The sequence below is a fragment of the Acinetobacter sp. Leaf130 genome, assembly GCF_001423205.1.
Lineage (GTDB): Bacteria > Pseudomonadota > Gammaproteobacteria > Pseudomonadales > Moraxellaceae > Acinetobacter > Acinetobacter calcoaceticus.
Window position 1 is genome coordinate 1845487 of sequence record NZ_LMOE01000001.1, and the last position, 57671, is coordinate 1903157.

A 57671-nucleotide genomic window follows, 5' to 3' on the forward strand; every position below is an offset into this window, starting at 1 on the left:
GCTGTAGCAGCGCTAATTTGCGTAATCGATGTACCGTAAGGCATTTGTACTTCAACAAGTACTTCAGGTCGGTCAGAGATTGGGAAAAATTGTTTTTTCACCAATGTCATTCCGCCTATTGCCAAAACAAATAATCCGATAACACTACCAGCAACAAGCCATTTACGCGCAATCACACGTTCAAGAATTTGACGGAAACGGTTATATCGGGGGGTGTCATAAATTGCATGGTGCCCACCTTCGACTTTTTTAAAATCAGGTAACATCTTCACACCTAAATAAGGTGTAAAAACGACTGCAACAATCCATGAAGCAATAAGGGCTATGCCGACAATCCAAAACATATTGCTGGTATATTCACCAGCCGTAGATCGGGCAAAGCCATTTGGCATAAATCCAACAGCTGTGACTAATGTTCCAGAAAGCATAGGTGCTGCGGTGTGGCTCCATGCATAAGCAGATGCAGCTATTCGGCTAAAGCCTTCCTCCATTTTGACGACCATCATTTCAATGGCAATAATGGCATCATCAACCAAGAGTCCTAAGGCAAGAATAAGAGAACCCAGTGTAATTCGGTCAAAGTTTTTGCCCGTTGCCAACATCGCCACAAAAACAATAGCCAATGTGAGTGGTACAGCCATAGCAACAACAAGTCCAACTCGCCATCCCATGCTGATAAAGCTTACAAACATCACCACAAGTAATGCTGCAAAGAACTTAATCATGAACTCATTTACCGACGAGCTAATATTTACCGCTTGATCGGTCACCTTATTTAAGCTGATACCAAGGGGTAAATCTTCATTGATTGAGCCAACTTCGTTCTCTAATGCTTTACCAAGATCTAATCCATTCCACCCTTCACGCATGACTACACCTAGCAATAAAGCAGGTTCTCCATCATTACGAATAATGTATGTTGCAGGATCTTCATAACCACGTTTAACAGTCGCAATATCTGACAATTTCAAGGTACGACCTTGAGCAGTTATAGGTGTGTCTCGAATTTTTTGTAACTTATCAAAAGCACCATCCAATCTAACAAAAACTTGAGGACCTTTGGTCTCAATAGAACCAGCTGGAGTAAGTACATTCTGATTATTAAGTGCAGCAAACACATCTTGTGGATTTACGCCTAGTGTTGCCAAGCGCTCATGTGAAAATTCAATATAGATACGTTCAGGTTGCTCGCCAATAATATTGACCTTTTTTACCCCAGGGACATGAAGTAGCTGCTGTCTAATCGTTTCTGCATCACGCACCAACAATCTTTGTGCTTCATTTTTTGCCTTCAAAGCATATAAAGTAAAGGTCACATCTGCATATTCATCATTAACAAGTGGCCCAATTACCCCTGAAGGTAAATTGCTCATTTCATCATTTGCTTTCTTCCTCGCTTGATAAAACTCCTCCTGAACTTGAGATGGAGGTGTGCTATCAAGTAAGGTTAGTGTCGTAAAAGCTAGCCCAGGCCTTGTATAGGTTTCTGTTCGATCATACCAACGCAGCTCCTGCATCCGTTTTTCGATTTTTTCAGCAACTTGATCTTGCATTTCTTGTGCAGTTGCACCGGGCCAAGCAGTCACAATGGTCATGACCTTAACTGTAAAGGCTGGGTCTTCAGCTCGACCTAACTTAAAAAATGCAACAATACCTGCAATTGAAATTAGAAAAATCAGGAATAGAGTGATACCCCGTTCACGAACAGCAAGAGCTGACAGGTTAAAACCTTTCTCACTCATGAGTGTCCTCCTTCATTTCCAATTGAAGGATTATTTGCCTGTGATGCAATACGGACCAACTCGCCTTCTCGAAGTAAATGCGCACCTAGAGCAACAATTTGATCTCCACTCTGAATATTGCCAGTTACATACGCATATTCATCATCAACCTGTTTTACAACAACAGAACGCCACGTTACTTTCTGAGTTTTTCCATTAATTACCCATACTCCTGCTCCCTTTCCTTTATCAAGTAGTGAACCAATCGGTACTTGTAAAAAATGTTGAGAACTCTGATTTTGAGCTCCAATACGTACAGTGACGGTTGAACCTAAAGGAGCGTTTGCCAAATCTCCGTCTAATACAAAACGTGCTTCAAAAGTACGAGTGAGCTGATCTGCTGTATTTGATAACTGTCTAAGCTTAGCTGGGACACTGATATTTTCTTTACCAAAGAGAGTGGCTTGACCAATAGCTCCTATTGCAGGGCGTAAAGTCTCGGGAAGCTGAATAACTGCTTCTCTTTGACCAGAATGAGCTAAACGAATTACTGTTTGACCCGCGCTTACAACTTGCCCCGGTTCAACCAGTGTTTCCATAATTGTGCCATCACCATCGGCTGTTAAGTCGGCATAGTGACTGGCGTTTAATGCGACTTTAGCTTGAGCTTGCGTTGAACTTAGTTGTGCTCTCGCCGTATCTGCTGCTGCCTTAATCTGATCATAGGCGGAAGCAGATATAGCCCCACTTCCACGCAAATCACGATATCGAGCTTCGTCTTTTTCTGCTTGTTCAGCACGTGCTTTGGCTGCGCCTACAGCTTCTTGCTGAGCTTTGGCTGCAAGTTCCAAATCAACCGGATCAATACGCATCAGTAACTGTCCGCGTTTTACCGTCTGACCAGCTTCAACAAACCGTTTGATTACTTTGCCAGAGACACGAAAACCAAGATCACTTTCTACCCGTGCGCCTATCGTGCCTGTAAATGCTCTTGAGTCAGAAGTAATTTCTTCTTGCACAGTTGCGACTCGTACTAATGGTGCCGAAGTACGGGGGTCAGATTGTGTATTTTCAGCACAACCTAGCAAGAAAAAAGGAAATAAATATATTGCAGCAAATGGAATAAGGCGACGATAACGCATATTAGAGTCCCCCCCTTGAAGAAATTAATCAGGAGACTCATTTTTAATCAAGTGACCAATTTAGTCAATAGTCACAGATTTATTATGGCGATAAACTTCTCAGCACAAGACTAGAAAGCAACACTGGAGCATCAGCGTTATATGAAATACTATGTTGTAAAAGTAATGGATGTAGATAAGGTCTCATAACTAAATAAATAGCCTTAACTGCTTCATCAATTGGTGTTTTTCTTTCAAAATCACCAGTTTGACGACCTTCTTGAATAATATTTTGTAGTACTTTAAGAATTCGATTTTCATAAGCAACCGTAGCATCCCATTTCTCAGAGGCTGCAGAAACTGCAATTTCATAGAGCTTACGATCTTGAGAAAATAAACGAAGGCTCCCTTCCACAATTACTTTAAACAGCACTCTCAATTTTTCAGCAGGATATTCAGCTTCTTGAATGGCAGCATTAACTTCATCTTCAATTTCACGCAAACAATTGGCACATATCATCTCGCCAATTGCCTGTTTAGATTCAAAAAATTTATAAATATAAGCTTTAGAAAAGCCTATAGATTTTGCAAGATCAGAAACTGTAGTTTTCTCATAACCATAGCGGCTGAAATGCTCTGTAGCAGCAACCACGATTTGGTCCCTTACCTCATGATCTTCCGGTCCTCGCTTTGAAACAGGATAACTACTTTTTTCTTTACTCATATTTTCAATTTAAACCTTTGTGTGAAAGTTATAGTTTAACTCTTGACCCCTGATATTGACAACAAGTGACTAAATTGTATTATAGTCACAATTAAACCATTGTTCAAAATCTCGCCTTGGGGAAAATATGTTATCTAGATCTATCGTTCTCCTACCAATACTCACCAGCATTCTTGCTGCTTGTACCGTAGGTCCTAATTATAAACGTCCTAGTATATCTCTACCCGAGCAATATCTTGGCGCTCGCTTAAACTCACCAAGTGACGAAACCAAAGCAGATATTGAAGTATGGTGGAAAAGTTTTAATGACCCTCAACTTACTCGATATGTCACATTAGCATTAAAACAAAATCTGGATCTGACCCAAGCACATACCCGTGTGACTCAAGCTCAAGCAGGCTTATCGGCAGTCAATGCTTCTTTACGCCCAATAGGTACTGTTGACGCACAAGCAGCTAAAGCTTACCAATCCGTTGAAACTCCACTGGGGCAAGTTTTAAATTCAATACCTAATTTTGACCGACATGGTAGTTCTTATGAGGCAAACCTAAGTGCCACTTGGGAATTAGATATTTTCGGAGGCCTTCGAAGAGACCGTGAAAGTGCTCTAGCAAACTATCAGGCTTCGAATGCAGGAGCATCAGCAGTTCGTTTAATGGTCGCAGCGCAAACAGCAAATCTTTATATTAATATTCGAGGATTACAATCTCGATTAGACATTGCCCAGCAACAATTACAAACGCAACAAAAACTTCTTTCAATTATTCAACTTTTATATAGCAAAGGATTGGCATCTGAATTTCAGGTCAAACAAGCTAAAGCGAATGTTGCTCAAGTTCAAGCCGTAGTTCCCGCACTTGGAATGAATCTAGACATTGCCATGAATGCACTCGACGTCATGCTTGGAACCGTACCAGGAACTCACCGAGCAGAACTAACAGAACTAAAACCAATTCCTGTTATTCCTAACATTACAGAAACAGGAACACCCCGCGATCTTTTACGTAGACGACCAGATCTCATCATGGCTGAAAGGCAACTGGCAGCTTCAAATGCACGTATTGGCAGTGCGATTGCAGAATATTACCCAAAGGTTTCTTTAGGCGGTTTGATAGGTAGCGCAACCACAGCAAGTGGAAACTTATTTTCAAGTGGAGCCAATCAGGCTGCTGGCTTATTAGGCTTACGTTGGCGTTTATTTGATTTTGGTCGAATTAATGCAGAAATTCGCTTAGCTAAGGGACAAGAAGCCGAAAAGCTTACAGCCTACCAATTAGCCGTCTTACATGCAGCGGAAGATGTAGAGAACTCATTATCAACTTTATCTAAAAGACAAGAACAACTCGTAGCACTTCAAGATGGTGAAAATGCGCTACACCATGCGCAGAAAATCGCTCTAATTGCCTATCAAAAAGGAATTAACAGTCGAATAGAAGTATTACAAGCAGATTCAAGTGCTTTGCAATTCACAGATAGAAAAGTACAGGTACAAACCGATTCAGCCCTTGCTGCTGTTGCAGTTTATAAATCACTGGGTGGCGGCTGGCAACCTCAAAAATTTTGAAACACCCCTATTGCCTCTATAGCAAGCAGTTTATAAAGCGAGAATTATTATGCGGGAACAATCAGTACGCCAGCCGTTAAATACACATGATTTAAATCATGCGATCTTAAACGGACCCATTCCCCAAGTAATGCTAAAACTGGCGTTACCCACCATAGCTGTTCTGCTTGTACAAACCCTGATTGGATTACTAGAAACATATTTTGTTAGCTCTCTAGGAACGGATGTAATAGCTGGCGTAGCCGTAGTGTTCCCTATTCTTATGCTCATGCAAATGCTAGCGAATGGTGGATTTGGTGGAGGACTAGCTTCAGCAATTGCTCGGGCTTCTGGAGCAGGTCGATCAGAAGATGCCCAATCCCTTGTCTGGCATGGTGTAATTCTTGCTGGCATTTTGGGAGGAGTTTTTAGTATTGTTATGCTCACCTCAGCCCAGATGATATATCACTTAATGGGCGTTACTGGCTTAGCTTTAGATGCAGCCCTAAAATATTCCAATATTATTTTTATAGGTTCCCCCCTTATATGGGCTGTAGCCCTACTCTCAGCCGCATTACGTGGTGCAGGTGATACAAAAACTCCGGCCCGCATAACGCTTCTAGGTGGGGTACTACTTTTACCCCTATCACCTATTTTCATTTTTGGTTGGGGATTCATTCCCTCATTGGGTGTAGCTGGAGCTGGGCTCGCTGTCTTAAGTTATTATATTTTTTCCATCATATGCTTAATTAGGCACATGCGAACAACGCATAGCATTATCAAATTATCGATCAAGCCTATCAATTTTCAGTTCTTCAAAGATATTCTTGGTATTGGTTCACTGTCTGCTATTGGAATAATTCAACTCAATTTAACTGTTGTCATCGTAACAACCTTAGTTGGTCAATTTGGTTCTGATGCAATCGCGGGGTACGGTATTGCTTCCCGACTAGATTACGTGCAAGTTCCCCTTATGTTCGGTATCGGCTCAGCAATCATGACCATGGTAGGTATTAATTATGGAGCTGGGCAATTTCAAAGAGCACGTCGTATCACATGGATCGGGGTTTTTATTACATTCCTTATCACTGGCTCAATAGGACTTTTCTTTAGTATTTTTCCTTCCATTTGGCTTGGTTTTTTCAGTCATGATCCATCTGTCCTTCAGACTGGAAAAAATTACTTGCAGCATGTTGCGCCTTTTTACGGAGCAATAGGTATAGGTATGGCACTTTATTTTGCAGGCCAAGGTTCAAAACGATTATTAGGCCCTATCTTAGCTGGTACCATCAGAATGATTATTGCAGCTGTTCTCGGAAGTATCGCTGTTCTATATTTTGATGCAAGTTTATCAACTTTCTTTCAAGTTATTGGCCTGAGTGCTTTGATATTTGGTTTGGTGTCCTGCTTGGTAAATTTTATCCATAGATAAAATTGCATTGAGTTCAAAAAATTGCTCAATTTTCTTAAAGATTTTGCACAAATCTTCTAGAACTACACTCACCTCTTTTGTACCGTTCTAAGGGCAAAACTTAAAAATTTATGGGTGGATTCTTATGGGTAACTGGGTGGATATTTCAAAAGATACCAATACAGGTATTGAAACAATCCGTGCCCATTTTACTGGTCATGCTTATGATCCCCACTGGCATTCAAGCTATTTAATTGGTGTAACTGAATCCGGCATTCAACAATTTCACTGTCGTAAAAAGCAAATCAATAGTCATGCTGGGCAAGTCTTTATGCTTGAACCAGAAGAAATCCATGATGGACATGCTCCTGCATCTGATGGCTTTACCTACCAAATGCTCTACCTACATCCAGACTGGTTAAAGCAACGTATCCAAGGTTTATTTCATAACAGCCCTGATCACTACGAGTTAGTGATTGATGCACCATTAAAGTCAGATGAACAGCTCGCTATTATTACTTCTCAAGCATTCCAGCACCTGCATTACAAAGAAATGAATATTGTCAAAGATAATAGTCTAGACCTACTTATTCAGTATATCGCACAAGGAAAATGGTTAAAAAAAGCTCACCAATCGTCTTGTACTCACACGCCTCGAATTGCATACCAAATCCGAGATATTTTGCATGATCATCTATTTGAAGATATAGGGCTTGAAGACATCGCTCGCATGATAGGCCTAGACCGATATCATATTCACCGCATTTTTAAAGCAACTTTTCATTTAGCACCTCATCAATATCTCATTCAACTCAGACTTACACGAGCGCGTGATTTACTCGCCAGAAGCATATCTCCCGCACAAGTTGCTTCAGATTTATGCTTTGCTGACCAAAGTCATTTAAGTCGCTGGTTTAAGCGCTGCTATGGATTAACACCTGCTGCCTATAGAAAAATCTGCACAAATCTTCAAGATTAAAAATCTTAATTATTTCATCTTATCTCTCCCTATTAACTCAAGTAGACAAGATGGAAAACCTCACTGCATTTTCATTATTTGCTATTGTTGCCTCAATTACTCCCGGTCCAACTAATTTTATAATTTTAAATTTAAGTAGCCGTTATAAAATTTCTAAAACGTTTCCTGTCATTTTAGGTTCTTGTATTGGGGCTGCCCTACTTGTGCTCATCGTTGGCATTGGAATGGGTTCAACCCTTCTGGCTTACCCAATTATTCAAAAAATAATGACACTCATTGGTTTAATCTGGCTAACTTCGTTGGCTTGGAAATTATATAAATACAATCCTATTATTCATTTCCAACAAGACAAAGAAAAAGGTCCGGTTGGTTTCATTACTGGCTTTTTCATGCAAGCAATTAATCCTAAAACATGGATGATGGCTTTTGCAGTGATTAGTGTCTACACAAAACAAGGGCAAGATATCTGGATAAATGTCTCAATTTTATCCTTCATTTTTTTCGTTATAGCTATTCCTTGCCTTTACATATGGGCCTTAGCAGGCAGGCTAAGCAATCGATTATTTTCACAAACAAAGCATATGAACATTTTTAATAAAATGATGGCGCTAACACTACTCATCTCTGTATGGTTACCAACCCTATCTACTTTTTAATGCATAAATTAGGTCATATAAATTTTTATTAATAATTTTCTATATTAAAAAATACTTATTCTTATAATTTCATAAAATAACTTTTTACTGAATATTCATTTAATGACCTAATATTTTTTATTTTGAGAAACATGCTCCCTAAAACACATGTTACTTTTTGTTATTTATGTAAAAATCAACCTAAAAGAAAAACCAAATAAGCCATTGTTAAATATAAACTTATATTAAATATTATTCTGTAAATTTTGTCTATTTTCTGAACAAATGTAGGCAATTTCTCACAACCATGTAAGCCAAAACCTACACCATAAGCAATTGTTTTTCCTATAATTAATTTCAGTACATATAAGCACTCTTTACTATTAAATAGAAAGCTGAATATTAATGAAGAGATCTGGAGAATCGGTAACATTATCTTTATTAATATAAAAACTCCTAATAATAGAAAAAGAATCTCAAAAAATTAATATGTACTATCTTTCCTCTGGAAACAGAGGAAAGATAACTTTTTAGTCATCAGATAGGATATAGAAAATGTTTATTGCAAAAAATATATTTGTATATTTACTATCAATGTTAGCTTTATGCTTACTGATTATTTTCTTTAACTACCTAGGAATGAACGAAACAACCAACCTTCTGCTCTCTTCTGCACTTTTTGGAATATTTATTACTTGGTATTTCAAAGGTAGCGGACTATGTCTTGCCTTATTTAGCTTTTTTTACTGGGCAATGTTTGTTATTAGCCAAAGTTTAGAAGTGATATGGATGCTCGCAAGTTCAATTATTGTCTATCTTGTTATGACTAAAATCATTCCTAAACTCAAGACTATCCATATTGGGGTGATAGCCAAATAGCTAGAAAGGGTTCACCCCACGCTTAATCATACCTACTTTCTTAACTGTATTAATTTTGATTTGCTCAGCAATTAATAATTCATTTAAGAAAATTTTTAAATTATGCTCATCAAGACGAGTGGGATTAAAACTAGTTTCTCCCATACTTAAAAAGAAAGATTCAATATTTGTATTACGCTGTACATATTTCATTGACCAACGCTGAAAAGAATTCTTCTCAATGGAATATGTACATAGCCATTTAACATTGTAGTGTCTTTGATCATTTTTAATTTTTTCAAATAATCTTTCTACTAACTCTTGTTCACCTTCTAGGCATTGAAAGAAAGCATTATCAGCATAATAGAGCACGCCACAAATTTGATTCAAGTCATTGAAATTTCGAGCTTCTGTTAGGATATCACGTAAATCTTGCAGTAAATCTTCATTTTTTTCGTTTCGTTGGCTGGCATAACACAGTCGAACGTTCATTAACAATTCCGTGAAATATAAAATTTCTTTATCTAAAGATTTTCCAATCTAACATATCTATTCCTGATAATTTATATTTCTTCATACGCTAAGCATTAACAAATGACTGATTAGTGATTAGTGATTAGTGATTAGTGATTAGTGATTAGTGATTAGTGATTAGTGATTAGTGATTAGTGATTAGTGATTAGTGATTAGTGATTAGACTTACATACTGGATATAAAATAAAAAGCCCTCTTATAGAGGGCTTTTATAGTATTTAAAAGAACAACACAATTCCTTTTAAATGACTAAAATAAAAAAAAGCACTAAAAAGTGCTTTTTTTCTTACTGAAATATTATTGTGGAATAATATTTACAGCATTTGGGCCTTTTTGCCCTTGAGTAACAGTAAACGTTACACGTTGACCTTCGTGCAAAGTTTTGAAACCTGAGCCAGAAATTTCTTTGAAGTGAGCAAACACATCTGGACCATTATCTTGTTGAATGAAACCGAAACCTTTAGTTTCGTTAAACCATTTTACTGTACCACTTACTGTATTAGACATGATATATCCTACTGATTTCTAATATTTTAGTATCATTTAATAATGACACTAACATAACTTTGAAAAAAGAATAACAAATTGAGCTTAAGATCTTAAAAAACGAAGGATTATGACTAAAACTACGATACTTTAAAGAAGATTTACTAACAAGACTTTTTTCTAGTTAAGAGCATGATACATGAAATAAATTTCTATTCAAGCTTTTTATGAAAAAAATTTTATAAATTATAATAAAAAACAGAAAAACAATAACTTAACAGAGTAGCTAAAAAATTAGTATATTCCCTACTTAACCAATACCTTACGTCTGATTATATAAAATATCGAGGAACAGAAAGATAACTGCTTATAACTTATCAAGTGGCAGATGAAAATATGAACGAATACTTGAAATAATTTGAGGTTTAAAAATTCAGGCAATAAAAAAACTCCTAAAAAGGAGCTTCATTTTTAAATCATTGGCAGAGGATCAAGGACTCGAACCTTGACGAACGGTTTTGGAGACCGTCATGCTACCATTACACCAATCCTCTATGTTTATGATTAAATAACTAATGATTTAATCATAAAAAAAGCAAGAACATCGTCTTGCTTCCTTTAATGGTGGGGGCGAAGAGACTCGAACTCTTACACCTTGCGGCGCTGGAACCTAAATCCAGTGCGTCTACCAATTTCGCCACGCCCCCATCTGGGACATTTATTTAAAATAAATGTGGCAGAGGATCAAGGACTCGAACCTTGACGAACGGTTTTGGAGACCGTCATGCTACCATTACACCAATCCTCTTCCAAGATCTAGATGACTTAACATCCAAATCAACTTTAAGATTTAACTTAAAGTGGTGGGGGCGAAGAGACTCGAACTCTTACACCTTGCGGCGCTGGAACCTAAATCCAGTGCGTCTACCAATTTCGCCACGCCCCCGATGGCTGTGTATATTAGCGATAAGATCTAACAGTGACAAGTGTTTTTTTTCTAAAAAAAACTGACCGTGTAAATTGTATACAGATACTAGATCAATGATTTTTATCAGATTGAAACTGCTTTTAAACAATTGAGCGCTTCAAACGCGTTTGCAAACCTATTTTTTTGTTGTTTTTGCAATAAACCTGAAAGTAATGGATAAAAATTCATAAACTGTGTTGGTAATTGAATGGTTAAATTTTGGCAATGCAATACTGCCCAATCATAGTAATTCCCTGCTTCTAAGCGAGTTTGGGCTAACCATTCATACAAAACAATTCCAAGTGCATATAAATCGCTTTGTACACTCTTGCCATGACCTTGATAGAGTTCAGGTGCCATATAACGTGGTGTTGCATCCATCACTGAATCTGAACTCGTCAAAAGTCGGGCTTTCTCAAAATCAATCAAGTAAGGTTTTTGCTGAAACTTTCGAAAGTGTTCTCTTTTAATATCTCCATGAATCCAACCTAATCTATGAAGTTCCGAGAGCTTATCTAGTGCGAACCAAATCGTACGGTACACATCTGTTAAATGAGTTTCATGAGACAATGAACCAAACCACAAACCAGTATCAGGTAAAATTAAAACCTGACCTAAAGAATGGCTTAATTGAGGAATGGTACTAACTTCGATTAATTTATGGGGTAAAAGCCATGCAGGTTTCTTGTGATTAATTTCTTCGTAAAACAATTGTTCATGTATGAAATCTTGCTCACTTTGAACATACGTTTCAGGCAAGTGATATTTTAACCAATAGTTTCTAGCATCTACAGAACATGTCCATAGATGCCGTCCTAAAGCTGAACTTCTGGGCTTTGTAACATATGTTAAGTTTTCTATATGAGAAGCAAAATCATGCTTCAGCATAGTACGACTCTGGCTGTTGTTGCTTTTCTTCAAAACGCAAAACTTCTAAGCAATGCTGAATCGTCTTGCCAATACGAGCATGGGTCTCAATCGAAGAAATTTTTGGCCAAGTCGCGCGTTCCCCTTCTCGTTGCAAACGTTTAAACAAATGTGGACGCGGGTTTTGCAAAGTATAGGTATAGTGACTCAAGCCATATTTAGCAATAATATTAACATCGCCATAATAACGCTGCCCCATTACGCCATATCCATGATCGAGTAATCTCCTAATCGGAGAAATAGAACCAAGTCTTTGACGCGTAAAGTCCATAAGTCCCATCGATAGTACTTTGCCTTGACGTCTTAAAATACGTTCGGGCCAACTTAAAACGTCTTTACGAAAGCGATCTGCATCATTTTGCATAAATGGCACAATATGCGGGTTCACTTGACTGGCGATGGTGTAATTTAAATTATATAGACGCGCCATTCTTTCTTGCGGAAAATCATTTCTTACACTGCCATCAACCCATTTTGTATTTGCCATATAAGGTGTATGTTCACCGTCATAACGTTTACTGGTTAAACGCACTGGTGGAAATAATACAGGTACAGCACATGAAGCCAACACAGCACTCCATACCAAAACGTTAGGGGTCATAATGGCATTCATAATTCGCGGGTTTTCTGTTGCATCATAGGGAGCAACCGCCACATTAATATTTAAACCAGATTTTTTGAAAGCTTCCTCAAAAGTAAGATCGCCTAAGTTTTCAACAAGGAATTTTTTCAAATAGTGCACATCGGCAATTCCACCATTTCCTTTAATGAGTTCACGAAGTTTTCTAAAATGAAAAGCATCACTAAAGAATTGTTCTCCATTTAATAAATTTTGAACATCTTCACTGGCAGAAGTTCCAAGCATGCCTGTCATAATTGCCCCTGCACTTGAGCCAGACAACACTTTAGGCATTAAATCCTGTTCAATTAAAGCTTTACACACCCCTGTGTGAAAAAGACCTAAAGTCGCTCCACCCGAGAACATAAGAGCCGGTTGTCCATATGCTTTTTCACAATTTTCAAAAAACTCAATTTTTTCTTTGCGTTGGAAAGTAATACATTCACTTGAAGCTATATAGGCCAAGCTTTGGCTAACTTCTTCAATATAGTCTTCAATTAGTTTTTTTGTGCCCACATGAGTTGCAGCAAAAAGCATAGGGTGACCAATATTTGCTATATCGTAGGTTAGGCCTTCTTTGAGTAGATAAATGAGGTCTAACGTTCGATGTTGCTGGCGGTATCTTTTCAGTAAGGTATATCGATAAGAAATGAGCTCTGCATCGAAATAAGGTGAACTATTATCGAATTTCCACTCTTGCACCCCTGTTTCTTCATCTAGTTTTAATGCAAAAGACTTCCACTCTTCATAAGATTCAGCCATGTCTAATTGACGTTGTAATTTTTTGATACGGTAAGCCTGATGCGGATTCATATCACTTCGTATTTTTTCAAACATATTTCGTCCTCATCTTCACAGATGATTTTACTGAATAGACATGACCACACTATGCGCGGTCTGAACATTTCAATCAATTGCAAAACCGATAAACTGTATAGCAACAACTTTTTTGTCAGCCTGTTAATTTCGGTGTTAGTATCCTAGTAAATTACTGTTTAACATGATTGACTTACCATGGCTACCATTGATTTACCAGACAATTTAGTTCAGACATTATCACTTGTATTAAATCAGTTACAGCAGGTCTTACCTGAACCTAAACAAGAAACAGATTTTACTGCACCTGCTTTTAGATGGGAAAATCAGCAACTTAAAGCCATCCATACCCCAAAGAATATTTATTTAGATGACTTAAAAGGCATTGAACGCCAAAAAGAAAAAATCATTCAAAATACTTTGCAATTTTTAAATGGCTTACCAGCAAATGATGTTCTTCTAACTGGCTCACGTGGTACAGGTAAATCATCTATTGTTCGTGCTTTATTGACTGAATATGCCCCTCAAGGGTTACGTTTAATTGAAATTGAACGTGATGACTTGGCAGATTTACCTAAAATTCAAAAAATCATTCAAAATCGGCCTGAAAAATACATCGTATATTGCGATGACTTGGCTTTTAATGCTGAAGATGAAAACTATCGTAGTTTAAAAAGTGTATTGGACGGCTCATTACAATCTGGTGCGAGTAATTTTATTATTTATGCGACCAGTAACCGTCGCCATTTGTTACCCGAATTCATGCATGAAAATACACCTGTAACCAAGGTCGATGTTCCTCAATATACTGAACTACACCCTCAAGAAGCGATTGAAGAAAAGATCTCTTTGTCAGATCGCTTTGGTTTGTGGTTATCTTTTTATCCAATGGATCAGAATTTATATTTAGAAATCGTTGAACATTATATTCAAAAGGCAAATATGTCTTTTAATGATGAAATTCGTGCCGAGAGTTTACGCTGGTGCCAAATGCGTGGTCAGCGCTCTGGTCGTGCTGCTTACCAGTTCTCGAAGCATTGGATTGGTTTAAATGGGTTAAAACAGCTGTCTAACAATTAAACGACGAATGTCCCGCAAAGCCTTGGCTTTGGCCTGAAAACCGCTTAGATTTGGCAGTTGTTTTTCATAACCTAAAACAAAGATAGTCCTATCCTTATTTAGGTTTATATATGAAAAAACAATTGCCAAAAATTTCTATAGGCAGCAAAGTCCTTGGTAAAAGCTTATTGCTCGCGCAAGGCGCCTTGGATCAAGCAGAAAAATACTCAACTCTTCCTTTTACTCAGTCTCATATTATCCAACCTCGAGTTGACGAAAAATATTATAGCTGGACACATTACGGTATCTTTTTTCCCCTTTTACCCGAACCGCATCGTTATCTAAACATTATGATTTTATTAGGCACGCCCGGTGCACTAGCCTTTGATCATGACAACATCATTAATGAAGACCCCAGAAAAACAGCCACATTCTTTTCAAGTACTGCCGCGGTTGAGCAAGCTTTGCTTAAGGCGTATATCATTCCCAAAGAGACGAAAATTAATAAAGATGGGAGCTTAATAGAACTAGGCAAAGAAATTTCAATTCAAGGAAAATTCCCGAAATTTCATATCCATGGACATTATGATGGGATTGATTTCGACTTTGATATTGATGTTACAGCACATGTTTCGTGGTTTATAAAAACACCGATTTATGATCATTTTAGTTTATTAGCAAAATTTAAAGGCTTTTTAAGTTATCAAGCAGAACGCATTGAAAGTGAAGGACTCTGTACGTATGAATATGCACGAGCAGCTGGTCCACATAGTTTCATAAACAAACTTCTTCCTGACGCTTATAAACTGCCGCTTGATTTTTTTACTTATCAAATTATTAATTTAAACGAGACCACTCAACTTCTTCTTACTAAAGCAGATATTGCAGGACAGACGGTAGCTTATAGCCTGCATATTAGATATCTTGATCAGCCAGCTGAAATTTTTACAGATGTTAGCTTTGACGTTATTTCTCATCAAGTCGAGGACTACATCTCACCGACTGGAGAAAAAATGCGACTTCCGAAATACTTTTCGTGGATTGCTCGAAATGAGAATAAACAAATTATTTTGAATATTCAGGCAGAAATTGACTGCCCATTCCGCTATGGTCATGGGCGTGGTTATGCTAGTGGCTATAAATTTACTGGTAATTACTTCGGCAATGAAGTTCAAGGCCGTGGTTATATCGAATACATTGATATCGAAAACCAAGAAGCTTTTAAATAGGAATACTTTTACTCAGGAATAGTGAGTTCCGTCATTGGCCAACGTGGTGTCGTGGTTACAGCCAAACCATCATGTTGGCCTGCTTTTAACCGTTGATAACCAGCAAAAGCAATCATTGCACCATTATCAGTACATAAGGCAGGTTCAGCATAGTAAACTTGTGCCTTAATTTTACCCAATGAAGTTTCCAACTGTTCACGTAATCGTAAATTTGCGCTTACGCCACCTGCGATAACTAAACGTTTCAGTCCAGTTTGCTTTAGAGCTTTTACTGATTTTTTTACCAAGGTATCTACAATTGCTTCTTGGAATGAAGCTGCAATATCCGCGTCTCGGTTTTCACCATTCAATTTTTTCAATTGCACAGAAACCGCTGTTTTCAAACCACTAAAAGAAAAATCTAAACCTTGGTGAAGCATAGGTCGCGGAAATTCAAATGCTGACGGATTACCACTTAAAGCTAATTTTGCAATATTGGGACCGCCTGGGTATGGCAAGCTCATCATTTTTGCAACTTTATCAAAAGCTTCTCCAGCTGCATCATCAATAGACTCACCCAAAAGTTCATATTGACCAATACCGTGAGCTGCCATTAATTGTGTATGTCCACCTGAAACTAGCAATGCAACAAATGGAAATTCAGGTGGCTGACTTGAAAGTAGAGGTGCCAACATGTGCCCCTCCATATGGTGAACGCCAATTGCAGGTTTATTTAAAGAAAAAGCTAAAGTTCTTCCAAATAAAGCCCCTGTCATTAAGGCTCCCATTAAGCCGGGACCACGCGTATAAGCAACTGCATCAATCTCTTGTTTTTTTATTCCACTTTGCTCAAGCAATTGATTCATTAAAGGAATTAATTTACGAACATGGTCACGAGAAGCAAGTTCAGGTACTACTCCACCATATTCGGCATGAAGTTTAATCTGACTATAAAGAACCTGTCCCCGTAAGCCGAGTTCGCTATCATAAAGTGCCAACCCTGTTTCATCACAAGAAGTTTCCAAGCCTAAAACAATCATCAAAACTGCCTTTTATATGAGTCAAAATATTGCAATCGCTATTATAGACTTGTGATATGAGTTGTAAATGAGTAAAATACTGACCTTCACTTGTGATCCGGCACAATAGTGTGCTTGATCTTATCCATAATCTAGAGGATTTTACATGCCACAAGTTAAGTTGAAAGAAGGCGAACCAGTTGACGTAGCTATCCGTCGTTTCAAACGTTCATGCGAAAAAGCTGGTGTTTTAGCTGACGTTCGTAAACGCGAATTCTACGAAAAACCAACTCAAGAACGTAAGCGTAAAAAAGCTGCTGCAGTTAAACGCTACCAAAAGAAATTGGCTCGCGAATCTGTACGTACTACTCGCCTTTACTAATTAATTTGTGATTGACTGCTGAATTATGACTACTTTAAAAAACCAAATTACTGATGCATTAAAAACTTCTATGCGTGCCAAAGATATGGCAACAGTGACGGTTTTGCGTAGTCTACAAGCAGCAATTAAGCAAATCGAAGTCGATGAGCGCATAGAGCTTGGCGACGCTCAGGTTCTTGCGGTCATTGAAAAGCAAATTAAACAACGTAAAGAATCGATCAAAGCCTTTGAAGGTGCTGGTCGTGATGATTTAGCTAGTAAAGAACAAGCCGAAGCTGAGATTTTATCTCAGTTTCTACCAGAAGCTATGACTGAGGAAGAGCTTGATTCTCTCATTGAGCAAACGATTTCTGCTCAAGAAGCAACTAGCATGAAAGATATGGGTAAGGTGATGAATTCTCTACGTCCGATCATAGCCGGGCGTGCCGATCCTTCTATCGTTTCAGCAAAAATTAAAGCTAAATTAGCTTAATTTCCTCTCTTAAATTTTATATTCCTTCAAACCAAAATTCCTTTTAGTTTGTGCATATTTGCATATCTGAAAAATTTAAAAGATATATTTTTAGATTTTCATTCGTCGCTCATCTTGCATTTGTTTTAATCTGCTGTCTATTCTAGCCGACATTGCTTGATTGTCTTTTGCCAATCGCTGAGCATGCAACATCGATTTAATTGCATTCTCTTCACTCCCCGACCAATATTCAGCTTCCGCCCGATAGCGTAAAACATTAACTGCTCTCAACTTTCCTGCTTTATCCAAATTCGCAGCTTGCTGTAAAAATTGCCAACCTTGTATATCTCTTGGGTTTTTATTAATAAATCGCTGAACAAGCGTTTGAACTTGTGCAAATTTTCCTTGACGTAATAGCACTTCAGCCAATTTATAGCTAAAAGCTCTATTTTCAGGCATAGTCATCTGTGTAGAAGCAATTGAAGTATAGGCTTGATCCAACTTGTTTTGCCCTAGATAAATATCTGTCTGCAATAGCGCAACAAGAGGTTTTCCGCTAGATTTGGCTTGATCTAAGGTAGACTGTGCCTGTGCATAATCACCTTGTTTTACGTAAAAAGCTGCCAAAGCAATAAGACCTGCAATATTTTTTTGAGAGGCCAAACTCTGTAGTTGATTTTCAGTAGCCTGATTTGAAACCACCATTGTGTACCATTTTAAAATTTCAAAATCGGCATCATATATACGATTTTTGACTTTAGGCATCTGGTTCGCACGAAGTCGAGCTTCACTCATACGCTCAGTCGTCAATGGATGAGTCAGCCAGAAATCTGGTAAAAAACTTACCCGACTCGTCGCACGGTGCATTGTTTCAAAATAGTCTGCCATACTTTGAGGGTTATAGCCCGCTGCATACATATATTGCATGCCAATACGGTCTGCTTCACGTTCCTGATTTCGACTATATGTTAACTGGCTATCCATTAGTGCAGCCTGTGTTCCCAACATCACTGCTGCCCCAGCATCTCCACCGCCCTGTGCAGCGATTGCCACGCCCGCCAAAAGCCCAGCCAAACTTAATAAAGTTTGCCCCTTAAAGGCTTCCTCTGAACGACTAAAATGCCTTTGAGATACGTGTGCAATTTCATGCGCCATAACCCCAGCAATTTCATCAATATTGCGAGCTGAAGCAATAAGGCCAGTATTAAGCGCGAATAAACCACCCGGAACAGCAAACGCATTAATTTGTGGATCTTTAATTACAACTAGACCAATAGGCTGACCAAGTTGAGTCTCACTCAAAATACTTGAAAATACTTGGAAAAATTGGTCTTCGAGCCAGATATCTTGGAGAACTGGCATTTGTTTATGAACTTCACGGAAAACTTTTTCACCAATAAATTTTTCTTTTTGTTGATCAAGCAAGCCTATCCCACTTCCAATATTTGGAATTTCCACCTGATTCGCAGATGACCGAGGGTCGAAAGACTGTGCATACGCAGCATTTGCTATAAAAGTCGCACTTAAAATAACTGGCAAAAATCTCAAAAGTTTTTCTCTATTAAAATTAAACCATAAAAAAAGTCTACTGATGTGAACCATAAAAAATGATGTTCAATCAATAGACTTTTACTATATCACTGGAAATCGACTAGTTTTGCAATGAAGTGTTATCCATCACTTATATAAAGTTTGGGTTTACCAGATATCTAGGTGTTTTATCCTCTAAAGCCTCAACCAGATTTTTATAGGCAAGATTTGCCATTTTCTTACGGGTTTCGGCAGTAGCTGAGCCCACATGAGGTAAAGTGACTACATTGGACAATTTAAAAAGTGCTGAATCTTGTAAAGGTTCTTTTTCATACACATCTAAGCCAGCAGCAAAGATCTGATTTTGCTGCAAAGCCTCAATCAAAGCTTGCTCATCAACTACCGAACCGCGCGCAATATTAATAAAAATAGCGTGTTTTTGCATAAGCTCAAATTGAGCTTTGCCCATTAAAGCTTTCGATTCGTTATTTAAATCAACTGCGGTTACTACAAAATCAGACTGCTGTAGTAATTGATCCAAACCAAGATATTGTGCGTTTAATGGCTCAGCTAATTCAGGCTTTTCACGACGATTATGGTAAACAATATTCATGTTAAATCCATAAAAACCACGTCGAGCAATTGCAGCCCCAATATTACCAAGCCCAATAATTCCCAATGTCTTTCCAAAAACATCTAAACCAAACTGCTGAGGCCCTACAGTTCTTTTCCATTCACCTTGCTTTGTCCAATGATCAAGAAAAGGAACTTTTCTAGCAGCGCTTAGTAATAATGTAAAAGCAAGATCAGCTGTTGTTTCTGTTAAAACATGAGGCGTATTTGATAACCAGATTTTTCTTTGATTTAAATAAGCCACATCATAATTGTCATAGCCCACCGTTACAGATGAAATAATTTTTAGTTTTTGGGCTGGTGCAAGGTTATTTTCATTCAGTAACCGTCCTGCACCAATCATCCCGTCAGCATCTACAACGTGTTGTCGTATTTGTTCATTAATATCACCCAGTTTTGGGTTAAGAACTACAACATGATAATTCTGTTGTAATTGAGACAAAATTTCTTCATCAATTTGGCTAAATACTACAACTTTTTTCATGTAAATCCCTACTACTCGTTGTTATCTTGCATTAATTTCCATAACCTTTTTTTAAGGAGTGGTTTCTCCAGCATTTCTTTTAAACTTGCTAAATAAATAATATTCGCGTGTTGAATATAAGAACAGTCACCAAGACACAATATCTTTTTCTCTGCTGCGACAGCATCTAAAAAGCCTTGTATATATGAACCAGCGCCCCGTTGATCTTGATAGGTCGCTAAAGGGAAAGGCCATTTTAATTCAGCATACTGCCCTATTTTTGCTTTTTGTATGTTGCTCCAAAGCTGTTTTTCTTCTTCACTTAAATTCGTAACATCTAAAAAAATAACACATTTTTCAAGAGAAAAAGCCTGTAACTCAAATGATGCAATCTTAATTACAGGCGGTTGCACCTCATTGTGAGGTGCTATAACAGGCTGAACATCTATTAAGACTGGCGTAACAATTTCAGGTTCAACTTTTGGAATATCTTTGATTTGTGGCTTTGTGGGCTGCTCAAGAACGACTGGTTCTACAGAAGGTAATATAATCGGTTCAGGTTCTTCAACAACATGATCTCGCCAAAGGCTTTGAGCATTATTTTTTTGGCACACCTGTGTCTTAGGAATCCATAAATCAATTCCTAAAGTTGCCAGTATATTTCTTTGCTGCCCAATCATGTTTGAATCAATACCTCCACTCAATCTACATTCTAACGGGCTTCAGTTTTTTTTTCAGTGTTTTATTTCGTTCAGCTGTTTTTATAATCGTAGATGTCTTTTAAATAATCATAACACTATTTCTTTTTTGCATTTGCTCAACAATTTCTTCTGTCTCAAAGCCGAAACGCCAATAAAGTAATTCAAGTACATCCAACTCATCTTGAGTAATAATGCGATCGCTCCACAAGCACATTTCCGCAATCGCTAAAATACTCAGACGGTCACGTAACAATAAACCCGCAATATCATTTAAAATTTCAGCCAAATCTAAAGGCTCATCCGAAATTTCATCATAAATATTCATTTCATCAGGATTGAGTAAAGAGCGTAAAATACGATCACGGACTTCTAACTGATTTGGGCTATTAATTTGTTGAACATGAAGTAAAGCATCAACTAAGCGAACAATTTGGGGTTTTACTTCTTCAAATGCAGTTGGTAAATGCAGCGGCATCAAATTCAGTTCATATTTAACCCGTTCTAACAAAAGTGCATCCAGCAACCCAATCTCGCCATCTTCTTGAATAATGAGCGCTAGTTTTGTGAGAAATTGCCGCGCAATACTTGCTGGCATATGTCCAATGTTTTTACAGGCATCATGGAATATCTGAATATGAATACGACCATCCAGATTTAATAAAGCATCGATAATAGCATGGCTAACTGGCGCATCTTTAGGGATGAATTCTCGATATTGACGAATCATCAAAATAGCCACCATTACTTCACGTGACCCTGTAGCTGTTTGTAGCGCACGCTGGATTAACTCAGGGCGCTTTTTATTGCGACGCACATCACTACTAAGGGGCTTAATCGCATCATTTAACGCAAAACTAATAGGCGACAATCTTAATAAAGGCAAGGGCTGTGGAGATGACCACGGAATATAAATTTCTTTCTCAGATTCTTCTAAAAAATGAAATAAGCTAAATAACGGACGGTTACGTAGTTTTTTCAAGTTTTCTAATTGTAAATCTTGAAGCAAAGTCGGGTTTAATTCATAAATGCGTTCACGAATACTCGGATGAATATTCATCCAGCTTTGAGGGCTAAGTGAGTTTGCAAAACACATATGTGCGATTGATTCGGAATAAGCACTATGAATTTGTGAACCCGAATGGTGGACGTAAATACGCAATAAAGTCTGGGTATTCGCACTATTTTTTAATAATCGTACTGTTTTTTGGTCATTACGAAATGTTCGACCACTCAAAGTTAAGTATTTAATAAATCGGGTAATCAATACACCAAGGCTACCCGCTAACCAAATTACACCACCCACCGCAACAAAGACGGTTTCAAACTTATGTTTATAGCCTGGGCTATAGCGTTTAAAACCTTGTTTCGCTAATTTACTGCCCCACTGGCTAAATGTTGTTAAACCACTATATAAAATCTTTAATTTAGTGTTTTCAACTGCTTCACCCGATAAAATCTGATTAAACTCATGGCCCAACAAGCCATATAGTTCAAGTTTATCTAGATTCTGCAGGGCTCCCCACGTCAAAATAATCACAATATCTTTAGGGTGAAAACCTGCTGTGAGTGCATTGACTCCGACCTCATCAGGTAAAACATACAAGGTTGGAACTTTTAGTGAGAAATTCTGCGCCAAATTTTCTGTAATTTTTAATGCTGCAAGTTCTTCTGGAGTACTTTCTTCTTTCACCAAACGACGTGCTTTAAGTTGCTTTGCTAAAGAATGCCCACCTTTACGCAAGATATAAAGTTCGGTAACTACCGACCAAACCATAATAAAAAGTAATAGTGCGACAAAATAAGGACTTAAAGTGTGCCACCAAATGGGCTGACTATAATCAAAAAAATGGACGAGCAAACCTAAAATTAAATTTAAAATAAAAATAGTAAGCAGCACAGCAACCAAACACATAGTGATGGACCATGCCATATTCTTATTTTCGATTAGATAGTGGCTTACTTCTTTCAATGTAAATAATCCCAATTACATTGTTAGGTTTCATCATAAAAGAAAAAAGCGGGAAACACCCGCTTTTTTCAGCTATTCCTATTCTTCTTTAATGCCTGTTAAATCTACAGAAGCTGCGTCAACATTCACATCAATGTAACCATCTTTTTTCTTTTTAGCAGAATCATTACGCTTCTGCTCCAAATTATTTAGATAAGCACCATCAATATCACCTGTTACATAGATTCCATCAAATACAGAGCAATCAAACTCAGTTAGATCAGGCACTTTGCTCGTACGTACAGCATTTTTCAAGTCTTCCAACTCTTGGAAAACCAAACGATCCGCACCAATAATTTCTTGGATCTCTTCTACGCTGCGTTCTGAAGCAATTAGCTCAGTTTTAGCAGGCATATCAATACCGTAAACGTTTGGATACATAACCTGAGGTGCAGCTGATGCAAAGTATACTTTTTTTGCACCAGAATCACGTGCCATCTGGATGATTTCGTTACAGGTAGTACCACGAACAATTGAGTCATCAACTAATAAAACGTTCTTGCCTTTAAATTCCAACTCAACAGGGTTTAATTTCTGACGTACAGATTTTTTACGCTGTTGCTGACCTGGCATAATGAAGGTACGACCGATATAACGGTTTTTCATAAAACCTTCACGGAACTTAACACCTAGAATATTTGCAAGTTCTAATGCTGAAGTACGGCTCGTATCTGGAATTGGAATAACCACATCAATATCATGGTCCTCACCCCAGTCACGCAAAATTTTATGAGCAAGCTTTTCACCCATTTTTAAACGGGCTTTATAAACTGAAATTCCGTCAATAATGGCATCAGGGCGTGCAAAATAAACATATTCAAAAATACATGGCCGGTATTTTGGATTAGCTGCACATTGTCTTGTGAACAATTCACCATCAGCAGTGATAAAAATTGCTTCACCAGGTTCAATGTCACGCTCAATTTTAAAACCAAGCGCTGTAATAGCAACTGATTCAGAAGCGATGATGTATTCCATCTCACCTTGTTCAGTCATGCGTGAACCATAAATGAGTGGGCGGATACCGTTTGGATCGCGGAAACCAACCAAACCATGACCGGTAATCATCGCCACTACGCCATATGCACCTAGACAGCGCTCGTGTACACGAGTAACTGTATGGAAAATATCATCTGGTGTAGGGTTTAAAGTACCGTTCTTCTGCAATTCATGCGCAAATACGTTCAAAAGAACTTCTGAGTCCGAATCTGTATTCATATGACGTAAATCTGTTTTAAACAGGTCATCATGAATATCTTCAGCATTGGTTAAATTACCATTATGTGCAAGCGTAATACCGTAAGGTGAGTTCACATAAAATGGTTGTGCTTCAGCACTGCTAGCAGAACCAGCAGTTGGGTAACGTACATGGCCAATACCATAATTACCAAGTAATGCTCTCATATGACGAGTATGAAAAACATCACGCACCATACCGTTATCCTTACGAAGGAAAAGACGGCCTTCATGGCAGGTTACTATTCCAGCTGCATCTTGCCCACGATGTTGCAACATCGTTAAAGCATCAAACAACATTTGGTTCACTGGCGATTTACCGGCTATACCAACAACTCCACACATAGCAACCTCGCAGACAAGCTAGGAATTAATAAAAAGGATTCTTTGTCGAATGGTCGGATCGGTTTTCTAAATTTTCCGATTCGCCCATTGGTTTTGAAGGGGTGCTTGATGCACTACCTCCAGATGTTATTTGATGAAATGCCTCACTTGCTGCATCTTTAGACAATTCGGTAGCTAAAGGCGCATAAGGCAGTAAAAATTGTATAAGTTTAGACTGTTTCCAGTGTGGTGAACTTTCAACCCAAGGCCCTACGCCCTGCATTGTAATCAACACAACCAACAAGCCTTTTAAAGAACCAAAAGCACCACCCGCTAAACGATTTAATGGTCCCAATTTCAGACTTTTCAAGAGGCCATTTAAAAATGCAGTGACGATCCATGTTAAAACAATGATCATAAGTGCGATAAATGCGAAAGCTGCAATTTTTTGAACAACCGGATCATGACTTAAACCCGACATGGACGGCGCAAGGAGGACAGCATATTTTGCACCCATAATTAATGCAATGATCCATCCTACCAAGTTCGCAAAGGCTTTGATAAATCCTTGTCGCAAACCGTTTAGCCCCCCAATGAGCAAAAGTATCAGAATGATGATATCAATTGTGTTCATATTCACTTAAGTCATGGCTGCAACACATTGTTTTACTAATATAGGACCGGTATAAATCAATCCGCTATAGATCTGTACTAGTGTTGCCCCAGCTTGCTGTTTGGCTACTGCTTGTTCACCCGACAAAATTCCACCCACGCCAATTAACGGGATTTGTCCTTTTAACGTTTGGGCAAATAAACGTAAGCATTCGGTACTTTTTTCAAAAACAGGCGCACCGGATAAGCCACCCGACTCATTACCATAAGGAAGATTTTCTACACCCTCTCTAGATAAAGTCGTATTGGTAACGATTAAACCATCAATTTTAAATTGCAATAATTGCGCTGCAATAAACTCAACATCTTCTGCTGTTAAATCAGGCGCAACTTTTAAAACCAAAGGAACATAATGGTTATATTGCTCGGCAAGCTCAAGTTGTCTTTCTTTTAAGGTTTGCAATAATTCAGTTAATGCATCACCACTTTGTAAACTTCTTAAGTTCTTAGTATTTGGAGATGAGATATTAACGGTAATATACGAAGCGTAGTTATAAACTTTCTCAAGGCAAATCAGGTAATCATCAACAGCCTTTTCTACAGGCGTATCTGCATTCTTACCAATATTGATGCCTAGAATTCCTTTAAATTTTGAAGCTTTGACATTCTCAACAAGTTTATCAACACCATCATTATTAAAACCCATGCGGTTAATAATGGCTTTCGCTTCAGGAATACGGAACAATCGTGGTTGTGGATTACCCGACTGAGGACGAGGTGTAATTGTTCCAATTTCAATAAAGCCGAAACCCAGTCCGGCTAAAGAATCAATATGTGCACCATTCTTATCAAGTCCAGCCGCTAAACCTACCGGATTTGGAAATTCAATTCCCATACAGGTTGTCGGTTTTGATTCTACGCTCTGGCGCAGCAGGCCGAACTTATGTGCTTTATCAAGCATAGATAATGTTAATTCATGGGCACGCTCTGGTGCTAAACTAAACAACATCGGGCGAGCAAGTGAATATAACATACCAATCACAGTCTACTGATTTTAGGTAGGCATATTATAGGCACAGGTAGCACAAAACACCATGCTTAAGAACAGCATATTTTAATATGTTATTGAACCGTCGCTGTTAATTTAATCTGTCCATCACTTGAAACCATTTCCATTTTTTCAATACTTAAGCCCATTTGAGCAAGTTGGGTTAAAAAGTTCGCTAAAATTGCATAATTCTGATGAGTAACAATAATTTGTAACTGCTCACCATTTTGTTGAGAAGTGACTGTTAAGCCTTGTTGCTGAGCTACTCGTTGTATTTTTTCCGATTGGCCTAATTCGAGTTCATTCGCTGGTTTCATGGTAACTGCATTACTCTGCATCCATACCATTAAATCTTTTAAATCATTTAACCGTTTTTGCTGTTGTTCTGCCAAGGAATGCATTTTCCAAAGTGAAGCACCCACAATGGCAACCACAACAAAAATTGTAGTAAAGACCACCATAACCCGCTCACGTACAGTTAAACGATCTAAATATTGAGTGACTTGTTCAATCCACTGGTCAAAGCGGTTTTGCAATTGAGTTATCATTTTCATTATTGTATTTTCACCACCCCAATTGCCCCACCACCATCGGCTTGAACATTACCTAGCTCCGCTTTGAATCCCTGCTGGTTAAGTTGCTGTGTTAAAGCTTGCAAATCATCTGCCGACTTTGCTTTTAATGCCATAGTTAGTGTTGATGCATCATAAGCTAACTGCTGAGCTAAAATTTGTCTTTGCATTAAAATAGGACCAACACGGCTCAATAAAGAAAGTGCTTGTGTATCACCTTGCTTACTCATGCGTAAATGACTTTCAAATTGGCTTTTTATATTTTGCTCATTTACCCGACTTGAAGGACCAAACCAATATTTATATTGCTCTATCGTCTGCTCAGCTGTTTGATTCGCTACATTTCTTAATTTTACCCAACGCAAAAAATCGTAACTAAACTGAACCACTATAATTGCTAAAACAATAGCGGCACACGCTTTCCAATAACCAGAAACCGTATGCTCTTGCCCTTTAGCTTTAGGCAGAACATTAAAAGGATGCTGTTTAGGTTTATCTAAACCCTGAAATTGATAGATAAATTCAGAATGATGCTCGGCATCTGATGCTGCCACCAAACTTTCGAGTTGCTCTGTTGTCAAACCACTATATTGATAATGAGTTTCGACTGATTGAAACTCTAAAAATAATGCTAAATCATCTAGCGAATTACCCACCCATTTACTTTCACGCACAAGTAATTTCTGGTCAATATTACACAAAACCACTAGCTGCTCTTGAGGTTCAGGTAAAATCAGAAAGTCTGGCAATAAAGCAACGAGTTTAATAGGCAGCAAAGCCATTGCATGCTGCCATGTTTCAACTGTTGTTTTTGCCACTCCCAATACGGTTAATTGATCAGCATGAAAATGATGCACCACTTTCATATGATCAATAGGCAAAGTTACAAATTCTTCAAGCAAATATTTAACGCCATCTGCCCCTAGTTGCTTGTAATGAGACTTTGCCATGTGCTGCTGGAGTACCTGAGCATGGCGACTAGGGAAAAAGATGACAGCTTCTTTTCCTTGATGTAATTGCAGGTCTTGTATTAATTGATCAAGACTTGCTGCCTGCAACCAGTTTTCTCCGTTAGACCAATGCCATATTCCATTGGTTTCAGGCATCCATAAATACAGCATAATGGGCTAAATGACCTTTTAATTATATTGTGGGTATAAAACTATTTTTTTGTGTTGATAAACCAGTTGCAATAACAGCCTGATCATAAATTCGAGCTTCGGCAAGTGCAAATGGATTAAAGTTTTCATGTGTCAGTAGTTCAGCAATATGCCCTACCACGTTCATATGACACACGACTACAATTGACTCATAAGGAACCTGAGACAACCACTCAACTGCTTCTTTCGCATTATCATCTGGTTTAATTTTATCGCATAACAGCACAGGAACATCTTTAAAATAAGCTTGAATATGCGCCAATGTCTCTTGAGCACGCAATAAAGGACTAACTACAAAAATATCAGGCTTAACAATATCTTTTAAAAATGTTGCTGTCTGCTCAGCTTGAGCATGCCCACGAGCGGTAAGTGGACGTTTAGTGTCATTACCATTCACTGGAGGAGCGGCTTCCCCATGACGAACCAATGTCAGTTGCATAAATATTCCTTGTTAATAATTCTTGCATTATAACCGTAATTTATGACATTTCTTCTTCAGACTTCATGATGAGGTAAAACAAACTCAACATCACTACGGTGTCCATTTTTCATAAGAGATAAAGCAATATTTAAAGGTGGCGCACCCTCAAAAATAACCTCATATAAGGCATTAGTAATAGGCATATATACGTCAAGTTCTTCTGCCTTACCACGCACTTGAACAATCGTATTAATTCCTTCAGCGGTTTGCCCCAACTCTTTACTCGCTTGGTCAAGTGTTTTACCTGAACCCAAAGCATAACCAATCTGATAATTACGACTTAAAGGGCTATTACAGGTTGCAAATAAATCACCAACGCCAGATAAACCTAAGAACGTTAGCGGATTTGCCCCTTGTTTGACTGCAAAACGACTCATTTCGGCCAAGGCGCGCGTTAAAATCATACTCTTGGTATTTTCACCAATCTTGTAAGCAGCACCAATTCCCATTGCAACTGCATAAATATTTTTAAGTGCCCCCCCTAGTTCAACACCATGCACATCATCACTACCGAAAACTCGGAATAAAGCACTATGAAGAGCATGCTGCACAGCATAACGAACTAACTCAGAATCACTGGCAATAACAGTACCAGATGGCATACCTGCCATAATCTCCTTAGCGAGATTTGGTCCAGATAACACCCCATAAGGAACTTCTGGTAATTCTTCACGAATAATATCGCTCATGAAGCTAAAAGTTTTAGCCTCGACGCCCTTCGTTAGAGAGACAACCGCTTGTGCCGTAATATAAGGAGCAATTTGTTTTAATACATCACGAAATGAATGACTAGGAATTGCCACCAAAATAATATCTCGATCACACACGGCTTGTTCAAGGTCAGACACAGCACGCAATGATGACTCTAAAACAAAGTCTGGCAAATAACGTTTATTAATATGGGTTTTATTGATTTCTTCTGCTGTTTCGGCATCACGAATCCAGATCATGGTGTCGCAACCATTACGTGCAGCTAAATTGGCCATCGCCGTACCAAAGCTACCTCCACCTAACACAGTAATACGTAATGCTGTTTTTTTATCAACCGCAACAGGTTCCACTAAATCTGTAAACTTAAATTCAGCCATGCTTTATTATCCTATTTCTTACTTTTGAGGCTCGTTAAGCCTGCCAAACCTTTACAAATTCTTTACTTTCAATCTCTGCACGCGGTGCAATCGCTTTAGCTGCTGTGCCCACATAAATAATACCTGAAATTAAATCATGTGGTTGCAATCCTAAATGCTGCTTTAACCAATTTGATTCAACAACCGCGCCACTACGCCACATGGTGGAAAAACCTTGAACTTGTAAAGACAATAAAAGGTTCTGTACGGCAGCCCCGGTACTTAAAATCTGTTCAAAATGCGGAACCTTAGGATGGTCTTGCAATTGCGTAAGCGCTAAAATGAGTAAAGGCGCGCGGAAAGGATGTTGCTTAACTCGTTCAAGTTGCGCTGAGTCAGTTTCACCCAAATCAGCCAGTGCTTTTGCTAAAACCTCACCAAATGCAGCACGTTGTTCAGCTTCGATAACGACAAAACGTGTTGGTTTAAGCCTATGATGGTCAGGAGCAGTTAAAGCAGCTTGAAAGGCCAACTCTAATTGATCTGCATTTGGTGCAGGCTCAATCAATTGACCAATAGATTGACGTTGGTGAATATTCTGATGAATTATCTGTGTTGCTGAATCCGTCATTAATATTGATCTAACTCAAAAAATTCAAAATAGATTAGCATAATCTACAGATAATCCACCATTGTATCTAGAACATAAAAAACAACGAGCTCATGCTTTGACATATTTTTAAGACAAAACATCAAAACTAATACAACGTCTTCAAAGTCAATTAGAAAACTTGTGTTCAAATAGTGAGATCTTTTGACGATTAACGATATTAGGTGAAACATGAAAAAAATAATTTTAGCGAGTGCATTGAGCAGTGTTGTTTTATTACTAGGAGCTTGTGCCACTACCCCTAAAAACACCTTGGCGGTTCAAAAAGAAAATAATCAATTTGAAGTCACCGGTATTGGTAAAACAAATCTAATTGCAAAAAATAATGCGATTACTGCCGCTCAAAAAACTTGTTCAAAAAGCACCAGCCCTGTTGTGGTAGATGAAAAAACAACATACAACGGTGTATTAAAAGATGTAGTAAGCGAGAAAACAGGCCAAATGGTTGAAGCAGCAGCTGGTGTGATTGGCACATTAACTGGTAAAAATGCATCTCTAGCAAAAGATGATGATTATCAAACAACACTTACCTTCTATTGCAAAATTAATTAATCAAAAAAAATCCCAATCAAATGATTGGGATTTTTTTATTAGCAATAACCCTCTATACGGGTTAATGGCAATTTCTTACCAATTGCTTTTTCAATTTCCGGCAAATAAAAAGCATCATCTTCTGAAAGAAAACTAATACTTACACCTTGTGACCCAGCACGGCCTGTACGACCAATACGGTGCACATAATCGTCTGACTGCTCAGGTAAGGTATAGTTAACCACATGAGATACGCCATCAACATGAATACCACGGCCAGCAACATCAGTTGCGATCATGATGTTATTTTTACCCTGCTTAAACTGGTCTAACATTTTTAAACGTTTATCTTGAGCAATTTCACCTGAAAGCATCCCGACCCGATATCCATCTCTCTTTAAATGGTCATAAAGACGGCGTACTTGATCACGTCGATTAGCAAAAATCATCACTTTATCGATAGGCTCTTCACGTAAAATATCTTGTAGCAAACGATATTTATCTTGTTTAGCTACTACATAAACACGTTGCTCAACATCATTATTGGTTTTTTGCTCAGGCTCAATTTCAACAGTGATTGGCTCAAACAACCATTGTCTCGCCAAATTAAGCACGTCATAACTAAAAGTAGCCGAGAACATGAGGGTTTGACGTTCTTCCTTACGCGGGGAATAACGCACGATACGTTTTACAGAAGGAATAAAACCCATGTCCAATAAGCGGTCTGCTTCATCAATGACTAAAAATTCAATTTGATCGAGCCAAACTTCTTTTTGTTCTACAAAATCAATTAGACGCCCAGGCGTGGCAACCATGATATCGACAAAATTAGCATCTAGCTGTTTCTTTTGCTTATCAAAATCTACACCACCTAACAATGTCACGACGTGTAAATCTGAAAATTTTGTGAGTAACTTTGCATCGCTTTCAATTTGCAATGCCAATTCACGAGTAGGCGCCAAAATCAAGGCACGTGGCTCACCACGAAAGCGCTGCTCTTGAATCGGGTTATGTAATAAGTCATTAATTACACTAATCAGGAAAGCAGCAGTTTTACCTGTTCCTGTTTGTGCTCTACCAATTGCATCATGCCCGCCCAACGTATATTTTAAAACCTTTTGCTGAATCGGGGTCATTTGCTTAAACCCTAAAGCATCAATCGCCTTTTTAAGTTGCGGATGTAAATTCAAGGTTTCAAAACCAGATGTCATAAATACGTGCTCTAACAAACAATCTCTCTAATGAGAAGATCATTATAAACAAAAACGCCCCAATTCAAAAATTGGAGCGTCCGTGATTCATCAAAAGATGAATTAGTCTAAAGGCTGAACGTTCTCAGCTTGAAAACCTTTTTGACCTTGTACTACACTAAATTCTACGCGTTGGCCGTCACGTAAAGAACGGTGACCGTCACCAACGATTGCACGGAAATGAACGAATACGTCGTCACCGCCGTTACGTTGAATAAAGCCAAAACCTTTAGTGTCGTTAAACCACTTTACTACGCCTTGTTCGCGAGCTGTCATAAGTCAATCCTCAGATGTTGAAAAAAGGACCTTCCGGTGTTGCAAACAGCAGAGCAAACAAGTTTTTAAAATATTTATAATCTTAAAGCTTGTAATCATTCTGTGAAACTATCAACAATTTCCGGTTACATCCATTTGTTATAGGATTTTTAAACCAATTTAAGTGTGTGGTAAATCCTAAAACGGTTCGAGCTTACCACGGGTTTATGACAATTAATAGAATTTTTTTCAATTATTCCCCCTATTTTTAGTCCTTTTTTTAAACAGCTTATTACAATATTTTTTATAGGTAATTGCTTGTTTCTTCTTTTATAAAATGTGCGGTGTTTATAAAAAAATTTGTTAGAATAATCTTTTTAGTTGTTTTGATGATGAATGACCAACACTTCCTCTACTACAGCACTTATTGAAATTAATGCCTTAGGCCAACCTTGTCCGATGCCGTTATTAATGCTTAAACGCGAACTCAAAAAAGTATCGGGTAAACAGCTATTTTTATTAAAATCTTCTGACCCCCATAGTGAAATAGATGTAACTCGTTACTGTGGTTTACATCATTTTATGTGTCAGACCACACATATATCCGAAAGAGAGTTTCACTATTTAATTGAAACTCAATAATTCTTTGATAAACTAAAAGATTAGAAATTGCATAAAATTTTACATTTCTCTACCCAATTTTCCTTAATTATGAAGCTGATTCAAACTAAGATGAATTTATTGGTTATCCCATCCGATCCTATAAGGAGAAATCATGAGTGACAGCAGCAATCAATTGATGCCCCTGTCATTGTCTGCGCCCGGTGTAAACCTTGGTGCATATATCAGTACTGTCAATCAGATTCCTATTTTAACGGCCGAGCAAGAAAAAGAACTTGCTGAACGTTATTATTATGACCAAGATCTTGATGCCGCAAAAATGCTGGTAATGTCGCATTTACGTTTCGTCGTTCACATTGCGCGCAGCTATGCAGGTTATGGCCTACCACAAGGCGACCTTATTCAAGAAGGTAATTTAGGCTTAATGAAAGCCGTGAAGCGTTTCGACCCAAATATGGGCGTGCGTCTTGTATCTTTTGCCGTCCACTGGATTAAGGCAGAAATTCACGAATACGTTATCCGTAACTGGCGTATTGTCAAAATTGCAACGACCAAAGCACAGCGTAAATTATTTTTTAATTTACGTAGTTTAAAAAAATCGAGTAAAAAATTAACGCTCGAAGAAGCTCAATCGATTGCGAATGACTTAAATGTAACTGCAGAACAAGTTCTGGAGATGGAAGGTCGTTTAACCGCTTATGATGCTGCTTTCGAAGCTCAAGGTGACGACGACGATGACACCCCACATACTGCACCGGCATTGTATCTTGAAGATAATCGCTATGATCCAGCCCGTTTAGTCGAAAATGAGGACTGGGAAGAGCAAAGTACATCTGCCCTACATAATGCAATGGATCAGTTAGATGACCGTTCGCGTAATATTTTACAACGTCGTTGGTTAGATGATGACAAATCTACTCTCCACGAGTTAGCGGCCGAATATAATGTATCAGCAGAACGTATTCGCCAGCTTGAAAAGAATGCAATGGAAAAAATTAAAATTGCCATGTCTGCAAGCTAAAATAAGTTTAAAAATAAAAGGGCGATTAGCCCTTTTGTTTTATCTGGCTATGTTTAGCCAACCCAATCTATGATAACGTTGCCCTTCATTATTCATTTGCGTTTTTTGTTATGTGGATTGCCATTTCAGCCCTTAATCTTGCCTTTGCAGTCATGTTGGGTGCTTTTGGAGCACATGGTCTTAAAGCTCATGCGAGTCCTGAGCAACTTGTTTGGTGGCATACTGCAACCGACTATTTTTTTTACCATGCTTTAGGTCTCTTAGCACTTGGTATTTTAAGCAAAGTTATCCTTACGTTCCCCATTAAATTGCCATTCATATTGATTCAGATTGGTATTTTATTCTTCTGTGGTTCACTCTATATCATGGCGCTTGGATTACCGAGAATTTTAGGGGCAATTACCCCAATTGGTGGAGCATTTATGATAGCTGGATGGCTCGTTTTGGCTTGGAATGCCCTCAAATACGCAAAATAATTGGAATGTGATCATGCAAATTTATTTAAATGGCGAATTAACGGACACGCCTTGTCAAAACCTAATGCAGCTCATTCAGGCTTTGGCACTTGAAGGAAAAAGATTTGCGGTCGAATACAACCAGCAAATTATTCCAAAAAGCAAATTAGAGCAGATTTCTATCGCTCAACATGACCGTATCGAAATTATTCACGCTGTTGGCGGCGGCTAAGTCGGAGTTATCCATGCAAGACACCCCTCTCATTATTGGTTCACGTTCTTTTCAATCTCGCTTATTGGTAGGAACTGGCAAATATAAAGACTTAAATGAAACAGATTTAGCCATTCAAGCGAGTGGTGCAGAAATCGTTACTGTTGCAATCCGCCGTGTGAATATTGGACAACATCCAGATCAGCCAAATTTACTCTCTGTCATTCCGCCAGAAAAGTATACAATTTTGCCAAATACCGCAGGTTGTTTTGATGCTGACAGCGCAGTACGTACTTGCATGTTAGCGCGTGAACTTCTAGACGGTCACAACTTGGTAAAACTTGAAGTTTTAGGTGATGAGAAGACCTTATATCCAAATGTAACCGAGACTTTAAAAGCTGCTCGTACTTTGATTGATGACGGTTTTGAGATTATGGTTTACACCTCTGATGACCCGATCATTGCTCAAGAACTTGAAAGTATGGGCTGTGTTGCAATTATGCCTTTAGGCAGTCTCATTGGTTCAGGTTTAGGTATTTTAAACCCCCATACTATTTCAATTATTAAAGAAAATGCAAAAGTGCCAGTTTTGGTAGATGCAGGCGTTGGTACAGCAAGTGATGCCGCAATTGCTATGGAACTCGGTTGTGACGGCGTATTAATGAATACTGCGATTGCTGCGGCTCAAAACCCTATTTTAATGGCTTCTGCAATGAAAAAAGCTGTTGAAGCTGGGCGTGAAGCATTTTTAGCTGGTCGTATGCCACGTAAACGTATGGCAAATGCGAGCTCACCAGAAACAGGTTATTTCTTTAAGTAATTTATTTGGGAGGTCATTGTTTTTCAGTGACCTCTCGACTCTTATATAGGTATTTATCTTTCAAAAGAAAATGACCAAGAATACCTGTATCACTTAAGAAACCCATACCACTCCAATCCATAGATAAACATTCTTATATTTACTTAGGCTATGCCTAATGTCCTCTGTAAATTTTGCTTTGCTCTTAACTCAAGATTCTGTTGAAAATAAGTCGTCTGATAAAGTCGGTCTGACTGATAAAAATGTGCTAGAACTTCTTTTCTTTTGATTGAATATACTTCTGGATCGACCCAAGCATATTCCTGCTGAATTTGCTGTTCATATTGCATAAAACGCTCTGGTGTAGCTGCTAAAATGGCTAAATCGATATCCAATAAAAATTGTAAATCCAACTCATCAGTCGCTATATGCTTTTGCGTGGCAAGAATCCACTGTTTTATTTTCTGAACCGTATTTACTGGTAAATCTTGAGCCATACATTGCTCAAAAAGCTCAGCACTTTTAAGTTCATTGTCTTTAGCTTGTGGGTTATAGATCGCATCGTGGAACCAGAGTGCCAATGCAACCGCATAGGCATCATTCAAATCAGATCGAACTGATTCGAGCAAAGCTAAGCATTCATATAAATGTTGAACAGTATGATAGGCCCGCTGCTTTTCACTATAAGCAGCAATGAGTATATTTAAGATTTTTTGTGGGTCAGAAAAATGATAATGCTGATGCAGCTCAAACCAAACATGTTCCAGTTTTAATAAGTAAAGCTGCATCATCATATATTAACCACGCTCAGGATTATTGCTCATCGCGTTTAAATACTAACTCTTTTGCTGATGAGTTTTCAGCATCAAAGTAGTATCCATCGGTATTGAACGCTTTAATATCCTCAGCTTTATTTAATTGGTTTTCAATCATAAAACGAGCCATTAAACCGCGTGCTTTTTTCGCATAGAAACTAATGACTTTATATTTGCCATTTTTCTGGTCAAGAAAAACAGGCTTAACAATTTCAGCCTTAATTTTCTTCTCGTTGACCGATTTGTAATACTCATCTGAAGCTAGATTTACAAGTAATTCAGATTTAATTGCCGCCAAATCTTCGTTAATCTGGTTCGTGATAATTTCACCCCAAAACTCATACAAATTATGACCACGTAAATTTTTTAATTTAGTGCCCATCTCAAGACGATAAGGCATCATTAGATCTAAAGGACGTAGTAAACCATATAAGCCAGATAGCATACGTAAATGCTGCTGTGCAAAATCAATATCTTTATCTTTTAAATGATAGGCATCTAAACCCGTATAGACATCACCCTTAAACGCATAAATCGCCTGACGAGCATTTGAAAAATCAAATTCAGGCTTCCAATCTCTAAATCGGTCTGCATTTAGTGTGGCAATTTTTTCACTGACACTCATTAAATTGGCAATTTCGGAAGCAGAAAGTTTTCGGCAAACCTCAATTAATTGTGCTGAGTGTTCTAACAAGCGAGGCTGAGTAAACTCATCTGTAGGTAACGCTGTTTCATAATCTAAAGTTTTTGCAGGAGAAATTAAAGCAAGCATAGACAACCTGAAAAAATTATTCTTAATCCCAACTATAACAGTAGATATTTTTTAATGCTAACTCGTGTTTTCAATGACGACTATCGGTAAAATAGCATCACGTATTGTTATTTAGCGGTTCTTATATGTCTGAGCAAACTTTCATCCAGGGTCCAGTAGGTAAAATTGAACTTTTCGTTGACCGCCCTGAAGGTGAAATCAAAGGCTTTGCGGTTGTTTGTCATCCGCACCCATTGCAAGGTGGAACCCCTCAACATAAAGTCCCTGCCCTTTTAACCCAAATCTTTAATGAATATGGCTGTATTGTTTATCGCCCTAGTTTCCGTGGCTTAGGCGGCAGTGAAGGTATTCATGATGAAGGTCATGGCGAAACCGAAGATATTTTAGCCGTAATTGAACATATTCGTAAGCTTCATGAAGGTCTGCCATTTTATGCAGGCGGCTTTAGCTTCGGCTCACATGTTTTGGCAAAATGCTTTGCACAGCTTAATCCTGAATTACGACCTGTACAGTTAATTTTGTGTGGTTTACCAACGGCTACCGTAGTGGGTTTGCGCCACTATAAAACTCCAGAAATTCAAGGTGATATTCTACTCATTCATGGTGAGCAAGATGACATTACCTTGCTTTCAGATGCAATTGCATGGGCAAAACCTCAAAAGCACCCAATCACGATTTTACCAGGCGCTAACCACTTCTTTACAGGCTATTTAAAACAGCTTCGCCAAATCATTACACGCTTTATTATTATGAAATAAGCAGTAGTTTGATGGACATAGATTGAGTCTATGTCCATCATTTCATAAGCCCTGTAACTACTAAAAATTATTCCAACTTAATCCAAAACGGGCCAAATATTTTTTCACTCGATCACTATCGTTCGTTGGCTATAATTTCTATAAAATTTTATAAGTGTCTATAATATACAATACGCATTTGACCAAAAAATTCCAAGAATATGCTTCATTTTACTTTTTTAGGCACATCTTCAGGTGTACCCACCCTGACACGTAATGTTTCAGGATTAGCGGTTCGTAACAGCAAAAATAAGGACTGGATTTTAATTGATGCAGGAGAAGGTACACAGCACCGCATTCAACAAGCCAAACTTTCCTTACAAAACCTAGTTGCCATTTGTATTACACATGTTCACGGTGATCATTGTTATGGTCTAGTTGGTTTACTTGCAAGTGCAGGCATGAATGCTCGTAGCAAACCCTTAATCGTGATTGCACCGAAAGAAATTCAGCAATGGTTTGAAATCACCGCCCAACTTACAGATTTACATTTGCCCTATTCACTCCAATTTATTGATGTTAATAAAGCAACACAGCCACAGCAGATCACCGATGAATTCATCCTTCAGGCGCATCCACTAAGCCATCGTGTTCCAAGTTTTGCTTTTAGTATTTATATAAAATCTATTCACAAGAAATTAGATATCCAAGCTCTAACTCAGCTTGGCGTACCTCAAGGCGATATGTGGGGCCATTTAAAAAGAGGCTACAATGTTGAATTTGAGGGACAAACTTTAAAAGCTCAAGACTTTATCAAAATTCAAAATCAGCAGATACATGCAATTATAGGTGGTGATAATGATCAGCCTGAACTATTAGCTGATGCCTGTAAGGATGCTCAACTACTCATTCATGAGTCGACTTATTTGCAAACAGTTTTAGATAAAGTAGGAAAAGGGCCAATGCACAGCTCTGCAAAAATGGTGGCTGAATTTGCAGAGCAGCAATCTCTGGATAATTTAATTCTGACGCACTTTAGCCCTAGACATCAGGATAGAACTGGACAGCAAGCTATTGCTGAAGAAGTTCGCCAGTTTTATAAAGGTCATTTTTATTTAGCAAATGATTTTGATGAATTTACTTTAAACGAAGCAGGACAGCTTTTAAAAGTCGAGTAAAAGTTATATTCCTTGTAAAATCGAATTTATCGAGTTAGGTACAAATCATTTTCATGTAGAGGTCAACGTTTAAGAAGCTCACTAAGGAGCTTCTTATTTCTAAAAAATTACTCTACAGATGCCAAAGCCGTCACCAACAACTTCCAGCAATTATCTACAGTATCTACTTTGACTCGCTCACCCGGTGCATGTGCACCTTGAATATCAGGTCCAAATGAAACCATCTGTAAATCTGGATAGTGCTCGGCAATAATCCCGCACTCTAGACCTGCATGAATTACTTTGAGCTTTGGCTCAATGTTAAAAGCCTTTTGATAGGCTTGTTGTAAGCACTTTAAAGCAGCCGAGTCAGGATTTGGCGTCCACCCCGAAACCAACGGCGTGAGTGTAGAAGCGATATTAAATTGACTAAAATGCGCCTGAATTTTCTTTGCAAAATCTTCAGCTTCTTGATTCACCATTGAGCGGACCATTAAGACAGCTTTTCCACCCTCTCGATTTAATTTTACAACCCCAATATTATTTGAAGTCTCAACCACATCTGGGAGCGCTTGACTCATACTTGCAACGCCGTATGGGCTTGTTGCCAAAGCTTGCAACCATTCGTTTTGCTGCTGTTGAGCAATCACTCCCGTCACGTCAGCGCTATTCGGTTGAATAGTTAATTGTAGATTGTCATCAATACCCTGTAGCTGTTTTTTCCATGTCGTTTGATATTCAGCAAGTAATTTTTCTAGTTCATGTAACTGGCTAGGTGAAATTGCAATGGTTGCAACTGCTTCTCGAGGTAGTGCATTACGAGCTGAACCACCACTAAACTCGACAAGACGTCCACCAAGTTGTTGTAAATGCTGATTTAAAAAGCGGGCTAAAATAACGTTGGCATTACCACGTCCTAAATGAATATCTACACCAGAGTGACCACCTTTAAGGCCAGCAACCTGAATGTTTACAGTAGTCAAGTTTTCAGGGATTTTTTCATAATTAAGTGGCTGCTCGACTTCAACATCAATACTGCCAGCACATCCGAGATATAACTCGCCCCACTCTTCTGTATCAATATTGAATAACCATTTGCCTTTTAACACACCCGCTTGCAAAAGCCGCGCACCACTCATGCCCGCTTCTTCATCAACTGTTAAAAGAACTTCAATTGGTCCATGAGCAATATCATTTGAATCTAATACAGCTAAAGCTAAGGCTACCCCAATGCCATTGTCTGCACCCAAAGTGGTGTCTTTGGCAATTAACCAACCATCTTCAAGTATTGGGCGAATCGGGTCTTTAAAGAAGTCATGTACTGTGCCAGTGTTGGCTTGTGTGACCATATCTAAATGGCCTTGAAGAATGACTCCAGATACATCTTCTTTACCCGCAGTCGCATTCTTGCGAATAATCAAATTTCCTACTTCATCTACGTAAGTTTCTAAATTTCGACTTTGTGCCCAGTTTTGTAAAAACTCACGAAGCTGTCGTTCATGCTTTGATGGACGAGGAATAGTGCAAAGTGTTTGAAAATGCTGCCAAACGACTTGAGGAGATAACGCTGCAATATCAACTTGTGTCATGAAAACCACACTCTAATTATGTAAATATCGTAATAATTTCAATATACACAACGCATTAAAGATAGGTAGAGATTTGAGTAAAGATTTTGTATTTTTATATTTAATTTAAACAGAAAGTACGACTTTTCTAAAAGCCGTACTTAATGAAAAAGTTTTAAGAATCGCTTTATTTAATTTTTCCATTCAAATGCTGAAAAGCTTTGATCGGCTTTCAAACTATTTTCAACAGCCTGAGCGAGCTGACGAATAATGCTTTGTGTTTCAATTTTCTCAAACCAGTCTTGTTCTTCATCTGGATTGGCAGAGATTTCACACATCAAATGCCCATCATGGTCTGTTTTTTGGCAAGTAATAGACAAAGGTAAAAGATGATTATCAATACTCACTTCTACTTTTTCATGTTCATGCACAATATGTTGTGCATCAAAACCATAATGCCCCAACTGTTTAAATAATAAAGCCGCTACATATTCTTGGGTGATATGGCATTCATTTGGTGGATGATCAAGCACCCCATGTTGTGGGCAACTGGCAATAAATTGTAATTTTTTCATCCTTTGTCCTAACACTATTATCATTATCTGCACTTAGCATAAGCAATAAACAAACAGCAGCCAAGCATTTAGCCCGCTGCTGCCGTTGCTATTGTGTTAGCAATTATAAAATGTGTTAGGTAAAAAGTTATTGGCTAACTTCAATCGTTAAGCCTGCACGATTCGCCAACTCAGTAAAAGTTGGGAAGCTGGTAGCAACTGTTTCCGTACCCTGAATCGTAATTGGACCAGAATTACGAAGACCTGCCATACTAAAGCTCATGGCAATACGGTGGTCATGGTGCGATTCAACTTCACCACCAGTAAAAATTGGTGACCAATCGCCAGACTTACCCTTACCTTCAATAATGATGCCATCTTCAGTTGGTGTGCAGTCAATACCCATGATTTTTAAGCCATCTGCCATCACTTGAATGCGGTCAGACTCTTTCACGCGAAGCTCTGCTGCGCCAGTTAATACGGTCTGGCCTTCCGCACAAGCTGCTGCAATAAATAAAGCTGGGAATTCATCAATTGCTAAAGGTACTTGGTCTTCTGGCATATGAATGCCTTTAAGTGTACGCGAGCCTTTAATATGAATATCAGCAATAGGTTCACCACCCGCAATACGCTCATTTTCAACAGTTAGGTCAGCACCCATTTGTTTTAAAATTTCGATTACGCCAGTACGTGTTGGGTTAATACCTACAGCTTCAAGCACGACGTCTGCACCTTCAGTAATTGCAGCACCCACCATAAAGAAAGCAGCAGATGAAATGTCTGATGGCACTTGAATGTCAGTACCTACTAATTTACCGCCACCAACAAGGGAAATTTTGTTGCCTTCAGTCTTGACATCATAACCAAATGCACGAAGCATGCGTTCAGTATGATCACGTGTTGGCTCTGGTTCAGTTACCGAAGTTTCACCTTCAGCCCATAGGCCAGCAAGTAGAATGCCTGACTTTACTTGAGCAGATGCCATAGGTAAATCGTATTGAATACCATTTAATTGCTGAGCACCAGTAATGCTTACAGGTGGTGTACCTTTTTCACCTGTAGTCTGAATTTGTGCGCCCATTAAACGCAATGGCTTAGCAATACGCTCCATTGGACGTTTAGAAAGTGAAGCATCACCTGTCATGACTGAATCAAATTTCTGTGCAGATAACATGCCTGAAAGCAAACGCATGCTTGTACCAGAGTTACCCATATACAATGCACTTGCAGGTGCTTTTAAACCATGCATGCCCACGCCATGAATGGTCACTTCACCATTTTTAGGGCCTTCAATGCTTACACCCATATCACGGAAAGCTTGCAAAGTTGCTAACGCGTCTTCACCTTCAAGGAAGCCAGTGACATGGGTAGTGCCTTCGGCAATAGCACCAAACATAATGGAGCGATGTGACACAGATTTGTCACCCGGTACGGTAAATTTACCTTTAAAAGTTTTATTTCCCGGTAAGATACTGAATTGCTGTGTCACCTTATTTTTCTCCATTAAAGGTTTTTTGGCTAACATATGATTGAAATGCTGACGGGCTGCCTGAGCATGGCCAAGCAAACCCATTAATGCATGAGAGTCTTCGTTTTCAATCAATTTTCTAAGTACAGTAAGCTGCTTTTCGAAGCCATCTACAGCATTTAATATAGCTGTTTTATTGGCAAAGAAAATGTCATGCCACATTTGGGGATCACTTGCAGCAATCCGCGAAAAGTCACGAAAACCACCTGCTGCATAACGAAAAATATCGAGATTATCTTCACGGTTTGCAAGTTGCTCGACCAGATTAAATGCCATTAAATGTGGTAGATGACTCGTATGTGCCAACACTTCATCATGCTTTGCAACATCCATACAAATGACTTCAGCTTTTGCTGCCGACCAAAGTTGAATCAGTTTATCAACAGCCCATTCGGCACTTGTTGGTAACGGCGTTAAAATCACTTTATGATTTGCAAATAAGTCAACTTTACCCGCGTGAACACCTGTATGTTCACTACCCGCAATAGGATGCCCTGGCACAAAACCTTCTGGTAAATCTTCACCAAATACAGCTTTTGCTGCATCAACGACATTACCTTTTGTACTTCCCACATCGGTTAAAATTGTGGTTTCTGACAAATAAGGTTTAATTTGCTCAAGCACTTTCTGCGTAGCACGCACTGGCAAGGCTAAAACGACTAAATCTGCCCCTTTCACGGCGTCAACTGGATCAGAAAATCCTTCGTGTATTAAGCCAAGTGATTTTGCATCTTCTAAAGTTTTATGTGAGCGCGTAGATGCCACAATAGTTGTCGCCAACTTTTCTGCAACAATAACACGAGCTAAACTCGACCCGATGAGTCCTAAACCAATAAATGCAACTTTTTTAAATAGGGGTTGTGACATAACTTCAACTTTGCTTTTGCTCAAAGATATTTAAACCATTAAGCAATTTGTTTTTAAGCATAATGACATGCTTATCTTAATGCATGTCATTATTCCAACATAAGTGATTACAGAACAGCGGCAGGATAAGAACCTAAAATACGAATCTCTTTCACCATTGGGCGAATATCATTAATCGCAGCAGCAACATTCTCTTGTTCGATATGACCTTCTAAATCGATAAAGAATACATAAGCCCATTTTTCAGGTAATGCTGGACGAGTCTCAATACTTGTTAAGCTAATATTATGTTTTGCAAATGGCGCTAAAATTTCTAATAAAGCACCCGCACGGTCATGCGCTGAAATCAATAATGAGGTTTTATCATTGCCACTTTGTGGAATTTTTTCACGACCAATTACTAAGAAACGTGTGGTATTTTCCGGATTATCTTCAATATTGCTATGTAAGATTTCAAGGTTATACATGCCTGCTGCAATATCAGATGCAATCGCTGCCGAATGCCATTCGTTGCGAATACGGCGCGCAGCTTCTGCATTTGAGTTTAAAGCAACACGCTCAACACCCGGATAATGCGCATCTAACCATTGGCGACATTGAGCCAAAGTTTGCTGATGCGCATAAATCTGCTTAATACTGTCTTTACGTGTATTTTCAGAAACAAGGAATTGATGATGAATACGTAATTCAACTTCACCAATCACGTTTAAATTCGATGTTTTAAAGCAATCTAAAGTATGGTTTACAACACCTTCAGATGAGTTTTCAACTGGAACTACACCGTAATGTGCACTACCCGCTTCCACTTCACGGAAGACTTCATCAATTGTTGGAAGTGGGCGTACAACCGCATCTTTACCAAAATGCTTAAGCACAGCAGATTGAGTAAAAGTACCTTCTGGCCCTAAAAATGCAATACTTTGCGGTGCTTCTAAAGCAAGGCAAGCAGACATAATTTCACGGAACAAACGCGCCATGGTTACATCAGACAAAGGACCTTGGTTGCGCTCCATTACTTTGCGCAATACTTGTGCTTCACGTTCAGGACGATAAAACAAAGGATTCTCTTCGGAAGCAAATTTAGCTTTCGCAACTGCTTCAGCAAGGCTTGCGCGTCGATTTAATAATTCTTGAATCTGTTGATCCACGCTATCAATATCTTCGCGAATTTGTTCTAAACTAAGAGAAGTCGTTTTGTTTTGATCATCGTTGATCATTGGAATGCAGCCTCAGCAAAATCATCTTTTAAACGAGAGTATAACAATAGTCTGCTTTGATTTGTTAGGCAATATGGCTGTATTGGCTTTTTTCATTAAACCGTCTTGGTCGGATTCCTCAGATCACTTTATTTGATAATGATTTTCATTTATCATTTGCTTAATAAATTTTATTCTTGTTTATTATGCATAACTCATTTTTCTTTTTATCTTGCAGTTTTCTTTTGAGCTCATTAGTAAGTGGCTCTGTTTTGGCTCAAACTTCTACACAAAATCAATCAAAAATTGTTTTTCAAAACAATCAGGCACAATTTCAAATTAACTCTAAAAATACTGGCCATGATTATCTTATCCAAATTTATAAACCACCCGTTGCCCCACCCCAACATGGTTATCCAGTACTTTATATGTTAGATGGCAATGCAACCTTTCCAAGTGCAGTCAATATCGCTCAATCTATTGGGGCAGGTTCTACAAAATTAGGTCTAGACCCGCTCATGATCGTTGCGGTCGGTTACCCCAAACAAAAAACTTTTGATGTACAAAAACGTGCTTATGACTACACCCCTAAACCTTCTGCTGAATTTCAAAAGCAAGGCAGATATAATTATGGTGGTGCGGACCAGTTCATTACATTTTTAAATGATGAACTCAAACCGGAAATCGCCAAACAGTTTCCAATTAATAACCAGCAGCAAAGTATTTATGGCCACTCATTTGGAGGGTTATTTGTGCTTTATCACTTTTTTCAAAAACCTGAAGCATTTCAACGTTACATCGCAGCTAGCCCTTCCCTCTGGTTTGATCAAGGCATGCTATTTCAAAAATTAAACTTTTGGCAGAGTCAAAAACAAAGTAATTCTCCGATGCTTTTGACTACAGTCGGCACCCATGAGCAAGGAGGACCTCGTACTCAATCTGATCATTACTTTAATGAAAAAGATTTCTTTAAAGCTTTGGAAAACCGCCGCTCAGCCCAATTTGCTTATTGGCATTTTTATAATCCTGCTGAACAACATATTACCAATTTGTATGCGAGTTTGCCGAAAGCACTTATGTTTGCTGCATGCCAAAACTTAGAAAGCTGTAAACCTTTATTTGATGAACCTACACAGCAAACAGCTGAGTAAAACGCACTTAAATTTTAAGAGCAGCATTCCACTCCTCTTAAAGACAAAGCTCTTAATCGAGAGAATTAGTTATACTGTCTGAAGATGTCATAACAACAGTAAAATAGAATGAATAAAATTATTGTTTTAGGTCTACTGAGTTTAATTAGTGTCAGTCTAACGGCTTGTGGCGGCTGTCCCCTCATCGCGGGGTGCAATGGTACTGATCCGTCCCCGTACTATATAACTACTATCAGCAATCAAGTTCGGGGCATTCCCGTGCCAGCCCAGACTAAACTCACCTACAAGTCACAACATTTTAGGCAGGAATTTCAGCAAACACATGCCTTAAAAGAGAAAAATTTAACAGCTATCGCGTTACCAGAAAATACGGCAATCGTTTGGGGAGGCATGCCAGTAGACATGTTTATACAGTTTTATAATCCCGAAATGAAAGGATTTTCAGTCTATCCTGCGAAAGGATTTAAAACAGAATTATCAAATGAGTTTTTACGTTTATGGAAAAGTTGTGAAAGTGATTTAAACATTAACCTAAAGGATCCTAATGACTGGTCATTTAATCCTAAAAATATGGAAATAACTGGTTGTGGTGTCGTCTTTCAAAAACGCAGTGAGTATACCGAAGACTCATTTCGTCAAGATGAAGCCGATGAGTTTTTAAAAAAGATAAATCATGCATTACAGCAATTACCGAAACAACAAGACTACCCTGTCATTCAACAGAAGACCAAATAGTTAAAAACAAAACAGCCTGTTCTAGGACAGGCTGTATTTACTCTGCTTAATTAGGCTTTGCCAATTAATCCACGCGCTACGATTTCTTTCATAATTTCATTTGTACCACCGTAAATACGCTGAATACGGGCATCTACAAAGAAACGTGAAATTGGATATTCGGTCATATAACCATAACCACCAAAAAGCTGAAGCAAGTTATCTGCAACTTTCATTTGCATATCGCTACTGAAACTTTTCAATGCCGCAGCCGTTTCTACATCTAGTTTACCTTCTTGATATAGAGCAATATTTCTTTCATAAAAAGCCGCTGTAGCAAGTTCATCAATTTTCGCTTGCGCCAAAACAAAACGCGTATTTTGGAATTGTGAAATGGGTTGACCAAATGCTTGGCGTTCTTTTACATAAGCCGTTGTCAAATCAATTGCACCGCGGATTGCACCAATTGCAGTAGATGCAATTGCAGTACGTTCACGTGGTAACTCTTGCATTAAATAAGCAAAACCTTGCCCAGCTTGACCAAGTAACTGGTTTTTAGGCACTTTCACATTGTCAAAAAACAGCTCAGATGTATCTTGAGAATGCAGGCCGATTTTGTCGAGGTTGGTTCCTTTTTTAAAGCCTTCTAAGTGAGTATCTGCCAATAATAAAGATACGCCTTTAGCACGGGCTTGAGGATCTGTTTTTACCGCAAGAACAACAAGGTCAGCATGTTGGCCATTTGAAATAAATGTTTTTGAACCATTTAATACATAATGATCATCTTGCAAGATGGCACTGGTACGCATTGATTGTAAATCCGAACCTGCTCCTGGTTCAGTCATACCAATTGCACCAACCACTTCACCTGTTACCATTTTCGGTAACCAGTATTGTTTTTGCTCTTCTGTCCCGATGTGTAAAATATAGGGTGCAGCAATTTCAGAGTGGCAAGAAATGGCTGTTGATAATGCACAAAAACCAGCACGTGCAGACTCTTCAACCAACATTAATGAATAGTATGTCGGAACCCCATAACCACCGTATTCTTCAGGGACATCCACACATAAATAGCCATTTTCGCCCAATTGGTTCCAAACAGAACGAGGCATAATACCTTCACGTTCCCATTGGTCGTAGTGTGGTGCAATATGCTCACTCATAAAACGTTTAAAATTATCACGGAATAATTCTAAATCTGCATCGTATGCCAACATAATATTTTCCTTCAGCTTTATTGTTTTATCGAATCTCGTTGTTGTGCATGCTAATCATTTTTCAAGCAACTGTCATGGCATAGCTGCTCATTAAAACTGTACTTTTCAGTCAGCCAATAAAAAAGGAAGCCACAGCTTCCTTTTTTATATAGGTTTATTCAAATTAATCTAGACCTTCAGCGACTTGAGGAGTTTTTTGTTCCATCATTTTTCTGTCGACTTCATCAGGATTGTTTAAGGCCTCATTCAGCTTATCTTTATCTAAAGCACCTACCCATTTAGCAACAACAATCGTTGCTAAAGAGTTACCAACAAGGTTAGTTAAAGCACGTGCTTCTGACATGAAACGGTCAATACCTAAAATCAATGCTAAACCTGCAACAGGAATATGCCCTACAGCAGACAAAGTTGCTGCCATAACAATAAAGCCAGAGCCAGTTACACCCGCAGCGCCTTTAGAAGAAATTAACAGCACTAACAACAAAGTAATTTGATGTTGAATATCAAGCTGTGTATTTGTTGCTTGGGCAATAAAGATCGCAGCCATGGTCAAATAGATTGACGTTCCATCAAGGTTAAATGAATAACCTGTTGGAATAACTAAACCGACTACAGATTTTTCACAACCTGCAATTTCGAGTTTACGCAACATACGCGGCAAAACAGATTCAGAAGAAGATGTACCAAGTACAATTAATAACTCTTCACGAATCATGCGAATCATCTTGAGGATACTAAATCCACTAATACGGCTGATTGTACCCAAGATCAAGAAGATAAAGAGTAAACACGTAATATAGAAGCAAATGATGAGTTGCCCTAATTGTACGAGTGAACCAACACCATATTTACCGATAGTGAATGCCATTGCGCCAAATGCGCCAATCGGTGCCAATTTCATGACCATGTTCACAATGTTAAAGAACACATGTGCAACTTGATCAATAAATTTTAAAACTGGACGTCCTGCATCACCTAATTTATGTAAAGCAAAACCAAAGAGAATTGCAAAAAGAAGGACTTGTAAGATTTCACCATTTGCAAATGCACCAACCACCGTATCAGGGATGATATGCATTAAGAAATCAATGGTAGATTGTGACTCACCAGAACTGACGTATTTTTGAATGCCCGAAGTATCCAAAGTAGTAGGGTCAACATTCATCCCTACACCCGGTTTAGCGATGTTAATTACAACAAGGCCAATTAGAAGTGCAATTGTTGAAACAACTTCAAAGTATAACAAGGCAACGCCGCCAGTTTTTCCGACTGACTTCATGCTTTCCATGCCAGCAATACCGCTCACCACGGTACAGAAAATAACGGGTGCGATGATCATCTTGATCAAACGAATAAAGGCATCACCTAATGGCTTGAGTTTTTCACCTAAACCTGGAATATGCTGTTCGACACCATTGACAATTTGCGTTGAGCTTGGGGAAAAATGCCCTACCAAGATACCCGCAATAATCGCAATAATCACTTGAAAATAAAGTGATTTATAAATCGGTTTTTTAGCCATAACTTTACTTCAATCTATATTTCCAAGTCCGTTGGAAATACCAAAATGAAACGTCTATTCTTTACGAATACACAGCCCTAACCTTTCACATGAACACCGCAAAAGGGAAACGGTTCTTTGTAAACAAAAAACCTTCCTACTACCTCAATGAAAACAAAAAAGCTGTTTTCTAAAACAGGAGAATACCTGAAGTTCCTAACTACTTTGAGTAGTTAGAAATAACCTCTTACTTTTTAATAAAAAGCTGAAGATATAGGAGAATCACAGAAAATTATGATATGAGTGCTCAAAAAAGCACGAGAAAGTGTACTCGAATTAAATAATGATTCGATTAAATTTTTGGCTAATACGCGCAAAAAACACTCATGTGGCCCTAAGACTTTAGTATAAGAAACACTTTTGATATTTTTTCGACAGTTTTTTATGTCATATTGATTAAATACTTGTGGACATTTCATTTTGAGCTGCCTGCATCCCATCATTTTTATTGTTTTTGAACTACGATGAATACTAAACGTAATATCTATAAAGATGCTGAACACCCCTTCGCTCAATATGTCCGTATTTTAGGGAAAGGAAAAAGTGGTTCACGCTCTTTAAGCTATGAAGAAGCGTATCAAGCGTTTACCATGATTTTAAAAGGTGAAGTGCTTGATGTGCAGTTAGGCGCTTTTTTAATGCTGCTTCGGGTTAAAGAAGAATCTATTGATGAACTCGCAGGATTTGTTCAAGCGACTAGAGACCAGCTTAATTTCCAGCCTTTAGAAGTTGATTTAGACTGGTCATCTTATGCAGGTAAACGTAAACATTATCCTTGGTTCCTATTAGCGGCCCTCACCCTTGCTCAACACGGTTATAAAATTGTTATGCACGGTGCATCAGGCCATACCCTTAACCGCGTCTATACCGAGCAGGTTTTAGAATATCTTGGTTATCCAATTTGTCATTCAGAACAAGAAGTTCGTACTCAGTTAGCAGAGCAAAATTTCGCTTACTTACCTTTAGACGTGATTTCACCTGTTTTAAGTGAACTGATTTCTTTAAGAAATGTGATGGGATTACGCTCGCCTATTCATACTTTAGCCCGCTTAATAAATCCTTTTAATGCAAAAGCCACCTTACAAGCTATATTCCATCCAGCTTATAGAACTTCCCATCAACATAGTGCACTGCGCTTAGGCTATCAAAATAGTGCAGTCATTAAGGGTGAAGGCGGTGAATTTGAGCGAAATCCAGATGCAAAAACACTCATTTGTGGTATTAAAAATGGTGAACTTTATGAACATGAGTTACCAAAGCTCACACCTGAACGTAGTCCAACTGAAGAAGAATTAGATTTAGCAACTTTTAAAGCAGTATGGTTAGGTCAGCAGCACCATGAATACGGTGAAATGGCAGTAACAGAAACCATCGGAATTGCACTATATACCATGGGAGTTGTTACTAGTTTTGAAGAGGCGATGCAGAAAGCAAAAGTGTTATGGAATAGTCGTTTCTAATATATGAATGACCAAGGTTATATCGGATAGCCTTGGTTTTAAGGTTCAATATAATAAAAATCTGGCCAAAATGGATATTCCTGACCTGAAGAATGAATATTTCTTAGTTTCAAGTGATCACCTATTTTGATTGTAATCTTATTAGAATCGTAGGAACCCGAAAGATAAGCATCTCGTTGTTGACCAATAAGTGTCTTACAATATAAATGATGCGCTTTGATCTTTTGGGAGCTTCGTATGGTTTGCGACTCCAGCACCTGAATCCCAATCAATAACATGGGATAACCGTCGTTCTTTATACTTGTATATTTAGCTTGAGGTGAAGTGTATTTCCGACTCGCAACAACCTTCACGTTGAGTAAACATTCAATCGGCTGTTTAGCTAATGCAGCACCACTAAACAATATTAGAAATAATAGTACGTAAATAGGTTTTAAACGTTTCATAGGATTCTTTATTATATTTTGATAAACATAAAAAAAGCCCAGTAATCACTGAGCTTCTTAAATTAAACAAAACGAATTGGCTTAAATTCTGGCTCATGCTTGTGATCATCATCATCACACTCTTCACCTTCTTCTTTCGTACCACGGTCAATATAGCCGCTACGCTGTTCTTCTGGTAAGTTTTTCAACTCCCAAGCAATGACAGCTTGCATACAAGTCTCACGCTGCTCTTTTGTTAAAACAACGCCATTTGGCCATTTACCAATTTCTACTGCTGTTTTTAAACGCTCTACAATTTCAGGGTTTAAAACAGATAGCATTTGTTCAATATTCATGATTCATCTCTTTGAAAAGATTCAAAATCTTGGTTCCAACCAAGTTTGGTACGGCAGGCCATATAAAAATCATAACCTGGTGGATGCAATAAACTTAGTTTAAATGGATGTTTGCGGATGTGTAAACTATCTCCGACATTCAGCGATATACTATGTTGTCCATCAGCACTCACCATCGGCAAAACTCGATTTTCGCGAATAACAATTTTAATTTCGCTTTGCCCGCCGACTACGATGGGACGTGATGACAATGTATGGGGATGCATTGGAACTAATGCAATCGCATCCATACTTGGATGTAAAATTGGTCCACCACCTGACAAAGCATAGGCAGTTGACCCTGTTGGAGTAGAAACAATTAAACCATCACTATGCTGACGATAAACATATTGACCATCAATGTTGAGTTCAAAGTCAATCATATGGACGGACTTACCTGAATGCAAAACAACATCATTTAAAGCGATTGCATCATAAATAACTTCGCCATTTGTTCGTACTTCCATTTCAAGTAAGAAACGGCGATCAAGTTGAAAATGCCCTTGAAGCACTTGGTCAAGTTTAAAAATGGCTTCTGAAGGTTTGATATCAGTTAAAAAACCTAATCGCCCACGGTTAATGCCAATAACAGGGGTATTGTAACGGACCAATGCTCTGGCTGCATGGAGTAGAGAACCATCGCCTCCAACCACAATAACTAAATCAGCAACTTCACCTAATAAATGACGGCTTACTATCTGTGCATGATCATAAGGCACTAATTCGGCTGTTTCCTGATCAAAAATGGGGTTCAAACCTAAGTTCAATAAATGATCATGAATTAAACATAGTGTTTCTACAACTGATGATTTATCTGGTCGACCGATTAACCCGACGTTTCTGAAGGACTTATGTGAAATTTGCACGAATGAGTAAGCTCCGCTGCGATACTCGGCTATAATAACATTAACCCGATTAATTTAAAAAAACATAACTACAAGATGCTGTAAAATTCAATCTAACTTTTCCAATTATTCACAGTTTTATCATTGCAAATTGATGACAAGCTATCGCATCATTACAGGCATTGTTAGGGTTTTATCTCATTTTTATGAAGTTTGAACGTGGTATCGGTTTCTTTGCACTAATCTTTTCCATTTTGGTCATTGGTGCTTTTATTGCTCTTAGTATCTATCTGATTCGTTTAGATAATATTATCCGTGAAAAATTTGAAGGCCAGCGATGGGATATTCCTGCCAAAGTGTTTGCAAGACCTTTGGAAATTTATAACAACGCGCCTATTTCTCAAGCAAATTTCACTCAAGAATTAAAGTTATTGGGTTACAAAACTTCAAGTAATTATGACAAGTCTGGAAGCTATGTTGCTCAAGGCAGCAATATGTATATCCACACACGTGGTTTTGACTACGGTGACAGTGTTGAACCTGAACAAGTCTTAGAGTTAAGTTTTGCAAATGATCAAGTTGTTGAAGTTAGAAGTACTAAACCTTCTTCAACCGGCGTTGCACGCTTGGAACCGTTACTCATTGGAGGAATTTATCCTCAGCACAATGAAGACCGTGTACTCATTAAACTGAATAATGTCCCTAAACCACTCATTGAAGCTTTAATTTCTACAGAAGACCGTAATTTTTATCATCATCATGGTATTTCAATTCGCGGTACGGCTCGTGCACTAGTGAGTAATGTCACTGGTGGAAAACGTCAAGGTGGCTCAACCCTGACTCAACAATTAGTTAAAAACTTCTATCTCACCCCTGAACGCACACTAAAACGTAAAGTCAATGAAGCATTAATGGCTTTACTCATCGAACTGCATTACAGCAAAGATGAAATTTTAGAAGCGTATTTAAATGAAGTGAATCTGGGCCAAAATGGTAGCTATTCAATTAATGGTTATGGTTTGGCTTCACAATTTTATTTCGGTCTGCCGCTACGTGAACTAAGTGTTGCACAACAAGCTTATTTAGTCGGTTTAGTTCAAGGCCCTTCTTTATATAACCCTTGGAAAAACCCTGAAGGTGCAAAAAAACGCCGTGATACCGTGTTAAATAACATGCGTGTGATGGGTTATTTAACTCAAGCTGAATATGAAGATGAAATTGCACGTCCTTTAAATGTGTTAAGTAAACCAAGTTTAGGGCCTGCAAAATTCCCAGACTTTTTAGATATTGTACGTCGTCAATTACGTACAGAGTATCAAGAAAGTGATTTAACCAATCAGGGATTACGTATTTTTACGACCTTAGATCCAATTACTCAAACTCAAGTTCAAAATGCTTTTAAAGCTTCAGTAGACCGTTTGGCTAATAGTAATCCAGCGCGTTTGAAAAACTTACAAGGTGCTGTACTGATTGCACACCCTGAAAATGGTGAGTTAGTTGCAGCGGTTGGTTCTACACAAGACTTTACTGGTTTTAACCGTGCTTTAGATGCGAAACGTCAAGTCGGTTCTTTATTGAAACCTGTGATTTATTTAAGTGCTATTGAATCTGGACGTTATAACTGGGCAAGCCAAATTGAAGATGCACCAATCAGTGTTCCTGTAGACGGCGGTAAGAGTTGGACTCCTAAAAACTATAGTGGCGGTGGACATGGTGTAGTCAGCCTGAGTGAAGCATTAGCAAATTCATACAACCTTTCTGCTGTACGCATGGGTCAAGAATTTGGTCTATCTACATTTAGCAATAATTTAAGAAAATTTGGTGTTGAATCAACGATTCCTGCCTACCCTTCTATTTTCCTTGGGGCAGTCAATATGTCACCAATGGAAGTACTTGGAATTTATGAGAACTTCGCTACAGGCGGTTTTAAATATCCAACTCGTGCGATTCGATCTGTCGTAGACGCGAATGGTCGTCTGCTTGACCGTTATGGCCTTAATGTTCAACAAACGATTGATCCGGCTGTTGGCTATATCATGAATTATGGTTTACAACAGGTCATGTCTTCGGGTACTGGTCGTTCAGCCTATAGCAGCTTATCTCCAGCTTTAAAATTGGCTGGTAAATCAGGTACGACTAACGATACACGTGACTCATGGTTTGCTGGTTATTCGGGTAACCATGTCGCTGTAGTATGGTTAGGTTTAGATGACAACAAAGTAACAGGATTAACAGGTTCATCTGGTGCATTGCCAGTATGGACTAACGTGATGAAACAGTTACGCCAAACTCCTGTGAATATACGTCAACCAGACACTGTACAGTGGCAGTGGATTGACCGTGCAACGGGTGATTTATCTGCTCAGGCTTGTGATGGCGCTATGTATATTCCGATGTTAACGCATACGGTTCCGCACCGTGCTACGCCATGTGGAGCACCTTATTATCAAGTTGATCCAACATATACGCCACAAAGTGATAACACAATTCCTGACTCTCAAGATGATAATACCGACAGTTATATTCGTGAAAGTGAAAGCCAGATGGAACAAGATCTGTCAAATAACTCTCGTGTAATTTCAAGTGGTAGTTATAACAACTAAGCGTTAACAGGAAAGTAGGATATGTTGAAGAAAGGTGTTTTTTATATTGGTGCTGTACTTATGGTCGGCTGTACAACTTTGCCTGATCAATCTGGCTCCAAAGACAAAGCACCTGCTCCACCAGCGAAAAAGAGCACGGAAACTCCATCGGGTGTAAAAATTACACCTTATGATCATCCGGAAATTCACCGCAAGAACTTGCAGGTTATTGTTCCTCAGCAGAAAAAGCCGCAACACTTTAATGATGATGGCAGCCAGTTACCTGCATTTAAAGTCTTAATGCAAAAAACCCAACAGGCTTACAAAAACCAGCAATGGTCAGAAGCTGAACGCTATGCGCTTCAAGCACAGCGTTTAGCTCCTCAAGCCGCAGAAACATATCTATTTCTTGCCCTTACGGCAAATCATAAACAGCAATATTCTAATGCCGAATCTCTAGCACGACGTGGTTTAAGTTTTGCCCAAAGTCCGGCCATGAAAAAGCAGCTTTGGTTGACCATCTTAAAAGCTGGACAACAACGCAATAATCAAAAAACTGTTCAAGAAGCGCAACAAGCATTAAAAGCCCTCTAGCTTTTAATGCTTTTCTATTTTCTTATTAGAAATTACGAATACCTGCTAAACCATATGCACCATGCTGTTGTGCAGTAACTAAATCATCAGGATGCACTCCTCCCAATGCAAAAACCGGAATCTGGCTTTTTTGGGCTAGATCAGCAACACGTTCCCAACCTAATGCCAAGGCTTCTGGATGAGTGGTTGTCGGTTGTACAGGACTAATAAAAACAGCATCACAACCAATCTGCTCAGCCTGCTTTAAAGAAACCGCATCATGACAAGCGGCAATATAACGTACGCCTACTGTTAAATCGCCCTTATGCAAATTCATGAGCTGAGATTGTTTTAAATGAACTGTCTTAATCTGTCTCTTTAACTCAGGGCTCAACTGCTGCCAAATATCTATATTAATAATTAAGTTTGATAACTGATTTTCACCTAAAGCATTTAATTGTTCTAAATATCTCTGATCAGCATCAGCTTCTTCTATACGCCAATACAATAAAGCATCACTGCCTTCTACAGGTGTAAGCATATTGCTGATTTTGATGAGATGGGGCCAATAGAGTCGCTTTATGATGTCTTTATTGGCTTTTGGAAAGTTTAAATGAAGTAACTGTTCCCGTGTGTACCACGCCCATGGCTGATGAATAAGATTTAATAGTTCATCAGGCACATAACTATGAAATAAATGTAAATTGACAATAATGTCTTCATATTCATGGTGAATATAATCAAACTGATGCCAATCTTTTAAACCAATACCCACTTCTTCATAGATTTCACGGCGACAGGCTTCTTCGGGTGTTTCACCCTGCTCAACCTTTCCTCCTGGAAACTCATGCTTTCCACCTTGATGCTGCTGCTCTTCGCGCCATCCTACTAATATTTTTCCACGATGGATCAAGATTGCTATAGCGACATCGACTATTGGTTTGGGCATCTTTTTACTCTCTAAAACTTTTCTCAAGTGTAAGCAAATTTTATCATTTTATAAAATTTTAAAAATCTCATTGACAGATCTATTCGATAATGATTATCATTTAAATCGTTCAAGAACATACCACGGAGCACAACAAATGAACGCACCTTTTAGCTTATTTACCCGTAACAATGACACAGCTCACGCCTTACCAATGTTACATTCTAACAACCTCTTTGCATTAGGCCGTGAAATCCGCATTATGCATGCTGGCGAGGAATATCGTTTACGCCTCACTCGCAACAACCGTCTAATTTTAACTAAATAAAAAATACACTCGCGTTTCAATAATATTCGTGGGAAAACAAAAAATGGATAGCATGGGTAACCATGCTATTTTTTATGACGGAAGAATAATCTCTGCTCTTAGGCCCCCTTGTTCAGCATGCATAAAACGTAATGTGCCATTATGCAATTCAATAATTTTTCGGGTAATTGAAATTCCTAACCCCGAACCTTGCTGCTGAGTACCTAAGACTCGAAAAAAACGCTGCCCTAAACGTAATAGCACTTCGTCATCTACACCATTTCCCGTATCTTCTATAGACACCTTAATTTGCTGTTCATGCTGACTAATCTCCACATGAATAGAGCCTAAAGTCGGGCTATAACGAATGGCGTTATCAAATAAATTTCTAAAAGCAATAAACAGCAATTCTTCATTTGCATATGTTTTAGTTTCTGTCGACAAGGTATTTGTTTCTATCAACATTTGTTTAGCTTGCGCATCTAAAGTTACAGTTTCAATGACTCTAGCCAATAAATAATTTAAATCGATAATCGTCTTGGGAAGTTGTGGCTGCTCTGCTTCATTGGGTTCTAAGCGAGCCAGAAGGAGTAAATTTTCAAGTATTTTTGTACTTCTAGAAACGTCTTCTTGTATACGTTCAAAGTCCTGATGAAGCTCTGGAACATGTTGATATTTACGCTGTAAAACCTGAAGACGCATTTGTATGGCAGATAATGGAGATCGCAACTCATGAGAAGCATCTGCGGTAAAACGCTGTTCAGCGACTAATGCCCTTTGCAACCTTGCAAGTAATTGGTTTAGCGCATCAATCACAGGCTGAATTTCTGTAATGACATCTGGTTCTTGAATGGGTTCTAAGTTTGATGCGGTTTTTTGAGCAATTCTTCTAGAAAGCAAATTTAGCGCAGCCAATTGATGCTCGGTACGCCAACTTACAATGACCCATTGTAGCAGCCAGAACAACACCATAAGGCCGCTATACCCAGCAAGTGCTTTGAGTACTTCTTCGATACGTGTACTGATTGGCTGAAAAACTTCAACTTGTAACTTTGAGTCTTCTTGCTGTGCAGCTAAGCTACGCCATAATTGGCCATCAAACCAAAAATATGAAAAACCTTCTGATAAATTACCTTGTTCAAAAAGCTCGTGCTGATAACTATGAGAATGAGTAAGTAATTGCCCAGAACTTAATAATTCATACTGAATAT

Annotated in this window: 58 protein-coding genes and 4 tRNA genes (2 of these 62 only partly in view); 23 read left to right on the top strand and 39 right to left on the bottom strand. The window is 38.5% G+C overall.

Annotated features, from left to right (window positions below):
• The 3 genes from ASF86_RS08270 to ASF86_RS08280 form a co-directional block, all read right to left on the bottom strand.
• Window positions 1-1742: the 5' portion of an efflux RND transporter permease subunit gene (locus tag ASF86_RS08270; protein ID WP_056481103.1), read on the bottom strand. The gene continues 1324 nt to the left of window position 1, outside the view; only the first 1742 of its 3066 coding nucleotides appear in the window; its start codon is at window positions 1740-1742; its stop codon lies off the left edge, out of view.
• Complete coding sequence (locus ASF86_RS08275) at window positions 1739-2863, bottom strand: efflux RND transporter periplasmic adaptor subunit (protein ID WP_005039451.1); 1125 nt, start codon at window positions 2861-2863, stop codon at window positions 1739-1741. Before ASF86_RS08275 ends, ASF86_RS08270 begins: the two co-directional genes overlap by 4 nt.
• Window positions 2864-2945: 82 nt before the next feature.
• On the bottom strand, window positions 2946-3566 hold the full coding sequence (locus ASF86_RS08280) for a TetR/AcrR family transcriptional regulator (RefSeq protein WP_004643418.1): 621 nt from the start codon (window positions 3564-3566) through the stop codon (window positions 2946-2948).
• A 127-nt stretch (window positions 3567-3693) separates the two neighbouring features.
• Between ASF86_RS08280 and ASF86_RS08285 the strand changes: the two genes are divergently transcribed.
• The 5 genes from ASF86_RS08285 (at window position 3694) to ASF86_RS19630 (ending at window position 9013) form a co-directional block, all read left to right on the top strand.
• Complete coding sequence (locus ASF86_RS08285; RefSeq protein ID WP_056481105.1) at window positions 3694-5130, top strand: efflux transporter outer membrane subunit; 1437 nt, start codon at window positions 3694-3696, stop codon at window positions 5128-5130.
• A 49-nt stretch (window positions 5131-5179) separates the two neighbouring features.
• Window positions 5180-6541 carry an MATE family efflux transporter gene (locus ASF86_RS08290; RefSeq protein WP_056481107.1) on the top strand — a complete coding sequence of 454 codons (1362 nt, stop codon included), beginning with the start codon at window positions 5180-5182 and terminating at the stop codon, window positions 6539-6541.
• Between the two features lie 124 nt (window positions 6542-6665).
• A complete protein-coding gene (locus tag ASF86_RS08295; protein WP_056481109.1) occupies window positions 6666-7499 on the top strand; it encodes an AraC family transcriptional regulator in 834 nt (277 codons plus the stop codon).
• 50 nt (window positions 7500-7549) lie between these two features.
• Window positions 7550-8155, top strand: a complete 606-nt coding sequence (locus ASF86_RS08300; RefSeq protein ID WP_056481111.1) for a LysE family translocator — start codon at window positions 7550-7552, stop codon at window positions 8153-8155.
• A 534-nt stretch (window positions 8156-8689) separates the two neighbouring features.
• Window positions 8690-9013 carry a hypothetical protein gene (locus ASF86_RS19630; RefSeq protein WP_056481115.1) on the top strand — a complete coding sequence of 108 codons (324 nt, stop codon included), beginning with the start codon at window positions 8690-8692 and terminating at the stop codon, window positions 9011-9013.
• Here ASF86_RS19630 and ASF86_RS08315 read toward each other — a convergent pair whose 3' ends face one another.
• The 8 genes from ASF86_RS08315 to ASF86_RS08350 all read right to left on the bottom strand — a co-directional run bounded on the left by ASF86_RS08315 (window position 9014) and on the right by ASF86_RS08350 (window position 13362).
• Window positions 9014-9484 carry an AnBLUF65 family BLUF photoreceptors gene (locus tag ASF86_RS08315; protein ID WP_056481117.1) on the bottom strand — a complete coding sequence of 157 codons (471 nt, stop codon included), beginning with the start codon at window positions 9482-9484 and terminating at the stop codon, window positions 9014-9016.
• Window positions 9485-9823: 339 nt separating this feature from the next.
• Window positions 9824-10033 carry a cold-shock protein gene (locus ASF86_RS08320; protein WP_003650775.1) on the bottom strand — a complete coding sequence of 70 codons (210 nt, stop codon included), beginning with the start codon at window positions 10031-10033 and terminating at the stop codon, window positions 9824-9826.
• A 459-nt stretch (window positions 10034-10492) separates the two neighbouring features.
• A tRNA-Trp gene (locus ASF86_RS08325) sits at window positions 10493-10566 on the bottom strand.
• A 68-nt stretch (window positions 10567-10634) separates the two neighbouring features.
• Window positions 10635-10719, bottom strand: a tRNA-Leu gene (locus ASF86_RS08330).
• Between the two features lie 27 nt (window positions 10720-10746).
• Window positions 10747-10820: transfer RNA gene (locus tag ASF86_RS08335), tRNA-Trp, on the bottom strand.
• Window positions 10821-10873: 53 nt separating this feature from the next.
• Window positions 10874-10958 (bottom strand) — tRNA-Leu (locus tag ASF86_RS08340).
• Between the two features lie 105 nt (window positions 10959-11063).
• Window positions 11064-11867 carry a protein kinase domain-containing protein gene (locus ASF86_RS08345; RefSeq protein WP_056481118.1) on the bottom strand — a complete coding sequence of 268 codons (804 nt, stop codon included), beginning with the start codon at window positions 11865-11867 and terminating at the stop codon, window positions 11064-11066.
• Complete coding sequence (locus ASF86_RS08350) at window positions 11854-13362, bottom strand: DUF3336 domain-containing protein (RefSeq protein ID WP_005306944.1); 1509 nt, start codon at window positions 13360-13362, stop codon at window positions 11854-11856. The genes ASF86_RS08345 and ASF86_RS08350 overlap by 14 nt, the downstream gene beginning before the upstream one ends.
• Window positions 13363-13539: 177 nt before the next feature.
• Here ASF86_RS08350 and ASF86_RS08355 point away from each other — a divergent pair, with 177 nt between their 5' ends.
• Both ASF86_RS08355 and ASF86_RS08360 read left to right on the top strand, forming a co-directional pair.
• Window positions 13540-14421, top strand: a complete 882-nt coding sequence (locus tag ASF86_RS08355; protein WP_056481120.1) for an ATP-binding protein — start codon at window positions 13540-13542, stop codon at window positions 14419-14421.
• A gap of 110 nt (window positions 14422-14531) precedes the next feature.
• Complete coding sequence (locus tag ASF86_RS08360) at window positions 14532-15629, top strand: DUF6670 family protein (protein WP_056481122.1); 1098 nt, start codon at window positions 14532-14534, stop codon at window positions 15627-15629.
• 8 nt (window positions 15630-15637) lie between these two features.
• Here ASF86_RS08360 and tsaD read toward each other — a convergent pair whose 3' ends face one another.
• Window positions 15638-16648 carry a tRNA (adenosine(37)-N6)-threonylcarbamoyltransferase complex transferase subunit TsaD gene (gene tsaD / locus ASF86_RS08365; protein ID WP_003650765.1) on the bottom strand — a complete coding sequence of 337 codons (1011 nt, stop codon included), beginning with the start codon at window positions 16646-16648 and terminating at the stop codon, window positions 15638-15640.
• 145 nt (window positions 16649-16793) lie between these two features.
• Here tsaD and rpsU point away from each other — a divergent pair, with 145 nt between their 5' ends.
• Both rpsU and ASF86_RS08375 read left to right on the top strand, forming a co-directional pair.
• Entirely contained in the window at window positions 16794-17009 is a 216-nt protein-coding gene (rpsU, locus tag ASF86_RS08370) for a 30S ribosomal protein S21 (RefSeq protein WP_001136722.1), read from the top strand.
• 25 nt (window positions 17010-17034) lie between these two features.
• Window positions 17035-17481, top strand: a complete 447-nt coding sequence (locus ASF86_RS08375; protein ID WP_003650763.1) for a GatB/YqeY domain-containing protein — start codon at window positions 17035-17037, stop codon at window positions 17479-17481.
• A 90-nt stretch (window positions 17482-17571) separates the two neighbouring features.
• On the opposite strand, the gene ASF86_RS08380 is transcribed toward ASF86_RS08375, so the two are convergent.
• The 12 genes from ASF86_RS08380 to ASF86_RS08435 form a co-directional block, all read right to left on the bottom strand.
• Entirely contained in the window at window positions 17572-18999 is a 1428-nt protein-coding gene (locus ASF86_RS08380) for a M48 family metalloprotease (RefSeq protein ID WP_080632212.1), read from the bottom strand.
• 142 nt (window positions 19000-19141) lie between these two features.
• The gene (locus tag ASF86_RS08385; protein ID WP_045430247.1) at window positions 19142-20107 is read right to left on the bottom strand and encodes a 2-hydroxyacid dehydrogenase; all 966 of its coding nucleotides are present in this window, start codon (window positions 20105-20107) and stop codon (window positions 19142-19144) included.
• Window positions 20108-20118: 11 nt separating this feature from the next.
• On the bottom strand, window positions 20119-20766 hold the full coding sequence (locus ASF86_RS08390) for a hypothetical protein (protein WP_056481124.1): 648 nt from the start codon (window positions 20764-20766) through the stop codon (window positions 20119-20121).
• 100 nt (window positions 20767-20866) lie between these two features.
• Window positions 20867-22756, bottom strand: a complete 1890-nt coding sequence (locus tag ASF86_RS08395) for a M48 family metalloprotease (protein ID WP_004643441.1) — start codon at window positions 22754-22756, stop codon at window positions 20867-20869.
• 78 nt (window positions 22757-22834) lie between these two features.
• The gene (purF, locus tag ASF86_RS08400) at window positions 22835-24376 is read right to left on the bottom strand and encodes an amidophosphoribosyltransferase (RefSeq protein ID WP_003650754.1); all 1542 of its coding nucleotides are present in this window, start codon (window positions 24374-24376) and stop codon (window positions 22835-22837) included.
• Between the two features lie 25 nt (window positions 24377-24401).
• Window positions 24402-24989: a CvpA family protein gene (locus tag ASF86_RS08405; protein ID WP_056481126.1), complete on the bottom strand. Its 588-nt coding sequence runs from the start codon at window positions 24987-24989 to the stop codon at window positions 24402-24404.
• A gap of 6 nt (window positions 24990-24995) precedes the next feature.
• Complete coding sequence (locus ASF86_RS08410; protein WP_004643444.1) at window positions 24996-26000, bottom strand: quinone-dependent dihydroorotate dehydrogenase; 1005 nt, start codon at window positions 25998-26000, stop codon at window positions 24996-24998.
• An 89-nt stretch (window positions 26001-26089) separates the two neighbouring features.
• The gene (gspM, locus tag ASF86_RS08415) at window positions 26090-26569 is read right to left on the bottom strand and encodes a type II secretion system protein GspM (protein ID WP_017388004.1); all 480 of its coding nucleotides are present in this window, start codon (window positions 26567-26569) and stop codon (window positions 26090-26092) included.
• The gene (gspL, locus tag ASF86_RS08420) at window positions 26569-27708 is read right to left on the bottom strand and encodes a type II secretion system protein GspL (RefSeq protein ID WP_056481128.1); all 1140 of its coding nucleotides are present in this window, start codon (window positions 27706-27708) and stop codon (window positions 26569-26571) included. The genes gspM and gspL overlap by 1 nt, the downstream gene beginning before the upstream one ends.
• A gap of 22 nt (window positions 27709-27730) precedes the next feature.
• Complete coding sequence (locus ASF86_RS08425) at window positions 27731-28186, bottom strand: SixA phosphatase family protein (protein WP_003650745.1); 456 nt, start codon at window positions 28184-28186, stop codon at window positions 27731-27733.
• A 56-nt stretch (window positions 28187-28242) separates the two neighbouring features.
• Window positions 28243-29316, bottom strand: a complete 1074-nt coding sequence (locus ASF86_RS08430; protein ID WP_004643449.1) for an NAD(P)H-dependent glycerol-3-phosphate dehydrogenase — start codon at window positions 29314-29316, stop codon at window positions 28243-28245.
• A 34-nt stretch (window positions 29317-29350) separates the two neighbouring features.
• On the bottom strand, window positions 29351-29926 hold the full coding sequence (locus tag ASF86_RS08435) for a nitroreductase (protein WP_003650741.1): 576 nt from the start codon (window positions 29924-29926) through the stop codon (window positions 29351-29353).
• A gap of 210 nt (window positions 29927-30136) precedes the next feature.
• On the opposite strand from ASF86_RS08435, the gene ASF86_RS08440 reads away from it, so the two are divergent.
• Window positions 30137-30517, top strand: coding sequence for a hypothetical protein (locus tag ASF86_RS08440; protein WP_003650739.1), 381 nt, complete (start codon window positions 30137-30139; stop codon window positions 30515-30517).
• 38 nt (window positions 30518-30555) lie between these two features.
• On the opposite strand, the gene rhlB is transcribed toward ASF86_RS08440, so the two are convergent.
• Both rhlB and ASF86_RS08450 read right to left on the bottom strand, forming a co-directional pair.
• Window positions 30556-31707, bottom strand: coding sequence for an ATP-dependent RNA helicase RhlB (gene rhlB, locus ASF86_RS08445; RefSeq protein ID WP_003650737.1), 1152 nt, complete (start codon window positions 31705-31707; stop codon window positions 30556-30558).
• Between the two features lie 102 nt (window positions 31708-31809).
• Window positions 31810-32022 (bottom strand): cold-shock protein, encoded by a 213-nt coding sequence (locus ASF86_RS08450; RefSeq protein ID WP_000126912.1) that lies wholly within the window; start codon window positions 32020-32022, stop codon window positions 31810-31812.
• Between the two features lie 375 nt (window positions 32023-32397).
• Here ASF86_RS08450 and ASF86_RS08455 point away from each other — a divergent pair, with 375 nt between their 5' ends.
• The 5 genes from ASF86_RS08455 (at window position 32398) to ASF86_RS08475 (ending at window position 35129) form a co-directional block, all read left to right on the top strand.
• On the top strand, window positions 32398-32643 hold the full coding sequence (locus tag ASF86_RS08455) for a sulfurtransferase TusA family protein (protein WP_004643450.1): 246 nt from the start codon (window positions 32398-32400) through the stop codon (window positions 32641-32643).
• 133 nt (window positions 32644-32776) lie between these two features.
• Window positions 32777-33643 carry an RNA polymerase sigma factor RpoH gene (gene rpoH / locus ASF86_RS08460; RefSeq protein ID WP_003650733.1) on the top strand — a complete coding sequence of 289 codons (867 nt, stop codon included), beginning with the start codon at window positions 32777-32779 and terminating at the stop codon, window positions 33641-33643.
• A gap of 110 nt (window positions 33644-33753) precedes the next feature.
• On the top strand, window positions 33754-34119 hold the full coding sequence (locus tag ASF86_RS08465) for a DUF423 domain-containing protein (protein WP_004643452.1): 366 nt from the start codon (window positions 33754-33756) through the stop codon (window positions 34117-34119).
• 13 nt (window positions 34120-34132) lie between these two features.
• Window positions 34133-34330, top strand: coding sequence for a sulfur carrier protein ThiS (gene thiS, locus ASF86_RS08470; protein ID WP_003650729.1), 198 nt, complete (start codon window positions 34133-34135; stop codon window positions 34328-34330).
• Window positions 34331-34343: 13 nt separating this feature from the next.
• Window positions 34344-35129 (top strand): thiazole synthase, encoded by a 786-nt coding sequence (locus tag ASF86_RS08475; RefSeq protein WP_005039404.1) that lies wholly within the window; start codon window positions 34344-34346, stop codon window positions 35127-35129.
• A gap of 143 nt (window positions 35130-35272) precedes the next feature.
• Here ASF86_RS08475 and ASF86_RS08480 read toward each other — a convergent pair whose 3' ends face one another.
• Both ASF86_RS08480 and yaaA read right to left on the bottom strand, forming a co-directional pair.
• Complete coding sequence (locus ASF86_RS08480; RefSeq protein ID WP_056481130.1) at window positions 35273-35902, bottom strand: hypothetical protein; 630 nt, start codon at window positions 35900-35902, stop codon at window positions 35273-35275.
• 19 nt (window positions 35903-35921) lie between these two features.
• Window positions 35922-36695 carry a peroxide stress protein YaaA gene (yaaA, locus tag ASF86_RS08485; protein WP_056481132.1) on the bottom strand — a complete coding sequence of 258 codons (774 nt, stop codon included), beginning with the start codon at window positions 36693-36695 and terminating at the stop codon, window positions 35922-35924.
• A gap of 125 nt (window positions 36696-36820) precedes the next feature.
• On the opposite strand from yaaA, the gene ASF86_RS08490 reads away from it, so the two are divergent.
• Together ASF86_RS08490 and ASF86_RS08495 are read left to right on the top strand one after the other, a co-directional pair.
• Window positions 36821-37453: an alpha/beta hydrolase gene (locus tag ASF86_RS08490; RefSeq protein WP_056481134.1), complete on the top strand. Its 633-nt coding sequence runs from the start codon at window positions 36821-36823 to the stop codon at window positions 37451-37453.
• A 200-nt stretch (window positions 37454-37653) separates the two neighbouring features.
• Window positions 37654-38610 (top strand): ribonuclease Z, encoded by a 957-nt coding sequence (locus ASF86_RS08495; RefSeq protein WP_056481136.1) that lies wholly within the window; start codon window positions 37654-37656, stop codon window positions 38608-38610.
• A 107-nt stretch (window positions 38611-38717) separates the two neighbouring features.
• On the opposite strand, the gene ASF86_RS08500 is transcribed toward ASF86_RS08495, so the two are convergent.
• The 4 genes from ASF86_RS08500 to pheA all read right to left on the bottom strand — a co-directional run bounded on the left by ASF86_RS08500 (window position 38718) and on the right by pheA (window position 44323).
• Complete coding sequence (locus ASF86_RS08500) at window positions 38718-40178, bottom strand: aminoacyl-histidine dipeptidase (RefSeq protein ID WP_056481138.1); 1461 nt, start codon at window positions 40176-40178, stop codon at window positions 38718-38720.
• Window positions 40179-40348: 170 nt separating this feature from the next.
• The gene (locus ASF86_RS08505) at window positions 40349-40732 is read right to left on the bottom strand and encodes a hypothetical protein (RefSeq protein WP_004643460.1); all 384 of its coding nucleotides are present in this window, start codon (window positions 40730-40732) and stop codon (window positions 40349-40351) included.
• A 127-nt stretch (window positions 40733-40859) separates the two neighbouring features.
• Window positions 40860-43106 carry a bifunctional prephenate dehydrogenase/3-phosphoshikimate 1-carboxyvinyltransferase gene (locus tag ASF86_RS08510; protein ID WP_056481139.1) on the bottom strand — a complete coding sequence of 749 codons (2247 nt, stop codon included), beginning with the start codon at window positions 43104-43106 and terminating at the stop codon, window positions 40860-40862.
• A 107-nt stretch (window positions 43107-43213) separates the two neighbouring features.
• Complete coding sequence (gene pheA, locus ASF86_RS08515; RefSeq protein ID WP_003650703.1) at window positions 43214-44323, bottom strand: prephenate dehydratase; 1110 nt, start codon at window positions 44321-44323, stop codon at window positions 43214-43216.
• Window positions 44324-44508: 185 nt separating this feature from the next.
• Here pheA and ASF86_RS08520 point away from each other — a divergent pair, with 185 nt between their 5' ends.
• Together ASF86_RS08520 and ASF86_RS08525 are read left to right on the top strand one after the other, a co-directional pair.
• Window positions 44509-45453, top strand: coding sequence for an alpha/beta hydrolase (locus ASF86_RS08520; RefSeq protein WP_056481141.1), 945 nt, complete (start codon window positions 44509-44511; stop codon window positions 45451-45453).
• A gap of 108 nt (window positions 45454-45561) precedes the next feature.
• Window positions 45562-46188 (top strand): hypothetical protein, encoded by a 627-nt coding sequence (locus ASF86_RS08525; RefSeq protein ID WP_056481143.1) that lies wholly within the window; start codon window positions 45562-45564, stop codon window positions 46186-46188.
• Between the two features lie 50 nt (window positions 46189-46238).
• On the opposite strand, the gene ASF86_RS08530 is transcribed toward ASF86_RS08525, so the two are convergent.
• Both ASF86_RS08530 and ASF86_RS08535 read right to left on the bottom strand, forming a co-directional pair.
• Window positions 46239-47384: an acyl-CoA dehydrogenase family protein gene (locus ASF86_RS08530; RefSeq protein WP_056481145.1), complete on the bottom strand. Its 1146-nt coding sequence runs from the start codon at window positions 47382-47384 to the stop codon at window positions 46239-46241.
• Window positions 47385-47547: 163 nt separating this feature from the next.
• Window positions 47548-48906: a dicarboxylate/amino acid:cation symporter gene (locus ASF86_RS08535; protein WP_056481146.1), complete on the bottom strand. Its 1359-nt coding sequence runs from the start codon at window positions 48904-48906 to the stop codon at window positions 47548-47550.
• A gap of 503 nt (window positions 48907-49409) precedes the next feature.
• Here ASF86_RS08535 and ASF86_RS08540 point away from each other — a divergent pair.
• Complete coding sequence (locus tag ASF86_RS08540; RefSeq protein WP_017391973.1) at window positions 49410-50405, top strand: glycosyl transferase family protein; 996 nt, start codon at window positions 49410-49412, stop codon at window positions 50403-50405.
• Between the two features lie 38 nt (window positions 50406-50443).
• Here the strand turns inward: ASF86_RS08540 and ASF86_RS08545 are convergent, their stop codons facing one another.
• The 3 genes from ASF86_RS08545 to ASF86_RS08555 form a co-directional block, all read right to left on the bottom strand.
• Window positions 50444-50851 carry a hypothetical protein gene (locus ASF86_RS08545; protein WP_003650692.1) on the bottom strand — a complete coding sequence of 136 codons (408 nt, stop codon included), beginning with the start codon at window positions 50849-50851 and terminating at the stop codon, window positions 50444-50446.
• Between the two features lie 62 nt (window positions 50852-50913).
• A complete protein-coding gene (locus ASF86_RS08550) occupies window positions 50914-51186 on the bottom strand; it encodes a YeaC family protein (protein ID WP_056481148.1) in 273 nt (90 codons plus the stop codon).
• A complete protein-coding gene (locus tag ASF86_RS08555) occupies window positions 51183-52091 on the bottom strand; it encodes an NAD(+) kinase (protein WP_003650688.1) in 909 nt (302 codons plus the stop codon). Before ASF86_RS08555 ends, ASF86_RS08550 begins: the two co-directional genes overlap by 4 nt.
• A gap of 185 nt (window positions 52092-52276) precedes the next feature.
• Here ASF86_RS08555 and mrcB point away from each other — a divergent pair, with 185 nt between their 5' ends.
• A complete protein-coding gene (gene mrcB, locus ASF86_RS08560) occupies window positions 52277-54673 on the top strand; it encodes a penicillin-binding protein 1B (RefSeq protein ID WP_056481150.1) in 2397 nt (798 codons plus the stop codon).
• Window positions 54674-54694: 21 nt separating this feature from the next.
• The gene (locus tag ASF86_RS08565) at window positions 54695-55246 is read left to right on the top strand and encodes a tetratricopeptide repeat protein (protein ID WP_056481152.1); all 552 of its coding nucleotides are present in this window, start codon (window positions 54695-54697) and stop codon (window positions 55244-55246) included.
• Window positions 55247-55271: 25 nt separating this feature from the next.
• Here ASF86_RS08565 and ASF86_RS08570 read toward each other — a convergent pair whose 3' ends face one another.
• The gene (locus ASF86_RS08570; RefSeq protein WP_056481154.1) at window positions 55272-56174 is read right to left on the bottom strand and encodes an NUDIX domain-containing protein; all 903 of its coding nucleotides are present in this window, start codon (window positions 56172-56174) and stop codon (window positions 55272-55274) included.
• Window positions 56175-56310: 136 nt separating this feature from the next.
• Here ASF86_RS08570 and hemP point away from each other — a divergent pair, with 136 nt between their 5' ends.
• Complete coding sequence (gene hemP / locus ASF86_RS08575; RefSeq protein WP_002118129.1) at window positions 56311-56481, top strand: hemin uptake protein HemP; 171 nt, start codon at window positions 56311-56313, stop codon at window positions 56479-56481.
• Between the two features lie 72 nt (window positions 56482-56553).
• On the opposite strand, the gene ASF86_RS08580 is transcribed toward hemP, so the two are convergent.
• A protein-coding gene (locus ASF86_RS08580; RefSeq protein WP_017391970.1) for a sensor histidine kinase crosses the window boundary here: on the bottom strand, window positions 56554-57671 show its 3' portion. Its footprint extends 223 nt past the window's final position; only the last 1118 of its 1341 coding nucleotides appear in the window; its start codon lies off the right edge, out of view; it ends in the stop codon at window positions 56554-56556.

Coding starts and splice junctions, on each gene's coding strand:
- rhlB (WP_003650737.1), bottom strand. CDS start 31,707: ATGACATCTGGTTTTGAAACCTTGAATTTACATCCGCAACTTAAAAAG.
- ASF86_RS08510 (WP_056481139.1), bottom strand. CDS start 43,106: ATGTCACAACCCCTATTTAAAAAAGTTGCATTTATTGGTTTAGGACTC.
- ASF86_RS08355 (WP_056481120.1), top strand. CDS start 13,540: ATGGCTACCATTGATTTACCAGACAATTTAGTTCAGACATTATCACTT.
- ASF86_RS08430 (WP_004643449.1), bottom strand. CDS start 29,316: ATGGCTGAATTTAAGTTTACAGATTTAGTGGAACCTGTTGCGGTTGAT.
- ASF86_RS08360 (WP_056481122.1), top strand. CDS start 14,532: ATGAAAAAACAATTGCCAAAAATTTCTATAGGCAGCAAAGTCCTTGGT.
- hemP (WP_002118129.1), top strand. CDS start 56,311: ATGAACGCACCTTTTAGCTTATTTACCCGTAACAATGACACAGCTCAC.
- thiS (WP_003650729.1), top strand. CDS start 34,133: ATGCAAATTTATTTAAATGGCGAATTAACGGACACGCCTTGTCAAAAC.
- gspM (WP_017388004.1), bottom strand. CDS start 26,569: ATGAAAATGATAACTCAATTGCAAAACCGCTTTGACCAGTGGATTGAA.
- ASF86_RS08275 (WP_005039451.1), bottom strand. CDS start 2,863: ATGCGTTATCGTCGCCTTATTCCATTTGCTGCAATATATTTATTTCCT.
- ASF86_RS08525 (WP_056481143.1), top strand. CDS start 45,562: ATGAATAAAATTATTGTTTTAGGTCTACTGAGTTTAATTAGTGTCAGT.
- ASF86_RS08535 (WP_056481146.1), bottom strand. CDS start 48,906: ATGGCTAAAAAACCGATTTATAAATCACTTTATTTTCAAGTGATTATT.
- ASF86_RS08475 (WP_005039404.1), top strand. CDS start 34,344: ATGCAAGACACCCCTCTCATTATTGGTTCACGTTCTTTTCAATCTCGC.
- ASF86_RS08410 (WP_004643444.1), bottom strand. CDS start 26,000: ATGTTATATTCACTTGCTCGCCCGATGTTGTTTAGTTTAGCACCAGAG.
- ASF86_RS08520 (WP_056481141.1), top strand. CDS start 44,509: ATGCATAACTCATTTTTCTTTTTATCTTGCAGTTTTCTTTTGAGCTCA.
- ASF86_RS08465 (WP_004643452.1), top strand. CDS start 33,754: ATGTGGATTGCCATTTCAGCCCTTAATCTTGCCTTTGCAGTCATGTTG.
- ASF86_RS08505 (WP_004643460.1), bottom strand. CDS start 40,732: ATGAAAAAATTACAATTTATTGCCAGTTGCCCACAACATGGGGTGCTT.
- ASF86_RS08500 (WP_056481138.1), bottom strand. CDS start 40,178: ATGACACAAGTTGATATTGCAGCGTTATCTCCTCAAGTCGTTTGGCAG.
- rpsU (WP_001136722.1), top strand. CDS start 16,794: ATGCCACAAGTTAAGTTGAAAGAAGGCGAACCAGTTGACGTAGCTATC.
- ASF86_RS08440 (WP_003650739.1), top strand. CDS start 30,137: ATGAAAAAAATAATTTTAGCGAGTGCATTGAGCAGTGTTGTTTTATTA.
- ASF86_RS08480 (WP_056481130.1), bottom strand. CDS start 35,902: ATGATGATGCAGCTTTACTTATTAAAACTGGAACATGTTTGGTTTGAG.
- ASF86_RS08495 (WP_056481136.1), top strand. CDS start 37,654: ATGCTTCATTTTACTTTTTTAGGCACATCTTCAGGTGTACCCACCCTG.
- ASF86_RS08570 (WP_056481154.1), bottom strand. CDS start 56,174: ATGCCCAAACCAATAGTCGATGTCGCTATAGCAATCTTGATCCATCGT.
- ASF86_RS19630 (WP_056481115.1), top strand. CDS start 8,690: ATGTTTATTGCAAAAAATATATTTGTATATTTACTATCAATGTTAGCT.
- pheA (WP_003650703.1), bottom strand. CDS start 44,323: ATGATCAACGATGATCAAAACAAAACGACTTCTCTTAGTTTAGAACAA.
- ASF86_RS08550 (WP_056481148.1), bottom strand. CDS start 51,186: ATGAATATTGAACAAATGCTATCTGTTTTAAACCCTGAAATTGTAGAG.
- ASF86_RS08565 (WP_056481152.1), top strand. CDS start 54,695: ATGTTGAAGAAAGGTGTTTTTTATATTGGTGCTGTACTTATGGTCGGC.
- ASF86_RS08345 (WP_056481118.1), bottom strand. CDS start 11,867: ATGCTGAAGCATGATTTTGCTTCTCATATAGAAAACTTAACATATGTT.
- tsaD (WP_003650765.1), bottom strand. CDS start 16,648: ATGATTGTTTTAGGCTTGGAAACTTCTTGTGATGAAACAGGGTTGGCA.
- yaaA (WP_056481132.1), bottom strand. CDS start 36,695: ATGCTTGCTTTAATTTCTCCTGCAAAAACTTTAGATTATGAAACAGCG.
- ASF86_RS08405 (WP_056481126.1), bottom strand. CDS start 24,989: ATGAACACAATTGATATCATCATTCTGATACTTTTGCTCATTGGGGGG.
- ASF86_RS08375 (WP_003650763.1), top strand. CDS start 17,035: ATGACTACTTTAAAAAACCAAATTACTGATGCATTAAAAACTTCTATG.
- ASF86_RS08315 (WP_056481117.1), bottom strand. CDS start 9,484: ATGAACGTTCGACTGTGTTATGCCAGCCAACGAAACGAAAAAAATGAA.
- ASF86_RS08280 (WP_004643418.1), bottom strand. CDS start 3,566: ATGAGTAAAGAAAAAAGTAGTTATCCTGTTTCAAAGCGAGGACCGGAA.
- ASF86_RS08290 (WP_056481107.1), top strand. CDS start 5,180: ATGCGGGAACAATCAGTACGCCAGCCGTTAAATACACATGATTTAAAT.
- rpoH (WP_003650733.1), top strand. CDS start 32,777: ATGAGTGACAGCAGCAATCAATTGATGCCCCTGTCATTGTCTGCGCCC.
- ASF86_RS08455 (WP_004643450.1), top strand. CDS start 32,398: ATGACCAACACTTCCTCTACTACAGCACTTATTGAAATTAATGCCTTA.
- ASF86_RS08300 (WP_056481111.1), top strand. CDS start 7,550: ATGGAAAACCTCACTGCATTTTCATTATTTGCTATTGTTGCCTCAATT.
- ASF86_RS08295 (WP_056481109.1), top strand. CDS start 6,666: ATGGGTAACTGGGTGGATATTTCAAAAGATACCAATACAGGTATTGAA.
- ASF86_RS08435 (WP_003650741.1), bottom strand. CDS start 29,926: ATGACGGATTCAGCAACACAGATAATTCATCAGAATATTCACCAACGT.
- ASF86_RS08385 (WP_045430247.1), bottom strand. CDS start 20,107: ATGAAAAAAGTTGTAGTATTTAGCCAAATTGATGAAGAAATTTTGTCT.
- ASF86_RS08320 (WP_003650775.1), bottom strand. CDS start 10,033: ATGTCTAATACAGTAAGTGGTACAGTAAAATGGTTTAACGAAACTAAA.
- ASF86_RS08540 (WP_017391973.1), top strand. CDS start 49,410: ATGAATACTAAACGTAATATCTATAAAGATGCTGAACACCCCTTCGCT.
- mrcB (WP_056481150.1), top strand. CDS start 52,277: ATGAAGTTTGAACGTGGTATCGGTTTCTTTGCACTAATCTTTTCCATT.
- gspL (WP_056481128.1), bottom strand. CDS start 27,708: ATGCTGTATTTATGGATGCCTGAAACCAATGGAATATGGCATTGGTCT.
- ASF86_RS08530 (WP_056481145.1), bottom strand. CDS start 47,384: ATGTTGGCATACGATGCAGATTTAGAATTATTCCGTGATAATTTTAAA.
- purF (WP_003650754.1), bottom strand. CDS start 24,376: ATGTGTGGAGTTGTTGGTATAGCCGGTAAATCGCCAGTGAACCAAATG.
- ASF86_RS08390 (WP_056481124.1), bottom strand. CDS start 20,766: ATGATTGGGCAGCAAAGAAATATACTGGCAACTTTAGGAATTGATTTA.
- ASF86_RS08425 (WP_003650745.1), bottom strand. CDS start 28,186: ATGCAACTGACATTGGTTCGTCATGGGGAAGCCGCTCCTCCAGTGAAT.
- ASF86_RS08450 (WP_000126912.1), bottom strand. CDS start 32,022: ATGACAGCTCGCGAACAAGGCGTAGTAAAGTGGTTTAACGACACTAAA.
- ASF86_RS08350 (WP_005306944.1), bottom strand. CDS start 13,362: ATGTTTGAAAAAATACGAAGTGATATGAATCCGCATCAGGCTTACCGT.
- ASF86_RS08545 (WP_003650692.1), bottom strand. CDS start 50,851: ATGAAACGTTTAAAACCTATTTACGTACTATTATTTCTAATATTGTTT.
- ASF86_RS08285 (WP_056481105.1), top strand. CDS start 3,694: ATGTTATCTAGATCTATCGTTCTCCTACCAATACTCACCAGCATTCTT.
- ASF86_RS08490 (WP_056481134.1), top strand. CDS start 36,821: ATGTCTGAGCAAACTTTCATCCAGGGTCCAGTAGGTAAAATTGAACTT.